Consider the following 45,563-nt stretch of genomic DNA (forward strand, 5'->3'; position numbering starts at 1 on the left):
GCAATATTATCATTCCGGCATTTATCTTTGCTTTCTTCATGGCTTTTCTGGGCAACGCAATTCATCTCGAAGCGATTTTGGGTGCGTTTGCGGCTGGTTTGGTGTTGGATGAAAGCGATGCCCGCCTAGAGTTGGATGAACTGGTGAAACCCATCGCCGATTTATTTGTCCCCATCTTCTTTGTAACGGTGGGGGCTCGGGCGGATTTGGGGGTTTTGAACCCAACAGTGCCGGATAATCGGGCGGGACTTTTGATTGCCGTCTTTTTGATTTTGGTTGCTATTTTTGGCAAGATCGTAACAGGCTGGGTGGTGTTTGGTCAGCCTGGAATCAATCGATTGGCGATCGGAGTGGGGATGATTCCTCGGGGCGAAGTCGGGTTAGTGTTTGCCGCCATCGGTTCGGCGAGTGGGGTTTTGGATAAACCGTTAGAAGTCTCGATTATTATCATGGTGATTCTGACGACTTTTTTGGCTCCGCCTTTTCTGCGGATTGTCTTTGGGGATACGGTAGAGCCTCCTGCTAGTGGGGAACTTTCTAGCGAGAAAATCGTTTGATATCATTTCTGGTTACACCGGAATGATGTTGACGGTTGACGGTTGACTGTTGACGGTTGACAGTGAACAGTCAACCGTCAACAGTGAACTCGAATTTACTATTCCGATGCTAACGGATTTGATATGATTGAGGGAATTTGAGTCGGGGCGATCGACTGATTTAGAAACAAATGTCGATCGTCCAAATTTATTTAGCCGTAATAATAAGTTCTAAGTTGTTAGAAGCGGCTACAACTTGACTTTCAACTGATAACAATTGTCAGCGAGTTCAATCAGTTCGCCCAGACCCCAGGTACCCCGATCGTTCAAAAATTCCGCCAGTTGATTCGGGATGGCTTCTAGGCCCAGAAATGCCCCGCTGATGGCACAAGCCATTGCTGCGGTGGTATCCACATCGCCACCGACGGCGATGCTAGTGCAGAGAGTTTCCCAGTAATCTTGAGGCGTTCTCAAAAACGCATATAAACTCCACAAGACGCTACCAACTACAAAAGGCGAGATTCCTTGCCAAGAGTCCTGGTAGTTTAACGGGAGTCCAGCTCTAGAAATCAACTCTACGGCTGACTCTGGAGGCAATTTGACCCAATCAATCAAATCTTTGAGCAAAGCGGCAAAGGCAGAATCAACTTCTCCTACCCATTCGCTCACTTGACAGAGAAATGGCTCAGTTTCAATCATCTCAGATTGAAGGGCGATCGCCACAGCCCCGGCGATCGCCACAGCCCCCGCAGAACACCGCGAATCTTGATGGGTGATGCGCCCTTGATCGCAAGCAGCTTGTACAAGCTGGGACGGGTCATCGTAGAATATTAAGCCGATCGGTCCAGCCCTCATAGCACTGCCATTACCAGCATTGGGAGCAGGAGTACCAGCTTCTTGCCAAGCAACGCCCCGAATCAGGCGGTTTGCAGCTTCTTCTGTCGCTCGACCCCGCCCGACAATGCGCTGTTGAGCGAAAATGTCAGCAATACGGGTGGCGTAGTCGCTGGGGTCGAATTCGCCACAAGCGACGTAGCTTTGGAGGAGTTCGCGGGCGAGTTGGGAATCGTCGGTGTATTGACCAAAAGGCAAGCCGAAGCGAGCGCGATCTCGGATTTTTTTGAGTCTAACTTGGGAGCGGACAAAGTTTTGGCAAACTTCCGGAGAATAGCCTTCTACTCTACAGCCTATAGCGTCGCCGAGACACTGACCGATCAGACAACCTCTAAATTGTTCCAGACGCGGGACAGTCATTTATCTAGCTTTAAGTAGGTCGATCTAATCTTATGTTAAATCCCCGACTTCTTAAAGCCTGCGGCGAGTTGAAGACTGCCCATTTGTGTCCAGTTAAGACTAAAATTATCTGTAATTATGAATAAAAATTTTAATGTCTTCCTCGCTCTCTCTCTCCCAGATGACAGAACATAATCCCCAAAATAAACCATAGTAATATCAGCCATAAAAAATGTCAATGTCGGTGGATTTTGGCGTGGATAATTGACTGTTTTTGAGTCAGGAGATTAGAGTCAGCATATATTTGTTTTTAAGCGAACGCTCAAAATTTTATCAGACAAGCGATCTTTTTTACTTTTGAGAATGGGATGGGAGAATCAAACTCCAAGCGCTTTCGCCCCTAATCCTTGTTTTGAGGTTTGAGGAGCCGTTCGCTACGATCGCCTGGTTAGGTGTGCGATCGCCTGCTGTCGCGAGTCAGAGCGCCCGCTGCTGGCACTAACTACTTGTCTACCCCCTTTTTTTCTTGAATTTGACCTGACCACTTTTCTTTTATTTACACAAATAATTCAGACGCGCTCTATAGCCATCCTAAATCATTTGTGAATTTCTTACTCCCTCCCCTTGATAAGGGGAGGGTTGGGGTGGGGTCAAAAATTTACGACTCATTTAGGATTGCTATAGCAGTTTCCAAGCTACTTAATAAACGCTACATATAAAGGAACGCGATCGCAGTTATTTACCTACGAGTGCTACAGCACCGCTTTGCACAACAGGAATTTCAATTCGGAACTCTGTTCCTTGATGGGGTTGAGAGAAGCACTCGATGGAGCCACCGTGCTTATCAACTACAATTTGATAGCTGATGGATAGCCCTAATCCAGTTCCTTTACCAGTTGGTTTTGTGGTGAAGAAGGGATTGAACACCTGTTGTCTAACAGTTTCCGTCATCCCCGATCCATTGTCTTGAACTTGAATCATCACGTTTTTAGAAGAACCTGGCCCAGTTTCTTTTGTGACTAGCTTAGTCCGAATAGTGATGCGACTGGGATTCTTTTGGATGTCTTTTAGAGAACGCTGATTGTCATAGTTTTCTAAAGCATCAATCGCATTTGCCAGAATATTCATAAAGACTTGGTTCAACTGTCCGGCATAGCACTCTACTCGCGGTAAGTCGCCGTACTCTTTGACAATTTCAATAGCAGGATGATCCGGTTTGGCCTTCAGTCGATTTTGCAAAATCATCAATGTGCTGTCAATTCCCTCGTGGATATCAACAGGCTTCTTTTCAGCCTCATCCAGCCGCGAGAAGTTTCGTAGCGACAGGACAATTTGACGAATGCGATCGGCTCCTACCTTCATTGAAGTCAGCATTTTGGGCAAATCCTCACTAATGTAGTCCAGCTCGAACTCTTCAATTTTTTCCTCAATTTGGGCATTAGTTGGATAGGTTTGCTGGTAAAGTTGAATCAACTTTAGTAAATTTTGCGTGTAGTCGGCAGTATGGCTCAGGTTGCCATAGATAAAGTTGACTGGATTATTAATTTCGTGAGCAACACCAGCAACCAGTTGCCCCAAACCTGACATTTTCTCTGCCTGAATAAGCTGTGCCTGAGTTTGCTGTAAGGTTTTGAGTGCAACCTCAGCTTCCTCTTTTGCTTGCCTTAAAGCAGCTTCGGCTTGCTTGCGCTCAGTAATATCCAGTGTCAAGGATGCAACTCCAACAATCTTTCCAGCTTCCCCTACTAAAGGCGTATTGAACCATTCGCAAATAATGGTTTGGCCGTTTTTCGTAATATTTTCGTTGATGCTGTAGATTCCTTGGCTCTGAATCAACAACTCGTTCATCAGTTTATCGACCACGTTTCGGGCAGACGCAGGCACAATTAATTCTGCGGCATGGTGCCCGATCGCCTCTGTAGCCGTGTAACCAAAAATCTGCTCTGCCGCTGGATTCCAAGCAGTGACTTTAAAGTTTAAATCCCATTCCACAACTGCCAGTGCACTTTGGCGGAATAGATAAGATAGTCGCTGTTCCGACGCTTTGAGTTCCTCTTCTGCCTGTTTCCGTTCAGTAATGTCAATCCCTGTTTTGATGATGTACTCAATTTCACCTTCACTATCGAGTAAAGCAGTATCTGACCAGGCAATCAGTCTGAGTTGTTGATCTTTGCTCACCCAACTGCCTTCATACTGCTGGGGAAAATTACCAGATTGTAAAGACTCAAAAGTAGTTTTGGCTTGTCGAGCTAAGTCTGAGTTCGGGAACAATTCCCAAATGTAGCGCCCTTTCACTTCACTAAACGAGTAATGAGTCATTTGTTCGCAAGCTCGGTTAAAGCGAACGATTTGTCCCTGGGGGTCGAGCACAACTACCAGCGCACCTGCAATTTCAAGAATTGCTGAAACGAAATTGCGTTCCACTTCAAATGCTTTAATCAGTTCCTCTAACTGGGTTGCCATATTGTTAAATGCGATCGCCAATGTTCCCAATTCGTTTTGGCGGTCGATGTTGACCCGCGTCTCTAATTGCCCCGCACTGAGTTCAGTAGCTGCCGCGGTTAAGCGCTGGAGTGGCACCACAATTTGCCGAATAAATAGATACCCAATGCCAACAGCGACGATCGTCACCACCGCCAATGAGCCTCCCATAATTGAGAGCATTTGGTAAACTGGAGCATAGGCCTCAGCCGTTGGCAGTTCTACAACCACATTCCAATTCACGCTCCGAACTAAGGCACTGGCTCCCAATACTTCTACCTGCTTTAGACCCGGATAAACGTTAAGGTGCTTAGTATCTTCGGATGCTTTCAAAAATTGAAAGAAGGGGCGCTTAGAAAGATCTTGAAGTTGAAAGGTTTCTGGCTTACTACCGTTTTGAGCAATGAGAAAATTACGCTCATCGACTACATAGACATAACCCGTCTTGCCAACCTCGATTTGGGAAACAACAAACCAGAGAAAGTTGAGATTTATCTCTGCTAAGAGCACCCCATCCACCTCATCTCGCTCATCCCGAATCGGAACCGCCAGAATGGTGGTGGGTTGGCGAGTTTTAGGATTAATTTCTACAGGACTGACATAATCTTCCTGTTGTTTGAAGGCACGAATAAACAGTGGCGAATGGGCTGGATTTTCTAACTTGAGCGGTTCGTAGGGTGAAACTGACGCGACAACTTGTCCCTTCCGGTTCAAAATGGCAACGGCTTCATAAGCATCATTATGACGAATCAACCCTTCCAAGAAACTCTGCTGCACTTGAGGTTGAAAGTTTGTGACTCCTTTGACCCTCGCTAAATAGCTCAGTTTTCGTTTCAAGTCATCTAGATAATTATCAATCTGCCCTGCTGCTGTCTGACTGCGCTCTTGTTGGAGCGATCGCGATTGCTGGATCTGCGCCTGAAAGCTGAGGTAGATCAGCAAGCCACCTGTGGGCAGTAAGCTCAGAAGAACCAAAAATATCAAACCATACCGGAGCTGATTTGCAATAGAAAAGAAGCGTTGCCAGGGATGAGAACGAGAGCTTCTGGCGATCGGCAGAACGCGCTCGTTGCGTTGATTTTGCATCGGACTTAGAATCAATATTAGTAAATCAATTAATCGGTGCACTAAGGAGAAACATCGATTTTGCCAGTCGTCACAGCTTCTCGGAGGGTCTTGAAAGTGTCCTCTTCCTGAGACGTGAGACTACCACGGAAAGGGGCAAAGTCGTAGATTTTTTCCTTGAGCCCAAACTTGTAAAGTTTTCCTTCCCAGCGACCTTGCTGGGTTAACACTGCCACATTTAGCACCAGATTGGGAATGTCCTGCAGAACGCTAGTTAGGACTTTGCCGGGAGCCACTTCGTACTGATCCTTTGTCCTACCAATCACCAAGACTCCTGGCTTTTGCGAAACGGCTTTTAGCGCGGCTAACCCTGCCTCACCCGCGTTGAATGCCAAAACATCTACTCCAGAAGCAACCATATCCGTTGCCACTTTGATGGCTTTTTCCGTATCAACCCAAGAGTTGAGAAAAGCCGTCGAGGGTTGAACAGAGGGATTCGTTGCCTTCACTCCCCGCCTAAACAAGGCTTCTTCTTCTTTGTAAACCGGATAAGGTTCGCCCACAATATAGCCAACTTTATTACTTTTGGTCTTCATGGCAGCCAAAGCACCTGTGAGGTACCCCACTTCACCCGATCGAAAGGCAACAGCCCCCAAATTTCTGTTATTCCCTGGATGCGTTGTAATCAGGGCAAATTTCGTGCGCGGAAATTCTTTAGCGACCTTTTCGGCAGCTTTGGAATAGGCACCACTGGCTGCAATTACCAGGTCATAGCCTGACTGGGCATATTTGCGTATAGTAGGTTCACTATTTTCACCGTCCATACTGTCAGTAATGTCTATCTCAGCATTAAATTTATTTTTGATGAGATTCAATCCTTCAAAGCAAGCTTGATCCCAACTTTGGTTGTCTTTTGAGCCTGTGGTGAGCATTGCCACTCTAAAGCTGCTAGAGGTCCTTGCTTCCGGGGAAGAGTTTAGGTTCGGAGTCGATCGACTGCAACCGATCGCAAAAAATAGAGCTAGAGCCGCCAGAGTCATTTGTTTCAAGAAAGATTGAATTCGCATAATAGCTTTTCGCAGCAATATTACTTTTTCTACGCCGATAAATTTGTTGAAGGGTATCTCAACAATCTTCACCACTCTTACTCTCGCTCGCATTTAATGACTCTGACAGATTCAGCCTACCACAGCTTTGGAATAGGCACCACTGGCTGCAATTACCAGGTCTAGCCTGACTGGGCATATTTGCGTATGGTAGGTTCACTATTTTCACCGTCAATACTGTCAGTAATGTCAACCTCAGCATTAAATTTATTTTTGATTAGATTCAATGATAAATTTGTTGAAGGGTATCTCAACAATATTCACCACTCTTACTCTCGCTCGCATTTAATGACTCTGACAGATTCAGCGTACCACTCCTTTAAGCTTAAAAAAGCTTAAAAACAAGTAAGGACACGGCACTGCCGTGTCCTTACAACTCTAACCTGCAATTAACCGAATTTGTTTGCTATTACTTAACAAACAGCATTTCTTGATAAGTAGGTAGCGGCCACAAATCGTCAGCCACTTCACCTTCGAGAGCATCCGCATACTTGCGAACCTCATCCATTAAAGGACGAATTGTTTGCGAAGCATATTGCATATGGTCTTCTGTCGAAGCAAAATCGTGCTTGCTCAAAGCAGCACTCAATTTGCTCGCAGTATCCATCATGGATTTAACCAGCACCGCTACTTTTTCAGCACTTTCCTTTTCCAGTTCAATCCCAATCTCTTTCAATTTAGCAATCGTGCCAGAAAGTTCAGCTAAATACCTCACCGCTGCGGGGTAAATAATGGTTTTTGCCATGCTTATTACCAGTTTTGCTTCGACTTCAATTGCCAGTAAATACTGCTCAGCATAAACATCGTAACGGCTTTCCAATTCAACTGGAGTCAGAACACCTGTCTTTTCAAACAAGTCTTCAATGTATCCTTCCTTCAACACGGGTAAAGCATCTGCCGTAGTCCGCAAGTTAGCTAAACCCCGTTCCTCAACAGCCATTTTGTGCCATTCTTCCGAATAGCCGTTGCCGCCAAATACAACCGCACCGTGCTCGTCCATCACTTCTTTGAGAATGGTTTGGATGGCAGCATTCAGTTCAGTTCCGTTAGCCAAATCGCTTTCTAATTTGTTAGCAATCCAGTCCAAAGAATCTGCAAGAATCGTATTCATCGCCACCAGCGGCCCGGAAACAGACTGACCGGAACCTACTGCACGGAATTCAAATCGGTTTCCAGTAAAGGCAAAGGGCGAAGTCCGGTTTCTGTCCCCAGCATCCTTCATGAAAGTAGGCAGTGTTTCTACACCTAAGTTCATAATTCCCCGACCTTTAGAGTCCTTAACTTCTCCCCGGCTAATTTGCCCGAAGATATCTTCTAATTGCGAACCCAAATAGACAGAGATAATTGCTGGTGGAGCCTCATTTGCACCCAATCGATGGTCGTTGCTGGCAGTAGCAACTACCGCGCGCAACAGCGGGCCGTATTTGTGAACTCCGCGAATCACAGCGCCGCAGAAAACTAGAAATTGTATGTTCGAGTGCGGTGTATCGCCGGGGTCTAATAAGTTCCCTTGGGTGGCATTGCCGACCGACCAGTTGACGTGTTTGCCGGAACCGTTAATGCCGGCGAAAGGCTTCTCGTGCAGCAAGCACATAAAACCGTGTTTCTTCGCAGTGTTGCGGAGAATTGTCATGGTTAATTGTTGGTGGTCGCTGGCGACGTTGGCAGCTTCAAAAACTGGTGCAATTTCAAACTGACCGGGAGCTACTTCGTTGTGGCGGGTTTTGGCAGGAATTCCCAGCCGGTACATTCTTTCTTCTACTTCCTGCATGAAGACTTGAACGCGCTCTGGAATCGCTCCAAAATAGTGGTCGTCAAATTGCTGACCTTTCGCAGGAGGTTTGCCAAACAGGGTGCGACCTGCTAGCAGTAAATCGGGGCGGCTGGTGGTGAAATTGGCATCTACCAGGAAGTATTCTTGTTCGGAACCGCAACTGGAATTTACCGGAGCAATTTCGGTGTTTCCTAATAGCTTTAACACTCGGGTTGCTGCTTTGTTCATTGCGGCAATGGAACGCAAAAGCGGCGTTTTCTTGTCTAAGGCTTCACCTGTCCAGGAGATGAAAACAGTAGGAATGCACAAGGTCATGCCGTTGTCTGTTTCCATGACATAAGCAGGGCTGGTGACATCCCAGGCTGTGTATCCGCGAGCGGCGGCGGTGGAACGGATGCCGCCGTTGGGGAATGAGGAGCCATCGGGTTCGCCTTGTACGAGAACTTTCCCTGCAAATTCTGAGATGACGGACCCGTCGCCTTGCACTGAGATGAAACCGTCGTGCTTTTCGGCGGTGCTGTTGGTGAGCGGGTAAAATACGTGGGCGTAGTAAAGGGCTCCTTTGGAAATAGCCCAATCTTTCATTGCTGCTGCAACTACATCAGCTACGGAAGCATCGAGTTTTTGGCCGGTTTGAATGGTGTTTTTTACTGATTTGAAAATACTTTTGGGCAGACTTTCTTGCATCTTGCTCAGACTATAAACGTCTGTTGCCCACATATCTTCTAGCCGCTTGGGAGGCCGACCAGGCATCAGTTTGCGGTTGACGATTTGAGAAATGGCTTGAACGCGCGATTCGTTTCCACTCATGGTTATTTTTATTGGGATTGCGGGACGAGTATTTGTGAAAAAATAGATGTTAGCAAAAGTTTAACGATTGACAAATATGTTGGATTTACCCAACGTTTTTAGTCAAAGCTAACTTTTGGCAGAATGCCTTTTTTGGCAGGCTCTAAAAGATTGGATGAGCGAGGCCCTATCACTTCGCCCATCTGGCGTGACAATCCAGTGTGAGATGCGGTTGGATTTTGGTTATTAGCAGCAATAAAATAGATGACAAGAGCCTGTACTAACTTGAGTCAACATGATAGATGTCTGCGCTGCACAGATTTAGTAACTAATCTTCACCCTGGTCAGCTCAAAAATTTTGTGCGAATCAATTCCGATGAATTCAGGTCAAAACTACTTATGGTTTTTAACGGTTCGACGATCGATAAATCGCAGTCCAGCAAACAACGCACTCGTTTAGGGGTTTTGGAGAATTATGGAGAGTACACCATCTACACTTGGAGAGTTTAAACAATCATTAACCAAATAAATGTATCCTAAGCTACAGAATTTTATGTTTTTTTCAGAAAGGTCGATCGCACCGATCGCACACAACCGCAGGATTTCAGTGTAACAGGAGGCGGGGCGCTGAAACTGGGGGGCGATCGTACATTTACAGGACTTACCCGGATACTATATAGAGTGTGCCAAGAAAGGGCTCTCGCTTTGACGTTGCTGAATTCGGGTATGAAATTTGTAGGCAATCCCCCCGTGGTGGTCGCACCGCTGGCGGGGTCAGCTTTTATTCAGCAGCCCCACAAAACTTTCCCAGCGCAGTAATGGGGATTTCTATGAATTTAAAATAAAGAGATTTAGAGCAATAGTTCAGACAGTTTGAGACGCCGTTTATTGAGCATAAATGAGTAAAATTTAAACTTTTATTTAACTCGTTGGTAATCCGAAGACTTCAGAGCATGAGCCAAAAAGCGTTCTGTGTAGTACAAAGCAAGTTGATTGCTCGGGCCATGAAAAACTGCATCAAAGGCGTGTTCAGCCCACGGAATTTCGAGCAAAATAGCCCGATCGCCCGTGGCTCGCAATCGTTGGTAGAGCGATCGCCCAAACTTGGGCTGAACGATATGGTCGCGACCTGCATAAACCAGTAGAGAAGGGGGAAGATTCGGTTTAATATAATTTATGGGAGAAGCCCGACGGTAAAGCTCATTGAGTTCGTCTGGGGTTCCTCCCAGAAAGGCACGCAAGACGGCTCGAACATTTATGGCATCAGGAAAAGGTGGGTCATTGTATCCCCGGAGCAGGTCATTTGGCCCGTAATAGTTCACCACTGCTCGAACTGGAAGCACACTAGAATTATAAGCAGTTAGCATTGCTAAATGGGCACCTGCAGACCTTCCCATCAGAGCAATTCGATCGAGATCGATTTCCCAATCAGCAGCATGAGTTTTGATATAGGAAAGAGCGGCTTGTACGTCCTCAAGCTGAGCAGGAAATCGATACTTGGGAGCGTGGCGGTAAGCAATTGCAACAACACAATAGCCTTGGCCGGCCATATAGCGGCTGAATTCCTCATTGGAATCGGGATTGCCTCTCTGCCAAGCTCCCCCGTAGAGGGTGATAATCGCCGGATATTTGCCAATTTGCATCGGCCGATAAAGGTTTAGTTGCAGTGAAACTCCGTCAGGGTTGGCAAATCCAATAGCCCGATCGATCCTAACCTCTCTGAGGGGAATTCCTCGGAACGCATCTGCGAGGATAAACGGCTGAGGGCGTAGCTGCGCGCGATCGGCTTGAGGAACGGCTGCTAAATAGTTTTCCCCTAAAACTGCTTGCATTTGGGTAGCTACCGCTGCATTGGCTGCGGGGAACTGAATCAGGGGTAGCAGGCCCAGGATTACGGCGAACAGGTTACAAATCAGTAAAATAATGTAGACTTTGCCTTGATGCCGTCTGAGCAGGTTCAGCAGAAGGGCGATCGTATTGATACCGACCAACCAAGGACTGATTTCTGGTGATCCCACCGCCAAAGGGTACAGGAACATCGTGGGTGCTGGTACGATGACCCAGAGACTGAGAAATAGTGCGATCGCACTCAGGAACCAAGAAATAAATGGCGAGACTAAGAACGCTGCCAATAAAGGTAACTTTTTGCGGTTCTTCTTGCGGATCATCGGATTTTTGCAGCCTAATTTTTAATCAGTTTAAATTAATCTGGTGGTTTTATTGGTGAGTCGATCGCCTCTGGCATTACCAAACCGGCTGCTTCATTGACTCCGACATCCTGCGTCGATCGAAAATGCTTTGTCTCGTTGTATTTTCATCTTTGACGTTGTTCGCTGTTTCTGGGAATGTTAAGCTGAGGTTGTCTGGCTAAACTAACTGTATGGGCTGTTACTCATCAAAAGTTGGGCTATTATTCCGATTTTGGTAGTTACACATAACTTACGCACGGGTGTGGAGAAACCGGGGTTTTTTACGAGTCTACTTCGTGGCGCTAGGCGATTCCCAATAAAAAAACCCGGTTTCTTTACTGACTCGTTAAGCCTCGAAGTTTATCTCGAAAATAACAGAAGCTTGGTGACAAATTATTATCTACGTCCATGAGGGGAGGAATCTTGTTAGCCCAGTTTGTCTTCTCTAAACCAATTGCTTGCCCACCTTGTTTAGATAATTTTTGTTTGCCACCGGAAAACACCGCATCAGCTAACTTCTCCCACGTCCCACAGATACTATCATTGGTGTAAGAATTTAGGACTGCTTCTTTTGCTCTCGGATAAGCTGCCTTAACTGCTGCTAAATCGCCTAGATACCATGCTTCTCCTTCTTCAATTGCTATGCAAAATTGCGTCTTTGGCGGAGGATTACACTTATCTACAATATCTAGTAGTTCTCTGCGAAACGTACTGAGGCATCGGTCATCAAGATCGCAAATTACAATGAGGACAGCAGGGTAATCAGGAGGATATTGAGAGAATGTTTGGCCGATGCCTTGAATAAGTCGCGGAAGCTGGTCGAGCAGAATTCGTTTATTGGCTTCAGAAGCAGATTTTAAACCTTTAGGAATATGCCCAACTCCTTTGTAAGGATGGATCTTAAATGTGTGTTGTTCCGTGCTAATAATCTTTGGTATAAGAATTTCAAGAGCAGTTTTTCCAGAAATATCCTCGACAAGTATCTCAAAGTGCATTTATTCACCTTTTATCTAGATAATCGCTGTACCAAAGTCCGCCAAGGGGCAATCCTTCAGAAACAAGGTTATTAATGAGAGGGTCTTGGCTAGCTCGTCTGATTTGAGAAAAACCATCCTCACCCTTTTCAAGTACCCAAACCTCTTCAGGGTTAAGAGCATCTACAAAATAGGGTTGATGTGTTGTAACAAATACTTGCGATCCACTTTTTCGAGCTGTAGCGTGGTCTCGAAATTCTCGGGCTAGAGTTTCTAAAAGCTTATGGTAAAGTCCGTTTTCTGGTTCTTCTATGCACAAAAATGGCGGTGGTGAGGGGTCTTCTAAAAGAAGGAGATAAGCAAATACCTTCAGTGTTCCGTCTGACATTTGTTGAGCATAAAATGGTTCTTGAAAACCTCTATCGTTGAACTGCAGCAGAAGTCTACCGTCTAGACTTTTTGCGGTGCTAATGTTTTCCACCCCTGGAATCTTACTAGATATTTTTTGCAGAATTGATTGGAATTTCTTAGGATGCTCTCTCTCCATAAATTGAACCACATTTCCAAGATTATCTCCATGAATATTTAAATGTTTTTGTGGCCCAGCCAGAGGTAAGCTACGGGCAGCGTCTGGTGTGAAATAGCTGAGATACCATCCTTCGATAAATCTACGAAATGCAGAAATTCTTGGGTGTTGTTTGAGCGCTCCCAAAGTAGCAATTCCCAGTTTTCGCTTGTCGTCAAGTTCAACTATTTCCTTTTCTTTACTTTCTTCTGATGTTTCACCTCTTTGGATTTCTTCTATAAAATTATTTACATCAAATTCTCCTCGATCTTCATCAAATAGCTTGCCTCCTTCTTCACCTTTCCATGCGACACCCTTACCTTTATCTAGAATCAAAAAAGAAAAAGGTTGTCCTCTGTCTTGTCCTTTTCTCCGTTGTCTAAGTCTTTCTTTTTTTACATATGGTCTTTCAGAAGAGTCAAGGTCTATTGCCAACTCATAGGTCATTGGTCGAGCGTTACCGTCCTGTTTATAGTAAATCTCAAACTCAACACTTCCCTTTTGTCCTTGCGATCGAATTCTCTGGAAACCTCCCCGCCCACGGGAATCACAGGCTTCTTCGACTCCCCCTTTTAAGCAGTCTGCAAGAAAGCCAAAAGTGTCGAAAAGCGTGCTTTTCCCAACACCATTTTTACCGATAACGGCTGTCATTGGCGTTAGTGGCTTGGCATTTTGCGTATTCCACAGCTTGCCCATAGTAATATCACGCAGCGAGCGGTAATTTATCACCCTAAATCCTTCTATTTTTGCCACTTAAGTTCCTCTGCTCCATTAGGAATGTTATAAATTACTCTAACCCTATAACAATTCAGTAACTCTAACATTATATTTGATTTTACTTAAGCCGATCGCCCATAATGCTCGGTCTTAACCCACTCGGATCGCAGTAGTTGTTATGGATAATCTCCTAGCACATAAGTTGGCGGTGATTGAACCTTGGATGCAAGCGGCTGGTTAAGCGTGTCCTGAATTTATCACCCTCCCAGGATCGAATAAACCTTACTTAATTTTTGCTTTTACGGCCCTAGACTCCACTGTGAACCGTGGAATATCTTGCAGTTCTGTTTCGCTCAAACTGTACTGTTCGCAAACCAAACTCAAACGAGTTCCGGTACTTTTAACAGCGTTGACAGAGTGAGTCAAATCTCCTTGAAAATAGATCAGCGAGTTCGCTTGCGGCTTAATCTGCCCGACTTGCTGTTTGTTGCGCCGCAGTATCAACTCTCCCCCTTGCAAGTTCGGCGGCACTTGTACGTACAAAACGCTGACGGCTGCGGGAGGTTCAACGGTTTTGCAGTACGATCGCAAAGATCGATCGATATGCGGATCGACGCGGGAACCTTCACCTAGCAACAAAGGGTTGAGGTAAAAAGCATTGCATTCAGGCTGTAATGCTTGGTCTAGATAGGGTTTGAACAAGGGAAACCGCCGTTCTACTTCGGCGATTTCCGAACGTTGAAACACCACGGAAAACCCTTTTGTGCCAATGAAATCGCGGTTGAGGTTGTTGATTGCTAGATAAGGGGAGGCTAGAATTGCTCCTCGCAAGTCGTTGAGGTAGTCGATCGAGAAAGCGTTAGGATGTTGGCTATAGTATTTCAAGGCACTCAAAAATCATCAAATTTTAAGGAAACAGCAGATAGAAATGCAGCAATCGCTCAGACTTGGGATTGCTTCGTTCCGCGCGGAGGACATAATAATCTTGATTTAAGTCCGCGTACTTAAGTCCAAGGTTTTTCTTAACTGCGGGCGATCGCCCGGAAGTGTCGCAACCGACTCGCAACGGCAGAATATCAGTATACAGGCGAGCGTTGTAGTGATTCGATTATATTTGCAATTTCATTATACATGATGCCGCTCAGCAGCCGATCGCCCATTTATTTTAACTTGTGGAATTGCAGGGGCGGGCCTAATTTCCGCGCTCGCATCCGGCCTCTGTTTTATCACTAATTTCTTGACTTTGCTAGCTGGAAAACAGATGCGTGTTGGGGCTTTGTCGCAAGCATCTTGCTAAAACAAGCAATCCGTGCATTAAGTCAAAATGCAGGGAGGGCGATCGACTATATCTAACTGGCGATAGAACCTTAATAAAGTTTACAATGATACACTGGGGTCTAAAAAATACCACCAGTTGCAACAGTTACTAAGTAATTATTTCAGATTAAATTAATATTTCACGGGTGGAGAACAGCAAAGCTGCCAGCTAACATTAAAGAGTAAGTAAAAAAAAAACAAGTCGCTGAAACGATATGCCAACAACATTGTACGAAAAAATGGGTGGAGAGTCAGCCATTAAAGAGATGGTTGATGATTTTTACCGCGATGTTTTGGCTGACGAGATAGTGAGCCATTTCTTCGATCATACAGATATGGAAAAGCAGCGCCACCATCAAACTGCTTTTATCTCTTATGCCCTCGGCGGCTCCCAGCAATACTCAGGTCGTTCAATGGAGAAAGCACACGCAGGTTTGAATTTACAGCCTGAACACTTTGATGCGATTGTGAAGCATTTGACTGATGCCCTCATTGCCTACGGCGCCTCCCAAGAGGATCTCGATGCAGCGCTAGCTAAAATCGCAACTTTGAAAGAGGCTGTTTTGTACAAGTAATATCTACAGTCCCGGACGCATGGGTACCTTCATAACCGAGTTTTTTTTCCGAAAATACTGCATAAAGATTTTTAATCGCCGTAAAAAACTACGGTGGTGAAGGTATTGATGCGTAAGTTTTTATCTAGTGAATGCAGCATCGTTGTTGAACATCAATTTCTCATGAAAACACCGAAACAGGTTCTGACAGAGTGGGTAGCAGCATACAATGCACGAGATCCATATATCCTCGCCGCCCTCTACCACGAAGATGCGACGAACATCCAGGTAGCACTGGGCGATCCCCTTCACGGGCGCGAAGTGATGCTTGAGAGTTTTATCTCATTCTTTCAGGCGTTTCCAGACAACTGCACCCATATGGAGAATCTGTTTGAAGACGGCGAGTGGGCGATTTTGGAGTGGAGTGGCACGGGTACATTTGTCGGCGAATTTGCTGGTTTTACTCCGACTGGCAAGAGTTATACTCTGCGTGGGTGCGGGTTCTTCCACGTTGTAGATAGTAAAATTCAATTTCAGCGTGGATACTTCGACAAGTTAACGTGGTTCACTCAAATCGGTATACCAATTACTTCGGAAAGTGACGGCGCAGCATAACAATCCTGTTGCAGCTAAGGTGCAGAGTCTTTGCGCTTCGCTTAGATTCGATGGCCGCCCAACAGGATCGTTGGACTAGCATTGAAAATGTTATTTTCGATGGGTAAGTAGATATCGCTTTGAGTGCGTTACTACTCCCCGATCGATCGCAGATGATAGAACTTGATATTACTCGTACATTTTGTAATTTTGCCGATCGACTTGTCCAGCGCCCTTGAAGCTGTTTTAAACCTCCGGCGGCAAGTCCACGCTGTAGAGAATTTTGCCTTCAAGGTTGTGCAGCGCCACAGTCATCACCTGACTGTCGCCATTAATTTTAACCGTACCAAAGAACTGAAAACCTTTTGTAGGAGGTAGATTTTCTACTTCTCCCGGCGGCAAGCTTTGGAACTTAACTAAAGGGCCAAAAGTATTGTCAAGCTTGTTTGGGCCGTAAGTTCCAGCGTGAAGCGGCCCGGCAACAAACTCCCAAAACGGTTTAAAATCAGTGAATTGAGCTTGACCGGGATCGTAGTAGTGCGCGGCAGCATAATGCACGTCAGCGGTCAGCCAAACGACATTTTGGATATTGTTTTGCTGGATAAAGCGCAACAATTGAGCAAGTTCGAGTTCGCGTCCTAATGCAGGGCCATCTCCATTGGCGAGGTTCTCAAAGTTGCCGCTGTTTTTGCCATCTTCAATCACCAATCCGACTGGCATATCGCTAGCAATTACTTTCCACCTTGCCTTTGAATTCTGCAATTTGTTCTTTAACCAGCTAACTTGGGCATTACCCAAAAACGCCGTTTCTTCACTGGCTGCTGTCTGACGATTGGTAGTGTTTATTCCTCGGTAGCTACGCATATCCAGCATAAAAATTTCCAGGGAAGAACCGTAATTGAACGAACGGTAAATCCGTTCTGGGTCGTTGGCATCGAAGCGGATCGGCGTATACTCCATAAATGCTTGCTTGCCTCGCGCTGCCAGTAAAGAACTGCTTTTGACTTTGTAGCGGTCATCGCTCATTAGCATCTCGCCGGGATACCAGTTGTTTGTAGTTTCGTGGTCATCCCACTGAACTAGCTGAGGCACTTCGGCGTTGAAGCGTCGGATGTTATTGTCTAGCAGGTTGTAGATGTAATTTCCGCGAAACTCTGTTAAGGTTTCAGCTACTTTTGACTTTTCTTCTGTTGTGATGTTTTTCCAGATGCTACCGTCGTCAAGTTTTACCTCAGATTTAATCGGATTATCTGCATAGATGTAATCGCCAGAATGAATGAAGAAGTCTGGCTTAAGCTGCCTGATAGTTTCATAGATTTTCATGCCACCCCATTCAGAATTGATACCCCAACCTTGTCCGGCGGTGTCTCCCGACCAGGCAAAAAAGATGTCGCGCTTGCTGTTTGGAGGTGTGCGGAAACTCCCCGTAACGGGGACGCTGTAGATGTTTGGATCGGCTAAATTCTGGAACCTGACTCGGTAGAATATTTGCCGGTCGGCTGGTAGGTCAATCAGGTTAATACGCGCCGTGTAATCGCTAGTTTCCAACGCTGCAGGTCCGATGATGCGCTGCACGTTGCCGAAGGAGTCGGCGGTGTCATATTCGACTATCATCCGGGAGGAGCGATCGCACCGACTCCAAATCACCGCACTGTTGCCGGTAATATCACCGCTAGCAACACCGTATGGAATGCTGGGGCGCATCCGATCCGAGGTGATAATTGCCGGTGCAGAAGATTGTGCTAACCCAGATTTCGATCGCAGGTTTGCGACAACAATACCGCTACCTACAATTGCCGAACCGAGTAGAAAATTGCGGCGGCTGAGTTGGTCTTGTTTTTTACGTTTCATGGCTACCCTCATCTTTAAAAATACCGAGACTGTACTTGGGCTAATTTGTGATGTAGGCAACAATCAGCAAATTCACCGCTGTTCCTGAGACGCCCCGAACTGTGAGGAGGAAAACAACTCCCGCAGACGAAGGCAGGTTTTCTATGAAGTTTTAGTTTACCCAAAATAAAGGTAGTAGGCGATCGATGAAAAAGCAACCATCTCGACCACCAAAGCACGATATAGCAATCCTTGCAGGAGTCGTAAATTTTTTACCCCACCCCAGCCCTCCCCGCGAGTTCGGGGAGGGAGTCAGAAATTCACAAATGATTTAGGATCGCTATATTAACCATGTCTCTTCGCTTTTTCCTCTGCAACCGTGCTTTCGCTAAACCAGCAGCAGCTTCAAAAGAATCATATAAACCTTGACTAGCTACTTTGTTCTGAACATCCAATGGGGTTAAACCCGATCCATTCAATAATTAGGCTACCACGAAATTTAGTAGCAACAGTCGATCGGAGTGAGATAACTTTTTGAGGAGGAGTAAAATTTCGGTAAGAGGCATAAGTTAAAGGTTTAATAAACTTAGCTTACATTTATTTTAGATTCTTTAGTTCTCACCTTTACAATACTCCCAGGCGATCGGGTTAATCGGGCGGTGGACCGGACGGAGCGGAGATATTCGGATTTTGCTGCATGAGATCGATCGTTGTAGTTCAGCCTTTTGCCAGATGACAACCCTTAACTCCTGAAAGCAAAATCGATAATATTTCTAGTCAGAGTGTATGCCACAATACTTCGGAAAACTCCAAAAAACCGAACAGCCTTGGTCAACCATCGGTTCGGTAGAATCCATAAATAAAACCGATCGCGCCTTTCACTTTAATTGCGGTGAAACTTCCCTAAACCTCAGCATCCTCGCGCCGAATTTAATCAGAGTGCGAATGTCCCCGACAGGTGAATTCAAAAGCCGATCGCAATCAATAACTGTCCCTGACGAAGAGTGGGAAATTACACCATTTGAAGTGCGAGAAACAGACGAAAAAATAGAAATTGAAACATCACAAATAACGATTTCAGTCAATCGCGATCGCGCTTCCATCGAATGCTTTGACAAATCGGGAAAACCCTTTGCTAGCGACTGCGATCCCAGTATGGGATGGCGCACCGGCGCAACCGCAGGCTGGAAACGCATCGAAGCAGACGAACACTTCTACGGTTTTGGCGAACGCACCGGCTTTCTCGACAAACTCTCCCAAGTCAAGACAAACTGGACAATAGACGCGCTGGACTACAATTCCCTCAGCGATGAAATGTACCAAGCGATCCCATTTTACATCGCCCTGAGTCCCGATCGCGCTTACGGCATCTTTTTCAACACTACATTTTGGAGTCGATTCGACATCGGCGCCGAACAACCGGGAGTTTTGCGGATGGAAACCAGAGGCCCGGAACTCGATTACTACATCATTTACGGCCCGGAACCCGCGCAAATTCTCGCTACCTACACGCAGTTAACAGGCCGGATGCCGCTTCCGCCAAAATGGGCGCTGGGATACCACCAATGCCGCTGGAGCTACGACTCCGAAGACGTTGTGCGGGAGTTGGCGAAGCAATTTCGCGATCGCGCCATTCCCTGCGATGTCATCCACCTCGACATCGACTATATGAACGGCTACCGCATTTTTACCTGGAGCCCGAAGCGTTTCCCCGATCCCGCGAAACTGCTCGCAGACTTGAAAGCAGCCGGTTTTAAGGTTGTCACGATTGTCGATCCCGGTGTCAAGTACGAACCGGAAGGAGATTATGAAGTATTCGATCAGGGTGTGGAAAATGACTATTTCGTCCGCACCGCAGAGGGAAGGCTATTCCACGGTTACGTTTGGCCCGAAAAAGCGGTGTTTCCAGACTTCCTGCGGCCAGAGGTGCGCCAGTGGTGGGGCGAATTGCACAAAAACCTTACAGATATGGGGGTTGCGGGGATTTGGAACGATATGAACGAACCTTCGATCGCAGAACGGCCTTTTGGCGACGGCCACCAACACGTCTGGTTTCCGCTGGATGCACCGCAAGGCCCGGAATCCGAGGGCGCCACCCACGCGGAAACGCACAATTTGTATGGGTTGATGATGGCGAAAGCTTGTTCGGAAGGGTTGCAAAAAGTGCGATCGGGCGAGCGATCTTTTGTGCTGACGCGATCGGGTTTTGCGGGCGTTCAGCGTTACTCGTCGGTATGGATGGGCGACAATCTATCGCAGTGGGAATACTTAGAAATGTCGCTACCGATGCTTTGCAATATGGGGCTTTCCGGCGTGGCGTTTGTCGGTTGCGACATCGGGGGTTTTGCGGAGAATGCAACCGCTGAATTGTTCGCGCGGTGGATGCAGGTGGGAATGCTGTATCCCTTGATGCGCGGTCATTCGGCGATAAATACGGCCCAACACGAACCGTGGGTTTTTGGCGATCGCACTGAGAAGATTTGTCGCGAATACATGAATTTGCGCTATCAGTTGTTGCCTTACATTTACACCTTGTTTTGGGAAGCTGCGACAACGGGAACACCGATTTTGCGACCGTTACTATATCAATTTCCGCGCGATCGGGCAACTTACCACCTTTACGATCAAGTATTACTCGGCCCGTCGCTGATGGCTGCACCTGTTTACCGGCCGGGAGTTGAACACCGCGCTGTGTATTTGCCGGAGGGGACTTGGTACGATTGGTGGACGGGCGAATGCTATCAGGGCCCGACGCACATTTTAGCTTATGCACCTTTGGAGAGAATGCCGCTTTACGTGCGGGGCGGGGGCATAATTGCGATGGAACCTGTGAGGCAATTTGTCAGCGAAGAACCGCTTGAGTCATTAAAAATGCGAATTTGGCCCGGAAGCGGTGAATGGACGCTTTATGAGGATGACGGACACAGTTTTGAGCATGAACAAGGTGTTTGGGCAACGACTAATTACAAAGTGTATTTGGAAGGGGAAAAAATCATCGTTGAAATTGCCACGCGCGAGGGTCAATTTTCGATTTCTGAACGCGAAGTTATTGTGGAAGTTGTTGGCGTTGGCGAACAGCGATTTACAGATGATGGTACGGCGCGGCGTTTGACATTTGGATAATTTTGGCATAAAGCGGTTTATGCTATGGTGGCATTCAGGGCGATCGCTCGATCTGGCATAGTTTGAGATGGAAAGGGCGATCGTATCCTGAAAATCTGGTCAGCCTGTGATTCCGGTGTGGTGCGATCGAATTCATCAGCAAGTACAGCAAAACTAAAAAAATGGAAATTAACACCTTGGATGATTTAGATAAACTTGAGCTCAAGATTCGTCAGAAAATGAGCAAATTCAGGCTAGGTGATGTTTTGTACTCTCTCTATGAAAGAAAACATAGCTTGCTTCCCTTTATAGCTGCGGAAGTTGCCCTATTTGCTGTTAGATTTTCCGAGCCTAGCATAGTAAGCCAAAATATCAAACCACTAAAAAACTTTCAGCCAATTCTAGAACTTGTTACTACTTACTTAGGAGCAGATCCTATAACCTTTGACCAAGAGTTATATAATAAATTAAGTCGCTCTAAGCCGGATATTTGGATGTTGAGATTATTCTCTAAACAATCTCCATTTAATGTTAGTCAATTCAGTCAATTTTCAAGACCTATCTTACTTTACCATGAGATTCCCAATAGTTTAGTAAATAAGCCAGGTATTCCAAATTTCGATATACACAAAGAATTTTTAATTCTTAATGGAGTCTCTATACATGAATTTATCAATATTGGATTTGCAGCATCTGCCTTTGCAAAAAACAATTTTGCGTTCCCCTTAAACTTGTTTGCAAAAGTGCGATCACAAGGTATTAGTCTTCTTGATGATAAAGCTATCTCTCAGGTCGTTCACCAGTTAGCAGGCGATCAAGTTAAAATTACAACCTTGTATGACAAGCGTAAAAACACCGATCGTAGATTTAGAATGTATTATTTTAATCCTCTGCAGACATATCCCCTAATATTTCCTTGCAAAAGTAAGGGCTTTGGGAATTTTGGACAAGACTTTATGTGCGCTCCAGTGCCTGGTTTAATTGATGAAAGAATGTCTCTCGGTATATATTATCAACTATATAATAAATTTGGTCAAAAATTTTCTAATTATTTTGGATATGTTTTAGAAGAGTATTTAAAACTCATCTTAAATAACTCTATTACTTCAGAAAAAATTATTGATATACGCGACTTAGACCTTGGTAATCATATAAAATCTCCTGATTATGCAATTATTGATGGTAGCGTAGCGAGATTTTTGGAGTGTAAAGCAATAAAATATACATTACTTGCTAAAACTATCTCATCTGAAGAGGCGATCAATGATAGTTTGAAACAAGTCATAAAAGGTTTAATACAAATTGATACCTTTATCAAAGCCTGCCAAGCCCGAGCAACTAATCTAGATGAATTTCATGAATGCAGCAGATTTATGCCAGTGTTAGTTACTCTTGAAGAGATGTATTTAATTAATAGTGATGATTTTCGCGCTCACATAAAGGAGTTATTGAAAAATGAAGGAATCGTCAATCTAGATTGGCAAATACTCTCAATTGGTGAGCTAGAAATTTTGCAGCCTCATCTAGCAGCGGGCCTTCATTTATCTCAAGTGCTTCAAGATTTAGAACACAAAACATTTGATAGTGTGTTAGAGGAGTTGATTTCACAAACTCGCAAAACTTTTAAAGATTGTTTCCTCTATCCTAAGCAAAAAGAACTATATCAGCGCCTTGGTATTCCTGACAGAAGTGAATAGAAAAATTACTACTGACAACGTAGGATTTCCTTTGTTACAATATAACGGGAGGGGATGACTAGACCCGACACCTACCTACAAATAATGCAACCCATCCAAATTACCACATTCCAAGCTCTGTGGCGCAGCCTGGGCCTGATAATCAAAGCCGCACCAATAGAACTCCGCAATTTAATATTACTCAACATTATTCGCGGTGCTGCCCCATCTGCCGTCCTATTTTTAGATAAATTAATCATTGATGAAGTATCTCGGTTGCTATCGCAAACCCAAACAGCACAGCCCTTTGCTTTGATGCTTTCCCGGCCAATATTGCTGTGGAGTATTGCGGGAGTATTAAGTCTCAAGTTAATCGGCGACTCCCTCGAAACAATGAGCTCTTTTGCAGCGACATCTTTGCGCGATCGCGTTCAAGGCTTTGTCGAAGGAAAAGTCCTCGAAAAAGTCGCCAATTTCGACGATATTGCCCTGTTTGAAAACCCCGAACTATTAAATATTGTAGAACTCGCAAAAACCGGAGTATCCAAAATACAGCAACTAGCATTTACCCTCAGCATGACCATCACGGGAATTTTTATATTTATTCCATCTATTAGCCTTGCTGCTACCATAGCTTGGTGGGTGCCAGTGCTGATGCTGATTTCATCATCTCCCTCAATTTACATCCAAAGAAAATATAGCAGAATAATCTGGAGAGTTCAAAGAAAGCAAGCTAAAATCAGCCGCGAGATGAACTTATCCGCTAGAGTATTGACGGGGGAAGAATACGCTAAAGAATTGCGTTTGTTTGGCTTGCAGGAACTTTGGCTCAAACGCTGGCAGGGTCAGTTTTTGCAGTTTTTTAGCGAGATGCAACGCATCCGAAAAAAAGGAGCAATTGTTGTACTTTTCTGGTCAGTGTTTAGTAGAGTAGGAGTAGCTTTGCCATTTGTTTATGTGGTAATGGGAGCTTTGGGAGGGCGCTATACTTTGGGGGATTTGGCGCTTTATTCGGGTTTGATTGTCCAGGTGGAGCAAAGTTTGCAATTATTGATTGGCAATTATACTAATTTGTACGATATTTCCCTCGGCGTTAGTCCGATTTTTCAACTTTTGGAACTCAAACCAGAATTGCAGTCTCCGCTTGTGGATGTGGCATCTCGCCTGCCTAGTTTACCAGAAGGCGGCCAAGATTCCCGCCCCACAAAAGATAAAATTGGCATCGAGATTAAGCATCTATCTTTCTGCTATCCGGGTAGCAATAAAAGCACGGTTGAAGATATCAACTTAACCATTAATCCGGGCGAAATGCTAGTGCTTGTCGGTGAAAATGGCGCGGGTAAAACCACCCTTGGTAAACTCCTCGGTCGCCTGTACGACCCGACAACTGGTACGATCGACTGGAACGGCAAAGATTTGCGATCGTACTCTCTAGCATACGTGCGATCGCGCATCGCCGTAGTCATGCAAGATTACGCCCGTTTCCCCTCCACAGTCCGCGAAAACGTCGGTTTCGGCGACTTGCTTTCACTGTCGGATGACACCGCAATTAACGAAGCTATTTCCGAAGCAGGAATTGCAGCTAAAGTCAACAGTTTAGAGCAAGGTTTAGAAACACCGTTGGGGAAACAATTAGAAGACGGCATCGACTTATCCGGGGGACAGTGGCAAAGAATTGCGATCGCCCGCGCCTTAATGCGGCTTTCTACAGCCGAAGTGCTAATTTTTGACGAACCAACCGCCGCCCTAGACCCCAAGACAGAACACGAAATTTACAGCATCTTTCGCCAAATAGCCGCCGGGAAAACAACAATAGTCATCAGTCACAGATTGGGATTAGCAAAAATAGCCGATCGCATCGCCGTCATGGAAAACGGTAAAATAGCAGAAATAGGAACTCACGACGAATTGATAGCATCAAACGGAATTTACTGCTCAATGTTCACACGTCAAGCTAGTAGCTATATTTAGAGTGAAATCAACAGAATTACCGGAGGGGCGGGTTCATCAACCATCTTGAATTCCCACAAACAATCTATATAAACCAGCCCTAACGCTCGCATTTGTGTCGCTGCGTGGCGAGAAACTGAGTTTCGGCGACAATTTTCAGTTGAGTACGAAAAATATCAGAAGAAACCCGGTTCCTGGGATTAGCTGCGTGGCGAGAAACCGGGTTTCTGCGACAATTTTCGGCCTCGCACGAGAAATATCGGAAGAAACCCGGTTTCTGAGCGTGCGATCTTTTTGAGAAAATTGTCAGAAAGTGCGAGCTATAATAAAACCAACCTAGTTGGCGATAATATCAACGATGGAAACTATAACTCTCAACCTACCTGCCGCCGTCGCTTTAACCGACGAACAATTTTATCAATTGTCCATCGCTAATGAAGAGTGGCGATTAGAACAAACCCCCGAAGGAGAACTAATTATTATGCCTCCAACAGGCGGCGAAAGCGGCATCAGAAATTCCGATTTGACTACAGACCTAAATTTGTGGAATCGTCAGACTCGATTGGGAAAAGTCTTTGACTCTTCCACTGTCTTTCAATTACCCAACGGTGCGAAGCGTTCCCCTGATGCTGCTTGGGTACTCCTAGAACGTTGGGAAGCATTATCCGCAGAAGATAAGCGCAAATTTCCTCCCCTGTGCCCGGACTTTGTAATAGAATTGCGCTCGCAAAGTGATTCCCTAGAAACATTGCGGGCTAAAATGCGGTATTATCAAACTAACGGCTGTCGCTTAGGTTGGCTAATTGACCCCCAAACGCCTTTAGTAGAAATTTATCGGTTGTCTGAAGAGGTAGCAGAAGTTATTAATTTCTCTTTTGACCAACCGCCTACACTTTCGGGTGAAGATGTCCTTCCCGGATTTCTTCTAGATATTACACCTATTCTCAACCCTTGAATCTCGATCCATTTTCTTTAGTTGGCTGGCGAGAAACCGGGTTTCTGCGACAAATTTTGGTTGAGTACGAGAGATATAGGAAGAAACCCGGTTTTTGGGATTCACTGCGTGGCGAGAAACCGGGTTTCGGCGACAAATTTTGGTTGAGTACGAGAGATATAGGAAGAAACCGGGTTTCTGAGATTCTTGTGCCTCCGAAAAGTCGATCGCAAATTATCTCCCCGTCAACGTATCCGCATAAGGATCGGGCAAAGCTTGCTGCACCTCCAAAAGCGACAAAGCATCCCCAGTCAACGGTTGGCTAATCAAATTTTTTTTTACCCCATCCCCCCGGCGATCGCGCTCTTGCAGCTTCAGCAATTCCTCTTGATAAACAGCAACAATTCGCCCTAAACTCAGCACCAAATCATCCCAATTATCATCTCCCACCAACTTCTCAGAAATTCCCTCAAATAACTCTCCCGCTTGCCTTTTTTGAACATAAGCTTTCAAAAGCTTTCCCGACTTTTGCAAAACGGCCTGATAAATATCCCCATCAGACCACCACAGCCCCTGTTGACTCAGCAGCCAAGTCAAAATATACTCGCGAGCGTGTTGCTCCTTCACCCAGGCCGCGAGATACTGCAAATCTTCCATAGTTACAACAGTCTCCTCAATTTTCCTCAAAATGTCCGCTTGTTTGTATCTACCGTTACCGCGATCGACATAATACCTGCCTTATCATCACCTGCCCGCGTCATTAATATCCCTTAAATCTTAAAAAAACCCTACTGATTTACCAAACAGCAATTCTGAGAATATAAAAATAAACCTAAACCTCCTAGGTCTATTGTCCAATACTTTTAGTCCACCGGAAAGCGCTACACCCCGCCTCGCTTTCCTCTCTCGCAAACCTATCCTCAAGCGGGAACAACCAGCGGGTTATTAGCATGACAAAGCAAAATTTTGGTTTAATCGGTCTAGCAGTGATGGGCGAAAACCTAGCGCTCAACGTCGAAAGCAGAGGCTTCTCCGTGGCTGTGTACAACCGCACAGCAGCTAAAACCGACGACTTCATGGCACAACGCGCCCCCGGCAAGAACATTGTAGCCGCCAAGACTCTGACAGAATTCGTCGATGTCCTAGAAACCCCGCGCCGAATCTTAGTCATGGTGCAAGCTGGGAAACCCGTAGATGCGGTCATCGACCAGCTCAAACCCATGCTGTCACCGGGCGACATGATTATTGACGGCGGCAACTCGCTCTACGACGACACCGAACGCCGCACCAAAGATTTAGAATCGATGGGACTGGGATTTGTCGGCATGGGCATCAGCGGCGGCGAAGAAGGCGCGCTCAACGGTGCTAGCTTGATGCCCGGTGGCACGCACGCTGCTTACGGTCTACTAGAGCCAATTCTCACCAAAATTGCGGCTCAAGTAGATGACGGCCCCTGCGTCACATTCATCGGCCCCGGTGGCGCCGGTCACTACGTGAAGATGGTTCACAACGGCATTGAGTACGGGGATATGCAGCTTATTGCTGAAGCCTACGATTTGCTCAAAAACGTTGGTGGATTGAACGGCAAGCAGTTGCAGGAAGTTTTTGCCGAATGGAATACCACAGACGAACTAAACTCGTTTTTGATTGAAATTACGGCTAACATTTTCAAGTACAACGACCCGGAAACTAAGCAACCCTTAGTTGAGGTAATTATGGACGCAGCGGGTCAGAAAGGCACGGGCCGCTGGACTGTAATGAGTGCTTTGGAATTGGGCGTGAGCATTCCCACAATTATCGCTGCTGTGAATGCCAGAATCATGTCTTCTTATAAAGCAGAGCGCGTCAAAGCTTCCCAAGAACTGACGGGGCCTAGCGGCAAGTACGAAGGCGATACTAAAGAGTTTGTGAATAAAGTCCGGGATGCCCTTTACTGCTCGAAGATTTGCTCCTACGCGCAAGGCATGGCGTTGTTGAGCGCGGCCTCGAAGTCGTACAACTATGACTTGAGTTTGAGCGAAATTTCCAGAATTTGGAAGGGTGGCTGTATCATTCGGGCTGGCTTTTTGGACAAGATTAAAACAGCTTTCAAGGACGACCCCACGCTGCCGAATTTGCTGTTAGCGCCGGAGTTCAAACAGAGCATTCTCGATCGCCAATCGGCTTGGCGGGACGTGTTAGCTACTGCTTGCCAACTGGGGATTGCAGTGCCAGCATTTAGCGCCTCGCTGGACTATTTCGACAGCTACCGGCGCGAAAGATTGCCGCAAAACCTCACGCAAGCGCAGCGTGATTATTTCGGGGCTCACACCTACGAGCGCACCGACAAACCGCGCGGCGAATTCTTCCACTCTGAGTGGACGCAGACTGCTAAAGAATCGCTGCAAACTGGTAGTGGTGATTAATTAATTTTTGTAGGGTGCGTTTCGGCGCACCTTATTAATTTTTGTAGGGTGCGTTTCGGGGCACCTTACAGATAGAACATGATATTACTACCAACCGATCTTATTCCTGAACCCACACAGATACTGAACCGCCTTGACAGCGAAACTCGCCCCAACCCCACTCGTTAGTAGAAACAGGTTCCTTAATATGCCCTGTTAAATCCACAAACTTAGCATGAGGTTTACCAACTTCCATCCACTTGAAACCCTCCGGGCCGTCACTCATAATTACTGCCATTGCTTGTGGATGTTTCCGATTGCCCAATCTCGTCCAGCCAATGGTATTCCAATGATCGAAATAGTCATATTGAGGGCCGTAGGCGAAGTGTTTGCGAGCATGGAGAAACTTGTCAATTAGCGATCGATGAGAGGGCATAACAATCTTGTACCGATTGCCATCACGCCCCCAATCTTCATATTCTGCACCGTAATAATCCGGGTAGAAAACGCAGGGATAACCTTCTTTTCGCAATAGAATAATCGCATAAGCAAGAGGTTTGAACCAGGGTTCTACCACAGATTCAAGTGCTTGCAGCGGTTGGGAATCGTGGTTTTCGACAAACGTTACTGCATGAGTCGGTTGCTGCTGCATCATTGTACCGTCTAAGATGCGCCGCATATCGTAGTTACCGCCCTGTTGGCTGGCGTAATGAAAGTTGTAATGCAGCGGCACATCAAAAACTGACATTTTGCCCTTAACTGAACCGACATACCAGTGCAGGATATCGATATTTGGTGCCCAATACTCACCGACAACAAACAAATCTTTGCCGACATATCGCTCCAATTCATCCAACCATTCCGGGAAAAACCAAGACGATATGTGCTTGATTGCATCTAAACGGAAACCGTCGGCACCTGTTGTGTCGAGATACCACTTACCCCAGCGTGTAATTTCATCTCGTACCCCTTGCTCCTGAAAATCCAGATCGCACCCCATTAAATATGCAAAATTGCCATTTTCTAGGGCAACATAGTCATCAAAACTTCTACCTTCTACCAAATAGACTGTGCTGCGATCGTCTTTATTGTATTCGTTGTAGTCTACTGCGTCAAGATGCCACCAGTGCCATTCAAATTGGGAATATTTACCTTGGCGTCCGGGAAAGTTAAAATGAGTGTAGCTTTTGATTTCTTGCAATCCACCTTTGGGATTTAGCCGATTGTTTTGAGGATAAGGAGTTGCCTTAAATATCTCTGCTGCATCTGCACCCATTTTGTGGTTGATAACTACATCGGCATAGACTTGAATCTGAGATTTGTGCAGGGCTGCGATCGCATCCAAATATTGCTGCTTAGTACCATATTTGGTGCGAATTGAACCTTTTTGGTCGAATTCTCCCAAATCAAATAAGTCGTAAACCCCATATCCTACGTCGCTTTGCCCGCCACTTCCTTTGTAAGCTGGCGGCAGCCACAGTGCCGTAAAACCCGCATCAGCCAATTCTTTCGCTTGATTTTTCACCTCATCCCACAGGGTTCCTCGATCGGGAATGTACCAGTGGAAATATTGCATCATCGTGCCGTTGATATCTGCCATTTTGCACCCTTGCCTTGAGATGATACTGACAATTTAAACCGATCTTAGGCTACAGCCTTGCCCATTGTCACTGTATCCGCAGTAATTTTTGCTAAACCTACGGTTTGGGTGTGATTAAAGTTTTGTTACAGTTCTAAACTATAAAATCCCTTGACGTTGGTTTTCGAGATAGCTTTTAATACAGCGTATCCCAGGTTTATCAAGTGCAGCTTTAGACACGGCGCTGCCGTGTCTCTACGGAGATTGGACGATAAGCGGTTTACTTCCTAAACCTGCAATCTGCTATATATTCGTCGTTAAAGATCGTTCGGGCGATCTTTAACTGTGTCAATAATACTTGAACTTGAGTGCAGACAAAAAGCCCAAGTCCAAGGTCGGGGCCCTAAAAGCAGAGGATTTTACGTTTAATTTATCAGTAATTAAGATCACAATGTGCTTGTGATATTGGTAGATAACTACACTGAGGAAATCTGGTATAATAAATAATCCTTTTAAATAAATGTAATTTTATGTGGCCTTTTATAGTAGGAGGCGCTGCCGTTGCCGTTGCTATTGCGAAATCGGTAGTTGATAGATGGAAAGAAGAAGAACGTTGGGAAGAAGAGCAAAAACGTTTAGAAGAAGAGGAAAAAAAACGTTTATTAGATAGTGGAATTTTGGAAGTAGATGAAATGACAGGAAAAGAGTTTGAAAGATTTCTTGATGTCCATTTTAGAAACTTTGGTTATGGTGTTACTTTAACTCAAGATAGTCAAGATTATGGGGCGGATTTAATTTTATACAAAGATGGATTAAAAACAGTGGTTCAAGCGAAAAGAAGCAAAAATCCAGTTGGGATTAAAGCAGTTCAAGAAGTAGCAGGAGCAGTCAGACATTACAAAGGAAATAAAGGAAGAGTCATCACCAACAACAGATTTACCGAAAATGCTTACAACCTTGCTGAATCTAACGACATAGAGTTATGGGATAGAAAAAGACTCATCGAATTCATCCTGACAGCTAAGAAGTGTAAATAATTGATCTACTAAATTAAGTTATATATAAAAGATGCACTGCTTTCCCGGTATCTTTAATCTCACTGATGAATCATGCTACAAATTTCTAACACTGTGTTCATAGACGATCGCGAAATCGAGATTAGTGCGATTCGCTCTCAAGGCGCGGGGGGACAAAATGTAAATAAGGTGGCGAGTGCGATTCACTTGCGCTTTGATATCCCAGCTTCCTCATTGCCCGATCGCTACAAGGAGCGTTTGTTGCAAATCAACGACCAGCGCATCACCTCCGAAGGTGTGATTGTGATCAAGGCCCAGGAACACCGCAGCCAGGAACAAAACCGGGAGGAGGCTTTGAGACGGCTGCAAGAACTGATTAAAAGTGCGATCGTCATACCGAAAAGGCGCAAACCCAGCAAAGCAACTCGTAGTTCCCAGCGCAAGCGTCTCGACAGCAAAACCAAGCGAGGGCAGATTAAAGCTTTGAGAGGGAAAGTCACGGATTGAGCGATGAAAGATCCTTGTCACCCTCTAGACATCGATCAGTTGCAGTTAATTCCGGTCGAAATGGATGATTGCAGGCTCATTTGCAGTTAGCCCTGGGTTTGTGTTGCAGTTAATCCTGGCTGAACAGTAATTTCAGTTGCAATTAATCCATCCTCAAAAATCGCAGCATTGCAGGGACAGAGCGTTTAGTATTGCAGGTCGCTACACCTAGGGGGGAAAATCTATACCCTAGTACCAGAACTGTTGCGCGATCGCCTGATCTACAATTGAGGCAGTGGGCTTCGACTTTTAATGGAAGCAGAATATTGAGGAATTTATGGCAATTAAGGTGATTGGTGCAGGTTTTGGACGAACGGGAACGCTATCTATCAAAGCTGCTTTAGAAGAACTCGGTTTTAGTAAATGCTACCACATGGTAGAACTTCTAACACACCCTTGTGATGTAAAGTTCTGGGAGGATGCCAGTCAGGGAAAACCTGTCAATTGGGATGCTTTGTTTGATGGCTACCAAGCAATAGTAGATTACCCAGGTTATCGTTACTATAGTCAACTTATGCAGCACTATCCTGATGCTAAAGTTCTGTTGAGTATTCGAGATGCAGATAGTTGGTATGAGAGTACCTTGAAAACAATCTACCAAGCAGGGCCAAAAGGCTGGAAGAAGCTAAAGATGGCTTTATCGCTCCCATTTTCTCCAAAGCTGCGGAATCTAGTTCGCATCTTCCGCATGGCAGATAAAGATGTTTGGGTGAAGGATTTTCAAGGGAAATTTGAGGATAAACCCTACGCGATCGGAATTTTCAATCAACACATTGAAGAAGTCAAACGTTTGGTTCCACCAGAGCGCCTGTTAGTTTACCAAGTGAAGGAGGGTTGGGAACCCTTGTGTCACTTCCTTGGCGTATCTGTTCCTCCTGACAAGCCTTTTCCACATCTCAACGATCGCGCCACATTTCAACAGGCATCAAAAGAGCTTTACTAGCATTGAAGTTCCTGCCCAATTAAAGATTAATCATTATTACAATCTACCTCTCCCCCCCTTCCAAGGGTAGGTTCGATCCTGGTCGGGTTAAGGTCGATCGACCTTGCAGCCTGACTCAAAATTGTATCAGCAGTAATTTTTTAACTGTTGGTTTGGTTTGATTGCTTCTTCGGGCCAAAGCTCTCTGGAAGTTCATCTATTTTTTCTATTTGTAGTTCGCGGCAAATTGCTTTCAACTGTTCGAGAGAAAATTTGGGCTCTGTTGCTCCAGATATCCATCTGTGATAGGTGGCGCGCGGAATCCCACATTTAAAAGCGAACTCATCTTGTGATAAGTCGGTTTTGTGGATTCTTAGGGCTTCCAATGGTGAATTGCCCTCCTGTCTTCGTTCTTTTCTTGATGACATTGGATCGTAAAATCTCATATTGAGATGTCATACTTGAAAAAATTAAATTGACATCTCATAATGAGACAAAGGTGACATGACAAAGGGCGGCGAGCACGAGCCTCGTTTCGTCAAAATGCAGGTTTGAAGAACCGCCTGATTTTTCGTGTCTATCAATTGTGCCTGCATACCCAAGCGTATGTTCCGGGGAAGGGCGCATACCTCAAGCCTCTTTTCCTCAACGCCGAGGAGGTGATGCCATGTAAAAGGTCGATCGACCTCACAGCCTGACTCAAAATTGTATCAAATGTCAACACCATGATTTAGCTGTGCTTGTTAGTTGTCGTTCGGTGAGGGCGCTCGACTTGGTAAGTCATCGGGAATTTTGGTTACGTCTAATCCTAAAACCTCAAACATAGTTTTTAGAGAAACCTGGTACAGGTTAGCCATAGCAAGTATGTTTTCAGCGTTAGGTAGAGCCTTGCCTAATTCCCAGTCAGCTTGTCTTCGCTCGGAAATTCCGATTTTTTCTTTGACTTGAGGGCGTGTTAGTCCAGCTTGTTCTCTGAGTAGTCTCAATGGAGACTTCTCCTTTTCTTGTAAATCTTCTTCTATCATAGGACGAAATATTCATGATGCAAACGTCTTGACAAAAACTCGGATCAGACGTAAACTTCATGTTGGTAGGAACAATAAAGGCAGCTCAACGAGCCTCCTTTCGTCAAAATGCAGGTTTGAAGAACCGCCTTATTTGTAGTGTCTACCCATTATGCCTGCATAGCCAAGCGTTTTTTCGGGTTGGGCGCATACCTCAAGCCCCTTTTTTCTCAACGCCGAGGAGGTGATGCCATGTAAAAGGTCGATCGACCTCACAGCCAAGTTTAAAATTGTATCAAATATCAAGACCATGATTTAGCTCTGTTTGTTAGCTGTTCCTCGGCGGAACGTAATCATCAACAAGTCCTGAAACATCTAGCCCGATCGAGTGACAGAACTGTTTCAAGCTAATATTTAGCGCTGTACAGATGGCTATTGCAGTATCAACTCTGGGTTTTTGTTTTCTTTTTTCTATTGAATACAAAGTATCTTCAGAGACTTTCCCCGTCAGTTGCTGGCTAAGCTCTCGGCGACTCAAGCCCCTGTATTCTCTAATTTCTGCAAGGCTCATTTCGTATAAATCCCGTACTTCTTGATTCATGGTGCAGAATATTTCGTAGTTTACCCTTGAAAAAAACAATAAGTCTGACTAAACTACGAAGAAGGAGATAGTAAAGCGGTTGGGCGAGCCTCCTTTGGTCAAAATGCAGGTTTGAAGAACCGCCGGATTTTTCGTGTCTATCAATTGTGCTCGCATACCCAAGCGTTTTTTCGGGTTGGGCGCATACCTCAAGCCCCTTTTTTCTCAACGCCGAGGAGGTGATGCCATGTAAAAGGTCGATCGACCTCACAGAGACGGCCCAGCTCAAAATTGTATCAAATATCAAGACCATGACTTCGCTGTACTTGTTAGTTGTCCGATCGCTCTGGCGCGAGAGTTGGTAGGTCGTCGGGAATTTTGGTTACATCTAGTCCCATACATCTAGCAAGTGTTTTTAGTGGTACGCCTAGCTCGCGCGCCAGAGCAATGGCCCGATCGAAGCGAGGAATGGATTCTCCTCGTTCCCAATCGCCAATAATGCGAATTCCTACCCCCATTCGACGACTAAGTTCGGGTTGGGTCAAATTTGCACTTTCTCTAAGGTTTTTCAAGGTTATGGTTTCTTGATCTTTAGCTTCCATCAATTATAGCAGTTAATTGCTAGCAAAATAGTGCTTGACAAATTCACAACCTGGCACTAAACTGCTAGTAGATAGGCAAAACAAAGGCAACAGGGCGACCCTCCTTTCGTCAAAATGCAGGTTTGAAGAACCGCCGGATTTTTCGTGTCTATCAATTGTGCCTGCATACCCAAGCGTATTTTTGCGGCTTGGGCGCATACCTCAAGCCTCTTTTCCTCAACTCCGAGGAGGTGATGCCATGTAAAAGGTCGATCGACCTCACAGGACAACACAACTCAAAATTGTATCAAAGATCCAGACCAAAACTTCTCCTTTGCGATCGCACAACTTCCGTGGTATCGTGCCCTTTCTCGAACCATTCCAGATCATGTCCACATCAATTGACAACTTCTACCTAGGCGATGTCGCCTCCAACTTTCACTTTGCAGGCCCGCTGCTAGACTTTGAAGAAGAAATCCACAATCAATCTCCCTTTCACGATTTAGACTACCTGACAGGCGAAATTAAAAGGGGATTCCTAGACTACGTGCGTCAAGGAATCATGCTAGACGCGATCCGAAAACTGCGATTGTACAAAGACAAGTTCAAAACTTTTAAAAGTTACTGCGAACAAGCATTAGGCAGGCAGTATTTTTACTGCACGCAAATTATCAAAGCTGCTGGCATTTGCCTGCGCTTAATTAAAGCCGGATTTGAGATTTTGCCTAGCTGCGTTGCTCAAGTTGTCCCTTTGTTCAAACACGCAATCACCGACCAATATGGCGACTGTCGTTTACAGGAAAAGTGGCAAGAAGTTGTCGATGTCATACCAAAAGAAAGGATTACCGCAGTAACTATTGCCGAAACAGTTGACAACAATCCCAACCTCCGGCTCAAACAAATTCGGATTAAAACCGACACCTACGCCCTTTTAACCAAAAAAGCAGCCGCAGCCGGACTGTCAATTTCGGAGTTTTTGGCAAGGTTGGTTGGCGAATACAATCCCAGAAATTTAGAGCAGCCAGCGGAACATACCCCGGAACAAGAGGAGATTTTAGACCAATTAGACGCGGAGTTTAAGAAGCCGGCAACGGAACAGACTTCAACTTCTGCCCCAGGAAAAGTTAAGTCTAAAGGTTTTGGAGTCAAAGTTGGCCCTAAAGGTGGTAAAAGGGAAGTTAAGGCGAAAACTTCGGAAGGGGAAGTTAAGGCGAAAACTTCGGAAGGTGAAGTTAAGTTCAAAAATCGGCAAAGTGAAATCAAAGCCGAGAAACAGTCGAATTCATTTAATGAGAAAAATCATGAAGTCATCTGCCCAAAATCCAATCATGCGTCAACTGAAATTAATGGAGGTTCAACTGAACGAAATTCAGTGCCACCTTATTAAAGCCACAGTGTTGAATTGGTGGCAAATAGTTTTGCCTGACGGACAGAAGATTGCGATCGAGCACGCGGGCGCCGGACACTGGATTTTTCGGGCTAACGGGCTTGAGAAATCTCATCCAGAAGTGCGGCTAGCGGTGTTAAGGGCGATCGCCCAAGGCTGTCGCAGGTAAGTTATCAGGGGGTTGTTCCCCTTGGCGTCTCAAGTAGTGCTGCGGGTGAGGACACGGCATGACAGCCGTGTCCCGGAAGGGACTGGTGGGCTGGTGGAGTGGTGAACTGAATTTGAGATGATTTGGAGATGCTGGGGGCGATCGATATTAGTTGCGATTGCGATCGGAATTTCCCAACTGTAGGTCAAAGTTAAAATTTCCCGCGTTGTGGGCCCAGGGCTGGTGTCAACGATATATTATGGGGTTTGGGGAGCAATGCCTTAGCAGAGCCTATTCATACATCTAAGCCAAGCAGCATTAGGCTAGCCCTCAATTCGTGACATTTTCTTCCCAGACTATACTCAAAAGACCTCTCCAATAATCAACTTGAAATCCTTGTACCGAGGTAGCTGAATCTTAATTTCCACTCTGTCTAATACTCTGCCTTATATTAAATCCGCGCTTCATCGTCGGGCGTAAAATCGAGTCAACAATCAACACTCAACCATCATATCAAACCTGTTAGCATGGGAATTATTCCTATCTCTCTTCTCGACCTCTGCGTGAATCAGCGTCAATCCCTTGTCATCTGCAGCCGGAGAAATTATCTTTTTTTCAGCGCAGATGAGGGCAGATAAACACAGATTAACGCAGATGAATTCTATCAATTCCGGTTGCACCATCGGGAATTGTTGACAGTTGACGGGATTTGACTATTCCGCTGCAACCGGAATTTATCTCATTCAGTTTTTCGACTGACCGTTAACAGCCAACAGTCAACAATCATCAGGAGTACAACCGGAATTAAAATTACTCTATTGGATGAAGCAATTTCTCAATTGTCTCCACTAACGTTTCAGGCTCAACAGGCTTGGGAAGATGCCTTTGAAATCCGGCTGCTAGTGCTTGCTGTTGATTTGCCTCACCTGCATACGCTGTGAGGGCGATCGCGGGAATCTCTCCTCCCTCCTGTGTAGATAGTTGTCTGACTTGACGAATCAACATATAGCCATCAATTTGTGGCATTCCAATATCAGCAATCAAAACATCTGGCTTAGATTCATTGAGCTTTTGTAGCGCATCTTTTGCTGAAGATACAGATATCACTGTGGCTCCCGCTTCCTCCAAAATACATTGAACTAACTCTAAATTGTCTACTTCGTCATCGACGGCCAGGATACATAATCTAGCCAAGGGTGAAGTGTGAGCTTTGAGTGATAGATTATCGTTGTGGTCGCTGTTTGCATCATTGCTTCTGGCTAATAAGGGAAGTGTGACAGTAAATGTTGCTCCCTGTCCTTCTCCAAAACTTTCGGCTTTGACAGTTCCACCATGTAGCTCAACGACGTGACGCACGATCGCTAATCCCAGCCCTAACCCACCAAATGTTCTGGTAATACTGCTATCGGCTTGTCTAAATGTGTCAAATACATAGGGAATAAATTCTGGCTTAATCCCTTTCCCTGTATCCCTGACTTGAATTTGAGCATAGGAATCAATCCTTTTTAGCTCAACTTCAACTCGACCTCCTGTTGGGGTGAACTTAATGGCATTTGTGAGCAAATTCCAGACAACCTGTTGCAATCGGGTAGCATCTCCTAACACCTCGCCGACATTGGGTTCTAGGTAAGTTTGAATTTGAATGTTTTTCGCTTCGGCGGCTAAACTAACTGTTTCGAGCGCAGCTTTAAGAGTTGTTTTCAAATTAATAGGAGTAGAGTTCAAACTCAGCTTGCCTTGCAGAATGCGAGAAATATCCAGCAAGTCCTCAATCAGTTGAACTTGCAACTGGGTATTGCGTTCAATCGTTTCGAGAGCTACCGCCGTCTTGCCAGAATCCAGGCTTCCCCTTCGCAGCAGTCGAGTCCAACCCAGAATCGGATTCAACGGAGTTCGCAATTCGTGCGACAAGACAGCTAAGAACTCATCTTTAATTCGGTTAGCTGCTTCTGCTTGTGTCCGTGCTTGCGATTCTGACTCGTAGAGCCGTGCTCGGTCGATCGACTGCGCCGACTGCTGTGCCAATGCCAAAACGAAAGCGCGATCGCTCTCACAAAGCTGGGGAAAAGTCGAAAAACCGAGCGATAGCCCACCAACGGCTTGTCCTTCAATCAACAATGGCACGGAAATCCAGGCTTCTGAACCAGCCTTGGCATACGCTTCGGCTAAATGAGGATAACGGGCAATTCGGTTTTCAATAGTTTCTACCCAAACAGGTTGCCCACTTCGCACAGCTTCTGCGAGAGGATAGGGTGCATGAAGTGAAAAACTGCGCTGAAAGTCTCCTACGTGCTCATAGCCGATCGCTTGAATAATCTCCAGTTCGCTTCCATCCTGGTTTAATACGGCAACCAAACCAGAACTCGCTCCCAGTGCGGACATTCCCTGTTCAATAATCACATGAGCCACTTGAGCCGCGGTTAGCGATTCAGACAAAGCCGTCATCACCGCCAGCAGTCGAGCCGTCCGGTTAGCGGCGAGTTCGGCAGCTAATTGCGCTTGTTGGGTTTCATTATAGAGACGAGCGTTATCAATGGCGATCGCTGCTCGCTGAGCCAAATCTTCAGCCAGACCAATGTCTTCCAGGCGATAGCGGCGATCGGATTCAGTAAACACAAAGGTAATGCTACCCAACACGCGCCCGCGTGCCTGTAGCGGTGCAATGATGCAGGACTTTAACCCAACTCCACGTAAGATTTCCAGGTATTCAGCATTCGGCACTGTGGCAACTAACTGTTCATCTGTAATCTCAATCCCAATTTCAACCTGTCCTGTTTGCATGACTTTAGTAATGCCATACCCATCATCGAGATGTCTGGGAAAGCGTTGAGCCAACTCCCAGCCCAACTTCACTTTTTCGGGATCTGAATGAGCAACTGCAACACGACTGATTGTGCGATCGTCATTCAGCAGATCGACACTACACCAATCTGCAAAATAAGGAACTGCCAGCTTTGCAACGCTTTGGAGAGTTTGTTCATACTCTAGCGAAGAGGAAAGGATAGCACTCACTTCCGCTAAAAATGCTGATTTTTCCTGAGAAACCTCTGCTAAAGCACGGGCTGCCTGTTCTTTAACAAGCTGTACTCGTTCGTCTTCGGTTTGCTTGCGTTCAGTAATGTCGCTGAAAGCAGCAATGATATTGATAATTTTTTCTTCTGCGTCAAACAAAGGGGAAGCATTGATCGAGAGAATCGTGCGGGTGCCATCGGCATGGTTAATGGCATGTTCAATGCCATAAATAGCCTGACCTGTTTGCATAACCCTGGCAAACGGCAGTTCATCTTCTGGGAAAGGATGACCCTCCACGGTTGTAATGAACCAGGATGGATCTTTATAGCCTCGCTCCACAATGTCGCTGCTAGTTAATCTTAAAATCCTCTCTGCTGCCCTATTTGCGGCAATAATCTGTCCGGTAGAATCTAAAATAGTGATGCCATCAGGAATAGTTTGGAAGATGCTGGATAATTTCGCTTCACCCTCACGCAGAGCAGTTTCTGCCTGCTTGCGTTGTGTAATGTCGTGCATCACGACAACAGCACCTTGTTTTTCGCCGTTGGCGGCAATAATCGCCTGTCCAGTTGCTAACAGCATTCGCGGGGTTCCCTGCTGCGGAACAATCATCATTTCCACATCACGAACGTTGTGTCCTTGCAAGGCCTGGAACAGGGGAATATCCTCTGTATTCATGGGTGTTTTGCCGTCGGGCAAATACAAGTTATAATACTCAGCCCATTGCTCCGGTGGAACTGGCTGCTGAGGTAATCCATGAAAATCTTTAGCTGCTTGGTTAAATACCGTCAATATGCCATCTGCATCGCAAGCGACAATGCCAGCTTGAACGTTGTTTAGGATTGCCTTCAAAAAGTCCTGTTCTTTCTGAAGGGTCGCTTCCACCTGCTGGCACTTTGTGATTTCGGCTTTCAATTGTCGCTCAGCTTGAGATGTTTCGGCGGTTTCTTGGAAGTAAAAGAGTAAGCTATCTTCACTCTTGATTGCGCGAATTCTCAACCACTTGTTGAGTGAGGGATAGTGTTCTTCAAACTCGATTGCAGTTTGCTTTACGCTCGCTCGATGACAATACTTATATAGCTCAGAGGTAGGCTCGACCGCAAATACTGTCCATATCTTTTTGCCAATTAGGTCTTGCCACTTCCTATTTAAAAGCTGCTCTGCTTTACGGTTGACATAGGTGCAGTACCACTCTAAATTAATGCAAATGAATGCCTCAGCCATATGGTCTACGATCGCCCCAAATCGAGCTTCGATCGCCTGACAGTCTGTACATAGCTCTTGAGGAAAATTTACAGTAAACTCTTTTCGATGATTCAAGGAGTTTGTACGTTCTACATTCATTGCGGTTAGTTCTGCCTATTTACCTATTATGCCAGTTATTGTTAGGGAATCAAGATCCAACGTACCCAAAACTCAAGTCCTTCAGTGTCTTAGCAAATGTGCGATCGCTTTCACCAATTTTTCAGGTTCGACAGGCTTCGAGATATGTATCCCAAATCCGGCAGCATGGGCTTGCTGCCGATCGATCTGCTACATAAAACTGACGTGCTGCGGGAATTGGTAAGAGGGTTGGAGCGGAAAATACCGAAAAGTACCGAATTGTCCTAGAAATTAGGGATTAAGTGGAATCTTTCCAGCATAGGTACTAAGAGGATTTTCTCGATTCAAGCTGAGTTGCTTCCTAAGGAAGATCTCCCTTAAGGCAGATGCTGTGGCGAGATGGTTCGCTGCTCAGGACGTTAAAATAAAATGGATATCGCCTGTATCAACCCCTTTGGTTCAATGGGTGTTGCTAAGCTGATGTGCATCTAACTCCTTAGATGCACATCAGCTTAGCAACACCTCCGGCATTGTGGGCCCACTTCTCCTGCAAGGTAGATAAATATATCCCCCTAGTGGCAGACAATCAGATATAGCAAATGTTATATATTGCTGAATTTGTCTAATTCCTCCTCGAACTCTCGTGCTTCAAGAGGCGATCGTGCTTAAGCAACCAGACGTTACAAACCTTGATTGATGCCTGTCCGGTCGCCATTGCTTTCGCCTCCGGCTTTCAACAGCATATTTCTAAACCTGTAGAGCCAGAAGACCTGATTCAGGCGATAACTTCGTTAAGCGCTGCTAACGCTGCCTTGGTCAGGCACCTCTGAATAACGCAACCTCATTCCCCTTGCATTTCCCATTCTCCACTCGCCCGTTGACTCACAACCCATGACTGAAACTTCTTCTAAACCCATTGCCCTAACCGCTCTTTTGCCAGCAAATGAGGCGGAACGATTAGAGGCACTGCGGCGATACAAGATTCTGGATACTCCAACTGAAGCGGCATTCGATCGCATTACGTCACTAGCGGCTCGTATGTTTGATGTGCCAATCGCCCTAGTCTCTCTGATAGACGAATCGAGAGCCTGGTTCAAGTCCTGCTACGGCTTTGATCTACGGGAAGTGCAACGGGATGCTACCATTTGCAGCTTGGCGCTGTTATCTAACGATGTTCTAGTCATTCCCGACACCAGGCAAGACAAGCGCCTCACCTGTAATCCATTCGTACAAAATGAACCCGGTCTGCGTTTCTATGCGGGTGCGCCGTTGCTCACTCACGATGGCTTTAACCTGGGTACCCTTTGTTTGTTAGATACGAAACCGCGCGATGCCTTAACCGATGAGCAAACAGCAACTTTAGCAGATTTGGCGGCAATGGTTGTGGACGAATTAGAGCTACGGCTAGCAGCGCGTAAAATTGCTCTACTGGATGCGGCTCTGCTAGAGGTGACGCAGGGCGTTTCTACCGTGACGGGTGAGGCATTTTTTTCGGCTCTGGTACAACACTTCACGAAGGCACTGGGAAGCGATTATACCTATATTGGTTTGGTCACTGGAGACGACAAAGAAGTGATTACAACAATCGCGGCTTGTGCCCAAGGTCAAATTATCGACAACTTTGAATATCTGTTGCAGGACACACCTTGCCGAGAAGTTATTCGACAACAAAAAATGTGTTGCTACCCCCGTGGTGTGCAAGCGTTATTTCCCAAAGCTCCCCTTCTAGAACCCTTGAAGGTGGAAAGCTATGTGGCAATTCCGTTCTTTGACTTGGCAGGCAAACCGTTAGGGTTGCTGGGCGTGATGGACGGCAAGCCGTTGGAAAATGTTCAGCTTGCAGAATCCCTGCTGACAATTTTTGCCATACGGGTTGCCACTGAACTGGAGCGGCAGCAGGCCGAGGAGATGCGAATACAAGCGCTGATCAAAGAGCAGCAGTATAGCCGCCAACTACATGGATTGACGCAGGCAGCCTTAGCAATCAACGCAACCCTTTCTGTTGAAGAAGTGCTGCACGTCATTACCCGGCAGGCATATCAAATCATTGGCACTCACCAGTCGGTCACCAGCCTGACAATCGATCAAAACTGGACACAGGCAATTAATGCTGTTTACCTGTCCGACAAGTATGCCCAGTGGCAAGATTATAACGACCAGACGGATGGATCTGGAATCTATGCCTGTGCTTGTCATTTGAACCGATCCATGCGAATGACCCAGGCAGAACTGGAAGCTGACTCCAGGTGGAAAGGGTTTGGCGATGCAGCATACAGGCATCCCCCCATGCGCGGTTGGTTGGTTGCTCCTCTCGTGGGACGAGACGGACGCAACATTGGGTTAATCCAGCTATCCGATAAATACGAAGGTGAGTTTACAGAAGAAGACGAAGCGATTCTGGTGCAACTGGCACAAATGGCATCGGTGGCTGTTGAAAACACTCGGCTTTATGAAGCCGAACAGCGTGCTCGCACACAAGCAGAGTCAGCGAACCGGATTAAGGATGAGTTTTTAGCCGTGTTGTCCCATGAGTTGCGATCGCCCCTTAATCCGATTCTGGGCTGGACAAAGCTCCTTCGCAGTCGCAAGCTGGATGAAACAGCCACAGCTCGTGCGCTAGCAACGATCGAGCGCAACGCTAAATTGCAAGCGCAACTGATTGAAGACTTGCTCGATGTCTCTCGAATTCTTCAGGGAAAGTTGAGCCTCAATGTCTGTCCCGTTAATTTGCCATCCATCATTAAAGCGGCAATGGAAACAGTCCGTCTGGCAGCAGAGGCAAAGTCAATTGAAATTCAGATGCGATTTAAACCGGGTATTTGTCAAGTTTCCGGTGATTCAACCCGCTTACAACAAGTGGTGTGGAATCTGCTATCCAACGCGGTTAAGTTCACCCCAACTGGGGGACAGATAGAAATCACATTAGAGCAAATCGGGTCTGAGGCACAAATTCAGGTGAGTGACACCGGCAAGGGAATTTCTCCAGACTTTTTGCCCCATGTGTTTGAGTATTTCCGACAAGCGGATAGCACTACAACCCGTAGGTTTGGGGGATTAGGGTTAGGGTTGGCGATCGTGCGTCACCTCGTCGAGTTGCACGGAGGAACTGTTACAGTAGACAGTCTAGGAGAGGGACAAGGGGCGACTTTTACAGTCAGACTGCCGTTGAGAAGGGAAAGTGTCGCGCCGAACGATGAAACCGCTACGACTAACTCGTTCGCGACTGTTCCTGAGACTTTACCTCTTACAAACATCCGGGTTTTGGTTGTGGATGATGAAGCAGACTCGCGTAATTTCCTCGCTTTTGTCTTGGAACAAGCAGGTGCAGAAGTGACGGCAGCAGCATCCGCTAGCGAAGCCTTACAAGCACTGACGCAATCGAAGCCAGACATTCTACTTAGTGACATCGGGATGCCGGAGATGGACGGCTATATGCTGATGCATCAGGTGCGCCTGTTGGAATCAGAACAAGAAAATAAGATTCCTGCGATCGCACTAACTGCCTATGCTGGAGAGATGAATCAGCAGCAGGCACTTGCTGCTGGTTTTCAACGGCACATCGCCAAACCTGTAGCCCCAGAAACACTGGTTCAAGAGATTGAGAACATGGTTAGCTTAAACAGCATTCATCCCACACTGAATTTAGAGGGGGATTTATCGAGGCGTAGCGGAGTACCCCCAATAAATCAGTGTGGGATGAATGCGCGACTGACGTAGGGAAAGCGAGTCAGTCAGTAAATGTCAGGGACAGTCGATCAATCCATGCCTCTACCATCTGGGTGATGGTTTTTTCTCTTGCCTCCGCGATCGTTCTCAGTTTATTGAGTCGTTTCTCAGACAATCGGATGTGGAGGTTCTTGTTCTTCATGCTGTGTTGTCGATGCGAACACAATAATGCTAACTTGACATTCAAGGAGTGCAACCATGAGAACGGCTTACCAGTACAAACTACGTCCAACAAAACAACAGGTCATTGAGCTAGACAGATGGCTATCCATGCTAGGAGCTCAGTACAATTTTCTGTTGGCTGACAGATTTAATTGGTACGAACAAAACCGTTCTCCTGTTAACGCCTGCCCTCTCGTCTGCCACCTACCTGAACTGCGAGACAATCCTGATTATTATTCGCAAAAGAAAACGTTACCTCAACTCAAGAAAACGCATCCTTGGTATGGCGAGATATATTCGCAAGTCCTGCAAGATGTAGTTAAGCGAGTTAAGATAACATTTGACCGTTTCTTGAAAGGTGACAGCAGCGGGAAACGTAGCGGAAAACCTCGTTTCAAGGCTCGCAATCGCTATCGCACCTTTACGTATCCACAGGTGAAAGAGGGATTCTTACGTGGCAACTTGATTAACTTGCCGATGTTTGGGAAAGTTAAAATTGTCTTGCATCGCCCTATCCCTGATGGGTTCAAAATCAAAACCGCATCTGTCACCAAGAAAGCTGATGGTTACTACCTTACGCTCTCCCTAGAAGACAAGACAGTTCCAGAGATTAAGCCAGACTTTAATCCTCGTTCGATAACAGGTATTGATGTAGGACTGAAGGAGTTTTTGACAACCTCTGAGGGCGAAACAGTCGCTATTCCCCAATATTACCGTAAAGAACAAAAACGCTTACGGGTAATTCAAAAGCGAGTGTCACGTCGCAAGAAAGGCAGTAGCCGGAGGCAGAAGGCAGTTAACGAGTTAGGAAAGTGTCACAAAAAAGTAGCTGATAAGCGCAAAGATTTTCACTTCAAGACAGCTAATTGGCTGCTATCAAAATATGACGTAATCGCGCACGAGGATTTAAATATTAAAGGTCTAGCTCGTACAAGATTAGCTAAATCTGTGTTGGACGCTGGGTGGTCAAGCTTTCTGTCGATATTAACAAACAAAGCCTCAAATGCTGGTTTGTTGGTTGTCCCAGTAAGCCCCCATAATACTTCACAAGATTGCTCTAATTGCGGTGAGAAAGTACCAAAAAAGCTGCATATTCGCTGGCATGACTGTCCTCATTGCGGGTGCAGTCTTGACCGCGATCATAATGCAGCAATTGTTATTAAAAATAGAGCGGTGGGGCAACCCGCTTTTAAAGCTCAGTCAATGTCCTATGCAATAGCAGGAGTCGCTCAGAAGCCTACACCATACTGTACTCACTTGGTGTAGGAGTTGTCACCTGTATTTAACTGGCCGATCTCAGCAAACGGGCGATCGCATTGACCAATTCCTCAGGTTCAACAGGCTTGGATACATGGATCTGAAATCCGGCAGCTAAGGCTTGCTGCTGATTCATCTCTCCGGCATAGGCAGTAAGTGCGATCGCTGGAATCGTGCCTCCCTGTTGGGGAGACCACTTTCTAATTTGCCGAATCAGGGAATAACCATCCATCTCTGGCATCCCTATGTCACATAACAGCAAATCGGGGACAGATTGATTCAGGAGAGTCAACGCCTGTGCCCCCGAAGCGGCTGTCCTAACTTGTGCGCCAGATTGCATCAGGGTGAATGCTGCCAACTCCCGCATATCTGCATCGTCATCCACCACCAAGACATACACTCCTGTTAAATCTGTCGCACTTTCTGAATGTCTGTCATCAGAAGAGGGTTCTGGCTCGACAATGTTTAACGGCAGCCGGATGGTAAATGTAGCCCCTAAGTTCTGTCCTAAGCTGTCTGCTTGAACGGTTCCTCCATGCAGTTCGGTAAA

34 protein-coding genes (1 of these 34 only partly in view) are annotated in these 45,563 nt (G+C 45.9%); 16 read left to right on the forward strand and 18 right to left on the reverse strand.

From position 1 onward, the window contains the following. Positions 1-557, forward strand: the 3' portion of a protein-coding gene (locus QUA47_RS06725) for a cation:proton antiporter (protein ID WP_333288703.1). Its footprint begins 814 nt before the window's first position; only the last 557 of its 1,371 coding nucleotides appear in the window; the start codon falls outside the window, past its left edge; the stop codon is at positions 555-557. A 228-nt stretch (positions 558-785) separates the two neighbouring features. Here the strand turns inward: QUA47_RS06725 and QUA47_RS06730 are convergent, their stop codons facing one another. The 8 genes from QUA47_RS06730 to QUA47_RS06765 form a co-directional block, all read right to left on the reverse strand. Further along, positions 786-1,790 carry an ADP-ribosylglycohydrolase family protein gene (locus QUA47_RS06730; RefSeq protein WP_333430162.1) on the reverse strand — a complete coding sequence of 335 codons (1,005 nt, stop codon included), beginning with the start codon at positions 1,788-1,790 and terminating at the stop codon, positions 786-788. Between the two features lie 714 nt (positions 1,791-2,504). Then, a complete protein-coding gene (locus tag QUA47_RS06735; protein WP_333430163.1) occupies positions 2,505-5,336 on the reverse strand; it encodes a PAS domain S-box protein in 2,832 nt (943 codons plus the stop codon). A 41-nt stretch (positions 5,337-5,377) separates the two neighbouring features. After that, a complete protein-coding gene (locus QUA47_RS06740) occupies positions 5,378-6,475 on the reverse strand; it encodes a BMP family protein (RefSeq protein ID WP_333430164.1) in 1,098 nt (365 codons plus the stop codon). A gap of 355 nt (positions 6,476-6,830) precedes the next feature. Continuing rightward, entirely contained in the window at positions 6,831-9,005 is a 2,175-nt protein-coding gene (locus tag QUA47_RS06745) for a glutamine synthetase III (protein WP_333288598.1), read from the reverse strand. 896 nt (positions 9,006-9,901) lie between these two features. Next, on the reverse strand, positions 9,902-11,152 hold the full coding sequence (locus QUA47_RS06750; RefSeq protein WP_333430165.1) for an alpha/beta hydrolase: 1,251 nt from the start codon (positions 11,150-11,152) through the stop codon (positions 9,902-9,904). A 356-nt stretch (positions 11,153-11,508) separates the two neighbouring features. After that, the gene (locus QUA47_RS06755; protein ID WP_333430166.1) at positions 11,509-12,168 is read right to left on the reverse strand and encodes a hypothetical protein; all 660 of its coding nucleotides are present in this window, start codon (positions 12,166-12,168) and stop codon (positions 11,509-11,511) included. A 4-nt stretch (positions 12,169-12,172) separates the two neighbouring features. Next, positions 12,173-13,465 carry an AAA family ATPase gene (locus QUA47_RS06760; RefSeq protein WP_333430167.1) on the reverse strand — a complete coding sequence of 431 codons (1,293 nt, stop codon included), beginning with the start codon at positions 13,463-13,465 and terminating at the stop codon, positions 12,173-12,175. Positions 13,466-13,711: 246 nt separating this feature from the next. Beyond that, the gene (locus QUA47_RS06765) at positions 13,712-14,323 is read right to left on the reverse strand and encodes a 2OG-Fe(II) oxygenase (protein ID WP_333430168.1); all 612 of its coding nucleotides are present in this window, start codon (positions 14,321-14,323) and stop codon (positions 13,712-13,714) included. Between the two features lie 638 nt (positions 14,324-14,961). Between QUA47_RS06765 and QUA47_RS06770 the strand changes: the two genes are divergently transcribed. Both QUA47_RS06770 and QUA47_RS06775 read left to right on the forward strand, forming a co-directional pair. Further along, positions 14,962-15,321, forward strand: a complete 360-nt coding sequence (locus tag QUA47_RS06770) for a group 1 truncated hemoglobin (protein ID WP_333430169.1) — start codon at positions 14,962-14,964, stop codon at positions 15,319-15,321. 162 nt (positions 15,322-15,483) lie between these two features. Beyond that, positions 15,484-15,915 (forward strand): ester cyclase, encoded by a 432-nt coding sequence (locus tag QUA47_RS06775; protein ID WP_333288607.1) that lies wholly within the window; start codon positions 15,484-15,486, stop codon positions 15,913-15,915. 225 nt (positions 15,916-16,140) lie between these two features. On the opposite strand, the gene QUA47_RS06780 is transcribed toward QUA47_RS06775, so the two are convergent. Beyond that, positions 16,141-17,745 (reverse strand): alkaline phosphatase D family protein, encoded by a 1,605-nt coding sequence (locus tag QUA47_RS06780; RefSeq protein WP_333430170.1) that lies wholly within the window; start codon positions 17,743-17,745, stop codon positions 16,141-16,143. Between the two features lie 765 nt (positions 17,746-18,510). Between QUA47_RS06780 and QUA47_RS06785 the strand changes: the two genes are divergently transcribed. The 4 genes from QUA47_RS06785 to QUA47_RS06800 all read left to right on the forward strand — a co-directional run bounded on the left by QUA47_RS06785 (position 18,511) and on the right by QUA47_RS06800 (position 25,407). Next, positions 18,511-20,847, forward strand: a complete 2,337-nt coding sequence (locus tag QUA47_RS06785) for a glycoside hydrolase family 31 protein (protein ID WP_333430171.1) — start codon at positions 18,511-18,513, stop codon at positions 20,845-20,847. Positions 20,848-21,008: 161 nt separating this feature from the next. Next, the gene (locus tag QUA47_RS06790; protein WP_333430172.1) at positions 21,009-22,523 is read left to right on the forward strand and encodes a hypothetical protein; all 1,515 of its coding nucleotides are present in this window, start codon (positions 21,009-21,011) and stop codon (positions 22,521-22,523) included. Between the two features lie 54 nt (positions 22,524-22,577). Continuing rightward, entirely contained in the window at positions 22,578-24,473 is a 1,896-nt protein-coding gene (locus tag QUA47_RS06795) for an ABC transporter ATP-binding protein (protein WP_333430173.1), read from the forward strand. A gap of 337 nt (positions 24,474-24,810) precedes the next feature. Further along, positions 24,811-25,407: a Uma2 family endonuclease gene (locus tag QUA47_RS06800; protein WP_333430174.1), complete on the forward strand. Its 597-nt coding sequence runs from the start codon at positions 24,811-24,813 to the stop codon at positions 25,405-25,407. Between the two features lie 213 nt (positions 25,408-25,620). Here the strand turns inward: QUA47_RS06800 and QUA47_RS06805 are convergent, their stop codons facing one another. Further along, on the reverse strand, positions 25,621-26,043 hold the full coding sequence (locus QUA47_RS06805) for a hypothetical protein (protein ID WP_333430175.1): 423 nt from the start codon (positions 26,041-26,043) through the stop codon (positions 25,621-25,623). Between the two features lie 293 nt (positions 26,044-26,336). On the opposite strand from QUA47_RS06805, the gene gnd reads away from it, so the two are divergent. Then, positions 26,337-27,791, forward strand: a complete 1,455-nt coding sequence (gene gnd / locus QUA47_RS06810; protein WP_333218481.1) for a decarboxylating NADP(+)-dependent phosphogluconate dehydrogenase — start codon at positions 26,337-26,339, stop codon at positions 27,789-27,791. Between the two features lie 100 nt (positions 27,792-27,891). Here gnd and QUA47_RS06815 read toward each other — a convergent pair whose 3' ends face one another. Beyond that, positions 27,892-29,370, reverse strand: coding sequence for an alpha-amylase (locus tag QUA47_RS06815; protein ID WP_333430176.1), 1,479 nt, complete (start codon positions 29,368-29,370; stop codon positions 27,892-27,894). A 509-nt stretch (positions 29,371-29,879) separates the two neighbouring features. On the opposite strand from QUA47_RS06815, the gene QUA47_RS06820 reads away from it, so the two are divergent. The 3 genes from QUA47_RS06820 (at position 29,880) to QUA47_RS06830 (ending at position 31,854) form a co-directional block, all read left to right on the forward strand. Further along, entirely contained in the window at positions 29,880-30,386 is a 507-nt protein-coding gene (locus tag QUA47_RS06820; protein WP_333430177.1) for a restriction endonuclease, read from the forward strand. Between the two features lie 72 nt (positions 30,387-30,458). Next, complete coding sequence (gene arfB / locus QUA47_RS06825) at positions 30,459-30,872, forward strand: alternative ribosome rescue aminoacyl-tRNA hydrolase ArfB (protein ID WP_333038823.1); 414 nt, start codon at positions 30,459-30,461, stop codon at positions 30,870-30,872. Between the two features lie 316 nt (positions 30,873-31,188). Beyond that, positions 31,189-31,854, forward strand: a complete 666-nt coding sequence (locus tag QUA47_RS06830) for a sulfotransferase family protein (RefSeq protein ID WP_333430178.1) — start codon at positions 31,189-31,191, stop codon at positions 31,852-31,854. 140 nt (positions 31,855-31,994) lie between these two features. Here the strand turns inward: QUA47_RS06830 and QUA47_RS06835 are convergent, their stop codons facing one another. From QUA47_RS06835 to QUA47_RS06850, 4 genes are all read right to left on the reverse strand, one after another. Beyond that, a complete protein-coding gene (locus tag QUA47_RS06835; RefSeq protein ID WP_039887004.1) occupies positions 31,995-32,261 on the reverse strand; it encodes a helix-turn-helix domain-containing protein in 267 nt (88 codons plus the stop codon). A 315-nt stretch (positions 32,262-32,576) separates the two neighbouring features. Continuing rightward, a complete protein-coding gene (locus QUA47_RS06840; RefSeq protein ID WP_333430179.1) occupies positions 32,577-32,858 on the reverse strand; it encodes a helix-turn-helix transcriptional regulator in 282 nt (93 codons plus the stop codon). A 307-nt stretch (positions 32,859-33,165) separates the two neighbouring features. Continuing rightward, complete coding sequence (locus tag QUA47_RS06845; protein WP_333038829.1) at positions 33,166-33,438, reverse strand: helix-turn-helix transcriptional regulator; 273 nt, start codon at positions 33,436-33,438, stop codon at positions 33,166-33,168. 308 nt (positions 33,439-33,746) lie between these two features. Next, positions 33,747-34,019: a helix-turn-helix transcriptional regulator gene (locus QUA47_RS06850; RefSeq protein WP_333430180.1), complete on the reverse strand. Its 273-nt coding sequence runs from the start codon at positions 34,017-34,019 to the stop codon at positions 33,747-33,749. A 367-nt stretch (positions 34,020-34,386) separates the two neighbouring features. On the opposite strand from QUA47_RS06850, the gene QUA47_RS06855 reads away from it, so the two are divergent. Both QUA47_RS06855 and QUA47_RS06860 read left to right on the forward strand, forming a co-directional pair. After that, positions 34,387-35,385, forward strand: a complete 999-nt coding sequence (locus QUA47_RS06855) for a hypothetical protein (RefSeq protein WP_333430181.1) — start codon at positions 34,387-34,389, stop codon at positions 35,383-35,385. A 7-nt stretch (positions 35,386-35,392) separates the two neighbouring features. After that, complete coding sequence (locus QUA47_RS06860) at positions 35,393-35,554, forward strand: hypothetical protein (protein ID WP_333402526.1); 162 nt, start codon at positions 35,393-35,395, stop codon at positions 35,552-35,554. Positions 35,555-36,343: 789 nt separating this feature from the next. Here the strand turns inward: QUA47_RS06860 and QUA47_RS06865 are convergent. Further along, a complete protein-coding gene (locus QUA47_RS06865) occupies positions 36,344-39,889 on the reverse strand; it encodes a PAS domain S-box protein (protein ID WP_333430182.1) in 3,546 nt (1,181 codons plus the stop codon). A gap of 144 nt (positions 39,890-40,033) precedes the next feature. Here QUA47_RS06865 and QUA47_RS06870 point away from each other — a divergent pair, with 144 nt between their 5' ends. Further along, a complete protein-coding gene (locus tag QUA47_RS06870) occupies positions 40,034-40,156 on the forward strand; it encodes a hypothetical protein (RefSeq protein ID WP_333288634.1) in 123 nt (40 codons plus the stop codon). A 603-nt stretch (positions 40,157-40,759) separates the two neighbouring features. Next, positions 40,760-43,585, forward strand: coding sequence for a GAF domain-containing protein (locus QUA47_RS06875; protein ID WP_333430183.1), 2,826 nt, complete (start codon positions 40,760-40,762; stop codon positions 43,583-43,585). 10 nt (positions 43,586-43,595) lie between these two features. On the opposite strand, the gene QUA47_RS06880 is transcribed toward QUA47_RS06875, so the two are convergent. Further along, entirely contained in the window at positions 43,596-43,736 is a 141-nt protein-coding gene (locus tag QUA47_RS06880) for a hypothetical protein (RefSeq protein ID WP_190661121.1), read from the reverse strand. 56 nt (positions 43,737-43,792) lie between these two features. Between QUA47_RS06880 and QUA47_RS06885 the strand changes: the two genes are divergently transcribed. Then, positions 43,793-45,022, forward strand: coding sequence for a transposase (locus QUA47_RS06885; protein ID WP_333430184.1), 1,230 nt, complete (start codon positions 43,793-43,795; stop codon positions 45,020-45,022). Positions 45,023-45,038: 16 nt separating this feature from the next. On the opposite strand, the gene QUA47_RS06890 is transcribed toward QUA47_RS06885, so the two are convergent. Continuing rightward, positions 45,039-45,563: response regulator (locus tag QUA47_RS06890; RefSeq protein ID WP_333430185.1), on the reverse strand; the 525-nt coding region annotated here is incomplete at its 5' end.

The organism is Microcoleus sp. MON2_D5, assembly GCF_036701905.1.
GTDB lineage: Bacteria > Cyanobacteriota > Cyanobacteriia > Cyanobacteriales > Microcoleaceae > Microcoleus.

What these genes read in the sequence shown, in the direction of transcription:
- QUA47_RS06730 (WP_333430162.1), bottom strand. Translation starts at nt 1,790, where the DNA reads ATGACTGTCCCGCGTCTGGAACAATTTAGAGGTTGTCTGATCGGTCAG.
- QUA47_RS06735 (WP_333430163.1), bottom strand. Translation starts at nt 5,336, where the DNA reads ATGCAAAATCAACGCAACGAGCGCGTTCTGCCGATCGCCAGAAGCTCT.
- QUA47_RS06740 (WP_333430164.1), bottom strand. Translation starts at nt 6,475, where the DNA reads ATGCGAGCGAGAGTAAGAGTGGTGAAGATTGTTGAGATACCCTTCAAC.
- QUA47_RS06745 (WP_333288598.1), bottom strand. Translation starts at nt 9,005, where the DNA reads ATGAGTGGAAACGAATCGCGCGTTCAAGCCATTTCTCAAATCGTCAAC.
- QUA47_RS06750 (WP_333430165.1), bottom strand. Translation starts at nt 11,152, where the DNA reads ATGATCCGCAAGAAGAACCGCAAAAAGTTACCTTTATTGGCAGCGTTC.
- QUA47_RS06755 (WP_333430166.1), bottom strand. Translation starts at nt 12,168, where the DNA reads ATGCACTTTGAGATACTTGTCGAGGATATTTCTGGAAAAACTGCTCTT.
- QUA47_RS06770 (WP_333430169.1), top strand. Translation starts at nt 14,962, where the DNA reads ATGCCAACAACATTGTACGAAAAAATGGGTGGAGAGTCAGCCATTAAA.
- QUA47_RS06775 (WP_333288607.1), top strand. Translation starts at nt 15,484, where the DNA reads ATGAAAACACCGAAACAGGTTCTGACAGAGTGGGTAGCAGCATACAAT.
- QUA47_RS06780 (WP_333430170.1), bottom strand. Translation starts at nt 17,745, where the DNA reads ATGAAACGTAAAAAACAAGACCAACTCAGCCGCCGCAATTTTCTACTC.
- QUA47_RS06785 (WP_333430171.1), top strand. Translation starts at nt 18,511, where the DNA reads ATGCCACAATACTTCGGAAAACTCCAAAAAACCGAACAGCCTTGGTCA.
- QUA47_RS06790 (WP_333430172.1), top strand. Translation starts at nt 21,009, where the DNA reads ATGGAAATTAACACCTTGGATGATTTAGATAAACTTGAGCTCAAGATT.
- QUA47_RS06795 (WP_333430173.1), top strand. Translation starts at nt 22,578, where the DNA reads ATGACTAGACCCGACACCTACCTACAAATAATGCAACCCATCCAAATT.
- QUA47_RS06800 (WP_333430174.1), top strand. Translation starts at nt 24,811, where the DNA reads ATGGAAACTATAACTCTCAACCTACCTGCCGCCGTCGCTTTAACCGAC.
- QUA47_RS06805 (WP_333430175.1), bottom strand. Translation starts at nt 26,043, where the DNA reads ATGGAAGATTTGCAGTATCTCGCGGCCTGGGTGAAGGAGCAACACGCT.
- gnd (WP_333218481.1), top strand. Translation starts at nt 26,337, where the DNA reads ATGACAAAGCAAAATTTTGGTTTAATCGGTCTAGCAGTGATGGGCGAA.
- QUA47_RS06815 (WP_333430176.1), bottom strand. Translation starts at nt 29,370, where the DNA reads ATGGCAGATATCAACGGCACGATGATGCAATATTTCCACTGGTACATT.
- QUA47_RS06820 (WP_333430177.1), top strand. Translation starts at nt 29,880, where the DNA reads ATGTGGCCTTTTATAGTAGGAGGCGCTGCCGTTGCCGTTGCTATTGCG.
- arfB (WP_333038823.1), top strand. Translation starts at nt 30,459, where the DNA reads ATGCTACAAATTTCTAACACTGTGTTCATAGACGATCGCGAAATCGAG.
- QUA47_RS06830 (WP_333430178.1), top strand. Translation starts at nt 31,189, where the DNA reads ATGGCAATTAAGGTGATTGGTGCAGGTTTTGGACGAACGGGAACGCTA.
- QUA47_RS06835 (WP_039887004.1), bottom strand. Translation starts at nt 32,261, where the DNA reads ATGTCATCAAGAAAAGAACGAAGACAGGAGGGCAATTCACCATTGGAA.
- QUA47_RS06840 (WP_333430179.1), bottom strand. Translation starts at nt 32,858, where the DNA reads ATGATAGAAGAAGATTTACAAGAAAAGGAGAAGTCTCCATTGAGACTA.
- QUA47_RS06845 (WP_333038829.1), bottom strand. Translation starts at nt 33,438, where the DNA reads ATGAATCAAGAAGTACGGGATTTATACGAAATGAGCCTTGCAGAAATT.
- QUA47_RS06850 (WP_333430180.1), bottom strand. Translation starts at nt 34,019, where the DNA reads ATGGAAGCTAAAGATCAAGAAACCATAACCTTGAAAAACCTTAGAGAA.
- QUA47_RS06855 (WP_333430181.1), top strand. Translation starts at nt 34,387, where the DNA reads ATGTCCACATCAATTGACAACTTCTACCTAGGCGATGTCGCCTCCAAC.
- QUA47_RS06865 (WP_333430182.1), bottom strand. Translation starts at nt 39,889, where the DNA reads ATGAATGTAGAACGTACAAACTCCTTGAATCATCGAAAAGAGTTTACT.
- QUA47_RS06870 (WP_333288634.1), top strand. Translation starts at nt 40,034, where the DNA reads ATGTATCCCAAATCCGGCAGCATGGGCTTGCTGCCGATCGATCTGCTA.
- QUA47_RS06875 (WP_333430183.1), top strand. Translation starts at nt 40,760, where the DNA reads ATGACTGAAACTTCTTCTAAACCCATTGCCCTAACCGCTCTTTTGCCA.
- QUA47_RS06880 (WP_190661121.1), bottom strand. Translation starts at nt 43,736, where the DNA reads ATGAAGAACAAGAACCTCCACATCCGATTGTCTGAGAAACGACTCAAT.
- QUA47_RS06885 (WP_333430184.1), top strand. Translation starts at nt 43,793, where the DNA reads ATGAGAACGGCTTACCAGTACAAACTACGTCCAACAAAACAACAGGTC.